The 56149-nt window shown below is 67.6% G+C and carries 56 protein-coding genes and 1 riboswitch (2 of these 57 running past the window's edge); of the genes, 41 read left to right on the top strand and 15 right to left on the bottom strand.

The window, feature by feature from the left end:
- On the top strand, positions 1-959 hold the 3' end of the coding sequence (locus CFB47_RS01005) for a tetratricopeptide repeat protein (protein WP_089460299.1). Its footprint begins 1528 nt before the window's first position; the window shows 959 of its 2487 coding nt (coding positions 1529-2487); its start codon lies beyond the left edge, outside the window; its stop codon occupies positions 957-959.
- A 220-nt stretch (positions 960-1179) separates the two neighbouring features.
- On the opposite strand, the gene CFB47_RS01010 is transcribed toward CFB47_RS01005, so the two are convergent.
- From CFB47_RS01010 to CFB47_RS01020, 3 genes are all read right to left on the bottom strand, one after another.
- Complete coding sequence (locus CFB47_RS01010) at positions 1180-1476, bottom strand: flagellar protein FliT (RefSeq protein ID WP_089460300.1); 297 nt, start codon at positions 1474-1476, stop codon at positions 1180-1182.
- A gap of 28 nt (positions 1477-1504) precedes the next feature.
- Entirely contained in the window at positions 1505-2923 is a 1419-nt protein-coding gene (gene fliD, locus CFB47_RS01015) for a flagellar filament capping protein FliD (protein WP_089455383.1), read from the bottom strand.
- A gap of 193 nt (positions 2924-3116) precedes the next feature.
- Entirely contained in the window at positions 3117-3935 is an 819-nt protein-coding gene (locus CFB47_RS01020) for a flagellin domain-containing protein (RefSeq protein WP_089438970.1), read from the bottom strand.
- A gap of 543 nt (positions 3936-4478) precedes the next feature.
- Between CFB47_RS01020 and rpsU the strand changes: the two genes are divergently transcribed.
- The gene (gene rpsU / locus CFB47_RS01025) at positions 4479-4691 is read left to right on the top strand and encodes a 30S ribosomal protein S21 (protein ID WP_006401410.1); all 213 of its coding nucleotides are present in this window, start codon (positions 4479-4481) and stop codon (positions 4689-4691) included.
- A 160-nt stretch (positions 4692-4851) separates the two neighbouring features.
- Here the strand turns inward: rpsU and CFB47_RS01030 are convergent, their stop codons facing one another.
- Positions 4852-6975 carry a TonB-dependent siderophore receptor gene (locus CFB47_RS01030; protein ID WP_089460301.1) on the bottom strand — a complete coding sequence of 708 codons (2124 nt, stop codon included), beginning with the start codon at positions 6973-6975 and terminating at the stop codon, positions 4852-4854.
- 226 nt (positions 6976-7201) lie between these two features.
- Between CFB47_RS01030 and CFB47_RS01040 the strand changes: the two genes are divergently transcribed.
- Positions 7202-8437 (top strand): PepSY domain-containing protein, encoded by a 1236-nt coding sequence (locus CFB47_RS01040; protein WP_089460302.1) that lies wholly within the window; start codon positions 7202-7204, stop codon positions 8435-8437.
- Positions 8438-8553: 116 nt separating this feature from the next.
- Here CFB47_RS01040 and CFB47_RS01045 read toward each other — a convergent pair whose 3' ends face one another.
- Positions 8554-9156, bottom strand: coding sequence for a DNA-3-methyladenine glycosylase I (locus CFB47_RS01045; protein WP_089460303.1), 603 nt, complete (start codon positions 9154-9156; stop codon positions 8554-8556).
- A 142-nt stretch (positions 9157-9298) separates the two neighbouring features.
- Between CFB47_RS01045 and CFB47_RS01050 the strand changes: the two genes are divergently transcribed.
- Both CFB47_RS01050 and CFB47_RS01055 read left to right on the top strand, forming a co-directional pair.
- Positions 9299-10180: a BadF/BadG/BcrA/BcrD ATPase family protein gene (locus tag CFB47_RS01050; protein WP_089460304.1), complete on the top strand. Its 882-nt coding sequence runs from the start codon at positions 9299-9301 to the stop codon at positions 10178-10180.
- Between the two features lie 135 nt (positions 10181-10315).
- Positions 10316-11140, top strand: a complete 825-nt coding sequence (locus tag CFB47_RS01055; RefSeq protein ID WP_089460305.1) for a Cof-type HAD-IIB family hydrolase — start codon at positions 10316-10318, stop codon at positions 11138-11140.
- A 118-nt stretch (positions 11141-11258) separates the two neighbouring features.
- On the opposite strand, the gene aqpZ is transcribed toward CFB47_RS01055, so the two are convergent.
- Positions 11259-12002 carry an aquaporin Z gene (gene aqpZ, locus CFB47_RS01060; RefSeq protein ID WP_089424232.1) on the bottom strand — a complete coding sequence of 248 codons (744 nt, stop codon included), beginning with the start codon at positions 12000-12002 and terminating at the stop codon, positions 11259-11261.
- A gap of 299 nt (positions 12003-12301) precedes the next feature.
- Here aqpZ and CFB47_RS01065 point away from each other — a divergent pair, with 299 nt between their 5' ends.
- On the top strand, positions 12302-12598 hold the full coding sequence (locus CFB47_RS01065) for an H-NS histone family protein (RefSeq protein WP_021162849.1): 297 nt from the start codon (positions 12302-12304) through the stop codon (positions 12596-12598).
- A 106-nt stretch (positions 12599-12704) separates the two neighbouring features.
- On the opposite strand, the gene CFB47_RS01070 is transcribed toward CFB47_RS01065, so the two are convergent.
- Positions 12705-13769 carry a glycosyltransferase family 4 protein gene (locus tag CFB47_RS01070; protein WP_046547453.1) on the bottom strand — a complete coding sequence of 355 codons (1065 nt, stop codon included), beginning with the start codon at positions 13767-13769 and terminating at the stop codon, positions 12705-12707.
- Positions 13770-13997: 228 nt separating this feature from the next.
- A complete protein-coding gene (locus CFB47_RS41610) occupies positions 13998-14435 on the bottom strand; it encodes a hypothetical protein (RefSeq protein ID WP_256946633.1) in 438 nt (145 codons plus the stop codon).
- Between CFB47_RS41610 and flhD the strand changes: the two genes are divergently transcribed.
- The 25 genes from flhD (at position 14434) to metF (ending at position 40444) form a co-directional block, all read left to right on the top strand.
- On the top strand, positions 14434-14754 hold the full coding sequence (flhD, locus tag CFB47_RS01080) for a flagellar transcriptional regulator FlhD (protein ID WP_011350590.1): 321 nt from the start codon (positions 14434-14436) through the stop codon (positions 14752-14754). The genes CFB47_RS41610 and flhD overlap by 2 nt on opposite strands.
- A 92-nt stretch (positions 14755-14846) precedes the next feature.
- Complete coding sequence (flhC, locus tag CFB47_RS01085; protein WP_034209584.1) at positions 14847-15401, top strand: flagellar transcriptional regulator FlhC; 555 nt, start codon at positions 14847-14849, stop codon at positions 15399-15401.
- Positions 15402-15569: 168 nt separating this feature from the next.
- The gene (motA, locus tag CFB47_RS01090; RefSeq protein WP_011350592.1) at positions 15570-16430 is read left to right on the top strand and encodes a flagellar motor stator protein MotA; all 861 of its coding nucleotides are present in this window, start codon (positions 15570-15572) and stop codon (positions 16428-16430) included.
- A 13-nt stretch (positions 16431-16443) separates the two neighbouring features.
- Complete coding sequence (gene motB / locus CFB47_RS01095; protein WP_089438975.1) at positions 16444-17466, top strand: flagellar motor protein MotB; 1023 nt, start codon at positions 16444-16446, stop codon at positions 17464-17466.
- Positions 17467-17490: 24 nt separating this feature from the next.
- A complete protein-coding gene (locus CFB47_RS01100) occupies positions 17491-17868 on the top strand; it encodes a response regulator (protein WP_011350594.1) in 378 nt (125 codons plus the stop codon).
- A gap of 33 nt (positions 17869-17901) precedes the next feature.
- Positions 17902-20178: a chemotaxis protein CheA gene (gene cheA / locus CFB47_RS01105; RefSeq protein WP_089460306.1), complete on the top strand. Its 2277-nt coding sequence runs from the start codon at positions 17902-17904 to the stop codon at positions 20176-20178.
- A 51-nt stretch (positions 20179-20229) separates the two neighbouring features.
- Entirely contained in the window at positions 20230-20745 is a 516-nt protein-coding gene (gene cheW, locus CFB47_RS01110) for a chemotaxis protein CheW (protein ID WP_043185043.1), read from the top strand.
- Positions 20746-20782: 37 nt separating this feature from the next.
- Positions 20783-22768, top strand: a complete 1986-nt coding sequence (locus tag CFB47_RS01115) for a methyl-accepting chemotaxis protein (protein WP_089460307.1) — start codon at positions 20783-20785, stop codon at positions 22766-22768.
- Between the two features lie 3 nt (positions 22769-22771).
- Positions 22772-23755 carry a CheR family methyltransferase gene (locus CFB47_RS01120; RefSeq protein ID WP_089460308.1) on the top strand — a complete coding sequence of 328 codons (984 nt, stop codon included), beginning with the start codon at positions 22772-22774 and terminating at the stop codon, positions 23753-23755.
- The gene (cheD, locus tag CFB47_RS01125; RefSeq protein WP_089460309.1) at positions 23752-24477 is read left to right on the top strand and encodes a chemoreceptor glutamine deamidase CheD; all 726 of its coding nucleotides are present in this window, start codon (positions 23752-23754) and stop codon (positions 24475-24477) included. Before CFB47_RS01120 ends, cheD begins: the two co-directional genes overlap by 4 nt.
- Positions 24474-25565: a chemotaxis response regulator protein-glutamate methylesterase gene (locus CFB47_RS01130; RefSeq protein WP_089424237.1), complete on the top strand. Its 1092-nt coding sequence runs from the start codon at positions 24474-24476 to the stop codon at positions 25563-25565. The genes cheD and CFB47_RS01130 overlap by 4 nt, the downstream gene beginning before the upstream one ends.
- 67 nt (positions 25566-25632) lie before the next feature.
- Positions 25633-26028, top strand: coding sequence for a chemotaxis response regulator CheY (cheY, locus tag CFB47_RS01135; protein WP_039346818.1), 396 nt, complete (start codon positions 25633-25635; stop codon positions 26026-26028).
- A gap of 1 nt (position 26029) precedes the next feature.
- A complete protein-coding gene (gene cheZ, locus CFB47_RS01140) occupies positions 26030-26761 on the top strand; it encodes a protein phosphatase CheZ (RefSeq protein WP_089424238.1) in 732 nt (243 codons plus the stop codon).
- A gap of 261 nt (positions 26762-27022) precedes the next feature.
- Positions 27023-27526 carry a DUF2844 domain-containing protein gene (locus CFB47_RS01145; protein WP_039346816.1) on the top strand — a complete coding sequence of 168 codons (504 nt, stop codon included), beginning with the start codon at positions 27023-27025 and terminating at the stop codon, positions 27524-27526.
- A 16-nt stretch (positions 27527-27542) separates the two neighbouring features.
- Entirely contained in the window at positions 27543-28787 is a 1245-nt protein-coding gene (locus tag CFB47_RS01150) for a DUF3443 family protein (RefSeq protein ID WP_089460310.1), read from the top strand.
- Positions 28788-28957: 170 nt separating this feature from the next.
- Positions 28958-29455 carry a VOC family protein gene (locus CFB47_RS01155; protein WP_089460311.1) on the top strand — a complete coding sequence of 166 codons (498 nt, stop codon included), beginning with the start codon at positions 28958-28960 and terminating at the stop codon, positions 29453-29455.
- A gap of 464 nt (positions 29456-29919) precedes the next feature.
- Positions 29920-30300, top strand: coding sequence for a DUF805 domain-containing protein (locus CFB47_RS01160; RefSeq protein ID WP_089438983.1), 381 nt, complete (start codon positions 29920-29922; stop codon positions 30298-30300).
- A 338-nt stretch (positions 30301-30638) separates the two neighbouring features.
- Entirely contained in the window at positions 30639-31835 is a 1197-nt protein-coding gene (flhB, locus tag CFB47_RS01165) for a flagellar biosynthesis protein FlhB (protein ID WP_089455398.1), read from the top strand.
- Positions 31836-31986: 151 nt separating this feature from the next.
- Positions 31987-34086, top strand: coding sequence for a flagellar biosynthesis protein FlhA (gene flhA, locus CFB47_RS01170; protein ID WP_089438985.1), 2100 nt, complete (start codon positions 31987-31989; stop codon positions 34084-34086).
- Positions 34083-35843 carry a flagellar biosynthesis protein FlhF gene (flhF, locus tag CFB47_RS01175; RefSeq protein WP_089460312.1) on the top strand — a complete coding sequence of 587 codons (1761 nt, stop codon included), beginning with the start codon at positions 34083-34085 and terminating at the stop codon, positions 35841-35843. Before flhA ends, flhF begins: the two co-directional genes overlap by 4 nt.
- Positions 35836-36654 (top strand): flagellar biosynthesis protein FlhG, encoded by an 819-nt coding sequence (locus CFB47_RS01180; protein WP_089438987.1) that lies wholly within the window; start codon positions 35836-35838, stop codon positions 36652-36654. The genes flhF and CFB47_RS01180 overlap by 8 nt, the downstream gene beginning before the upstream one ends.
- A 22-nt stretch (positions 36655-36676) precedes the next feature.
- The gene (locus tag CFB47_RS01185) at positions 36677-37411 is read left to right on the top strand and encodes an RNA polymerase sigma factor FliA (protein WP_006484033.1); all 735 of its coding nucleotides are present in this window, start codon (positions 36677-36679) and stop codon (positions 37409-37411) included.
- Positions 37412-37519: 108 nt separating this feature from the next.
- A riboswitch (S-adenosyl-L-homocysteine riboswitch) is annotated at positions 37520-37635 on the top strand.
- Between the two features lie 32 nt (positions 37636-37667).
- Positions 37668-39086: an adenosylhomocysteinase gene (gene ahcY / locus CFB47_RS01190; protein ID WP_089438988.1), complete on the top strand. Its 1419-nt coding sequence runs from the start codon at positions 37668-37670 to the stop codon at positions 39084-39086.
- Between the two features lie 161 nt (positions 39087-39247).
- The gene (locus CFB47_RS01195; RefSeq protein WP_006477367.1) at positions 39248-39601 is read left to right on the top strand and encodes a phage holin family protein; all 354 of its coding nucleotides are present in this window, start codon (positions 39248-39250) and stop codon (positions 39599-39601) included.
- Positions 39602-39613: 12 nt separating this feature from the next.
- A complete protein-coding gene (gene metF / locus CFB47_RS01200) occupies positions 39614-40444 on the top strand; it encodes a methylenetetrahydrofolate reductase [NAD(P)H] (RefSeq protein WP_089424248.1) in 831 nt (276 codons plus the stop codon).
- Positions 40445-40532: 88 nt separating this feature from the next.
- Here the strand turns inward: metF and CFB47_RS01205 are convergent, their stop codons facing one another.
- Positions 40533-42011: an amidase gene (locus CFB47_RS01205; protein WP_089455401.1), complete on the bottom strand. Its 1479-nt coding sequence runs from the start codon at positions 42009-42011 to the stop codon at positions 40533-40535.
- 81 nt (positions 42012-42092) lie between these two features.
- The gene (locus CFB47_RS01210; protein ID WP_089455402.1) at positions 42093-42785 is read right to left on the bottom strand and encodes a dienelactone hydrolase family protein; all 693 of its coding nucleotides are present in this window, start codon (positions 42783-42785) and stop codon (positions 42093-42095) included.
- A gap of 223 nt (positions 42786-43008) precedes the next feature.
- Here CFB47_RS01210 and CFB47_RS01215 point away from each other — a divergent pair, with 223 nt between their 5' ends.
- Entirely contained in the window at positions 43009-44088 is a 1080-nt protein-coding gene (locus CFB47_RS01215) for a nitronate monooxygenase family protein (RefSeq protein ID WP_089455403.1), read from the top strand.
- A gap of 416 nt (positions 44089-44504) precedes the next feature.
- Positions 44505-45647, top strand: coding sequence for a branched-chain amino acid ABC transporter substrate-binding protein (locus CFB47_RS01220; RefSeq protein WP_039346789.1), 1143 nt, complete (start codon positions 44505-44507; stop codon positions 45645-45647).
- 88 nt (positions 45648-45735) lie between these two features.
- Here CFB47_RS01220 and CFB47_RS01225 read toward each other — a convergent pair whose 3' ends face one another.
- On the bottom strand, positions 45736-46953 hold the full coding sequence (locus CFB47_RS01225; protein ID WP_179249939.1) for an MFS transporter: 1218 nt from the start codon (positions 46951-46953) through the stop codon (positions 45736-45738).
- A 249-nt stretch (positions 46954-47202) separates the two neighbouring features.
- On the opposite strand from CFB47_RS01225, the gene CFB47_RS01230 reads away from it, so the two are divergent.
- The 3 genes from CFB47_RS01230 to CFB47_RS01240 all read left to right on the top strand — a co-directional run bounded on the left by CFB47_RS01230 (position 47203) and on the right by CFB47_RS01240 (position 49921).
- Positions 47203-47862, top strand: coding sequence for a HugZ family protein (locus tag CFB47_RS01230; RefSeq protein ID WP_089460313.1), 660 nt, complete (start codon positions 47203-47205; stop codon positions 47860-47862).
- Positions 47863-48227: 365 nt separating this feature from the next.
- Positions 48228-48521 (top strand): H-NS family nucleoid-associated regulatory protein, encoded by a 294-nt coding sequence (locus tag CFB47_RS01235; RefSeq protein ID WP_006491875.1) that lies wholly within the window; start codon positions 48228-48230, stop codon positions 48519-48521.
- Between the two features lie 242 nt (positions 48522-48763).
- Positions 48764-49921 (top strand): cation diffusion facilitator family transporter, encoded by a 1158-nt coding sequence (locus tag CFB47_RS01240; protein WP_089455406.1) that lies wholly within the window; start codon positions 48764-48766, stop codon positions 49919-49921.
- Positions 49922-49969: 48 nt separating this feature from the next.
- On the opposite strand, the gene CFB47_RS01245 is transcribed toward CFB47_RS01240, so the two are convergent.
- From CFB47_RS01245 to CFB47_RS01255, 3 genes are all read right to left on the bottom strand, one after another.
- Positions 49970-50440, bottom strand: a complete 471-nt coding sequence (locus tag CFB47_RS01245; protein ID WP_011882933.1) for an Lrp/AsnC family transcriptional regulator — start codon at positions 50438-50440, stop codon at positions 49970-49972.
- 79 nt (positions 50441-50519) lie between these two features.
- The gene (locus tag CFB47_RS01250) at positions 50520-51179 is read right to left on the bottom strand and encodes an exonuclease (protein WP_039346779.1); all 660 of its coding nucleotides are present in this window, start codon (positions 51177-51179) and stop codon (positions 50520-50522) included.
- The gene (locus CFB47_RS01255) at positions 51176-51820 is read right to left on the bottom strand and encodes an MBL fold metallo-hydrolase (protein WP_089460314.1); all 645 of its coding nucleotides are present in this window, start codon (positions 51818-51820) and stop codon (positions 51176-51178) included. Before CFB47_RS01255 ends, CFB47_RS01250 begins: the two co-directional genes overlap by 4 nt.
- Positions 51821-52477: 657 nt before the next feature.
- On the opposite strand from CFB47_RS01255, the gene CFB47_RS01260 reads away from it, so the two are divergent.
- Positions 52478-53089, top strand: coding sequence for a septal ring lytic transglycosylase RlpA family protein (locus CFB47_RS01260; protein ID WP_089455443.1), 612 nt, complete (start codon positions 52478-52480; stop codon positions 53087-53089).
- Positions 53090-53201: 112 nt separating this feature from the next.
- On the opposite strand, the gene rsmI is transcribed toward CFB47_RS01260, so the two are convergent.
- Positions 53202-54083, bottom strand: coding sequence for a 16S rRNA (cytidine(1402)-2'-O)-methyltransferase (gene rsmI, locus CFB47_RS01265; protein ID WP_089455407.1), 882 nt, complete (start codon positions 54081-54083; stop codon positions 53202-53204).
- A gap of 46 nt (positions 54084-54129) precedes the next feature.
- Between rsmI and CFB47_RS01270 the strand changes: the two genes are divergently transcribed.
- The 4 genes from CFB47_RS01270 to CFB47_RS01285 all read left to right on the top strand — a co-directional run.
- On the top strand, positions 54130-54558 hold the full coding sequence (locus CFB47_RS01270; protein ID WP_179249941.1) for a YraN family protein: 429 nt from the start codon (positions 54130-54132) through the stop codon (positions 54556-54558).
- A 126-nt stretch (positions 54559-54684) separates the two neighbouring features.
- Positions 54685-55269 (top strand): SIS domain-containing protein, encoded by a 585-nt coding sequence (locus tag CFB47_RS01275; RefSeq protein WP_069246887.1) that lies wholly within the window; start codon positions 54685-54687, stop codon positions 55267-55269.
- Positions 55270-55286: 17 nt separating this feature from the next.
- Complete coding sequence (locus tag CFB47_RS01280; RefSeq protein ID WP_089438996.1) at positions 55287-56087, top strand: BON domain-containing protein; 801 nt, start codon at positions 55287-55289, stop codon at positions 56085-56087.
- 11 nt (positions 56088-56098) lie between these two features.
- Positions 56099-56149, top strand: partial view of a c-type cytochrome gene (locus tag CFB47_RS01285; RefSeq protein ID WP_373453128.1) — the 5' end (the start) only. The gene runs 297 nt beyond the window's last position; the window shows 51 of its 348 coding nt (coding positions 1-51); it begins with the start codon at positions 56099-56101; its stop codon lies off the right edge, out of view.

Genomic DNA, 56149 nt, shown 5'->3' on the forward strand with positions numbered 1-56149 from the left:
TCCGGCCGAACTTCGCGAGCTGGAAGAAGGTGGTCAGCCTGGGCCGCGAGGAGGCCGCGCAACTGATTCGCGACGACGGCATCGACATCCTGATCGATATGGCAGGCCATACCAACTGGAGCGGCCTGCCGATCTTCGGGCACAAGCCCGCGCCGGTGCAGGCGAGCTGGCTCGGTTTCTTCGCGACGACCGGTTGCCGCGCGATCGACTATTTCATCGGCGATGCGCATACGCTACCGGCCGACGAGGCGCATCACTTCACCGAACGGCCGTGGCGGCTGCCGGACAGCTACCTGTGCTTCACGCCGCCGCCGTACGATGTCGCGGTCGGCCCGCTGCCGATGGCGGCTCATGGCGGCATCACGTTCGGCTGTTTCGGCAAGCTGATCAAGATCAGCGACGAGGTCGTCGCGCTGTGGTCGCGCATCCTGCACGCGCTGCCGGACGCGCGCCTGCTGCTGAAGGCCCATGAGCTCGGCGCCGGCGATGTGAACCAGGCGACGCTCGACCGCTTCGCGCGGCACGGCATCGGCGCGGAGCGGCTGATTCTCGAAGGCGGTTCGCCGCGTGCGGAGTACTTCGCCGCGTATAACCGCATCGACATCGCGCTGAGCCCGTTCCCGTACCCGGGCGGCACGACCACGGCCGAAGCGCTGTGGATGGGCGTGCCGGTGCTCGGGATGAAGGGCGGCCGGTTCGTCACGCACATTTGCGAAAGTCTGCTGCACGCGGCGGGCATGGGCGAATGGATCGCGGAAGACGAGGCGGCGTACCTCGCGAAGGCCGTCGCGTTCGCGCGCGACCGCGACGGGCTGGCGACGCTGCGTGCAACGCTGCGCGAGCGCGCGCTCGCGTCGCCGCTGTGCGACGCGTCGCGCTTCGCGCGCAACCTGGAGGACGCGCTGCACGGCATGTGGGCCTGCTACGCGTCCGGCGAGACGGCGCCCGGGGGCGCGTGACGAGCAGGATCGCGCCACGGCTGGAAGCCGCGCTCGCGCATCATCGGGCCGGCCGCCCGAGATGATTGACGCGGCCGTAGCCGGCGCGATCCGGCTCGCGCTGCCGCCCGTCGGCGAAAAAAAGCCGCATTGAAGCGGCTCGACGGTACGGCGACAACGGTCCGCTCGACTGGCGGCGTCTTTTAATTCGACCTGCGCGGCGGGCGCGACGCCCGGCCGGTCACAGCAAGCCGGCCTTCTGGTACTGGCTCGCGGCCTTGATCCGCTCCTGGGACTGCGCAAATTCCGCAGCCAGGCGGTCGCGGTCCGTCTGCGCATGCTCGGTGATCGACGCGTCGATCGCCATGATCTGCCGCACCTGGTCCAGCGCGTCCGGGGTCTGCTCGCCGGTCAGGTTCATCAGCAGCGGCGAGCGTTCGTCGACGAGGGCCGCGACGCGCACCCAGTCGCGTGCGTCCGCCGCCGACTGCATGGCACGGGTCAGGTCGAAGGCGCGGGACAGGGTGTCGTTCGTCATGGTCAGTTCCGTTCGGTGCGGTTGCGACTTACTTGTTGGTGGCCATCGCGCCCGCGCTGTTCTGGCCGCCGAACAGCTGGGTCAGGTAGCGGGTGTTGTTCGCCATCTGCGCCATCAGCGTGTTCAGCGCGGTGAACTGCGCGGTGTATTGCGTGGTCAGCTGGTTCGAGTAGGTCTGCAGTTGCGTGGCCTGATTCTGCACGCTCGTCAGGTCGGCATTGATCGCGGTGGTGCGCTGGTCGATCAGGCCGGACGTCTGCGTGTACGTGTTGATGTTCGCATTGAGCGCCTGGGCGATGCCGTTCGTCTGGTTGAAGATCGCCGTCACCGCGGAACTGTTCGACTTGAGCGCGGTGGTCAGCGCGGCGGTGTCGACCGACATCGCGCCGGTCGAGTCCACGTTGATGCCGATGCTGCCGAGCGCATAGGTCGTGCCGCCCGTCGTGACGCCGCTGCTGAGCGTCGTCGCGAGCGTGTTCCTGATCGTGTTCATCATCGCGTCGCCGAGCAGCGGGCCGGCGGTCTTCGCCGTCGGGTCGTAGCTCGTCAGCGATTTCGCGGTAGTCACGAAGTTGGTATATGCGGTCGCGAAATTGGTGATCGCGGTCGTCGCCGCGGCCGTGTCCTGCGACAGCGTGACGGTTTGCGTCGTGCCGACAGCGGCCTGCGACAGCGCCAGCGTGACGCCCGTCAGCGCGCCCGTCACGTTGTTCGACGCGCTCGACACCGGCGTGCCGTCGATCGTCAGCTTCGCGTCGGCGGCCGGCGTGACCGTCGTGTACCCCGACGTCAGTTTCGAGTTGACGCCCGTGCCCGAGATCGAGATCGTGTTGGCCGCGCCGGTGGCGTTCGACTGCATCACGAGATGCTGGCCGTCCGAACCGGTGATGACCGACGCGGTGACGCCGGCATTGCCGGACGCGGAGTTGATCGACGACGCGATGTCGGACAGCGATGCGCCGGCCGCCACGTTGACGTTGAATGCGGGGTTGCTGCCGAACGTGATGCTCAGCGAGCCGGCCGAGATCGTGTCCGCCGACGTCACGCCGGCCGACGACAGCTTGTTGGCGGTCGCGAGCTGCGTGACATTGACCGAATACGAACCGGCCACCGCGCCGCTGCCGCTCGTGACCGTCGTCGCGACACCGCTGCCGCTCGCCGTCGCGGCCAGGCTGCCGAGCGTGGTGCCGTTCGAGAGGCCGGTGAGCGCGGTCTGCAGCGCGGACAGCGCACTCTTCAACTGGCCGATCGCGGACAGCTGCGTGTTGTCGTTCGTCTGGCGGGTCTGCAGGGTCTGCAATTGCCCGGCCGTCTTCGCGTTCACCAGCGTCGTGACGAGCGTGTTGACGTCGAGCGACGAATTGGTCGCGCCGCTGATGATCGACTGTCCGGCCTGCGACAGGAGGGTGGTGATGTCCGTGCTGCTGACGGGGGTCGTGGTGGCCATGCCGTTGCTCCGGTCGTCCGCGCAATCAACGTGCGCGATGCGGCGGGGCGCCGCGGTTCAATGCAAAGAGGGAGGCGTGCCTCCCTGGAAAATTCTGGTCTGGGCGGTTTCGGCGGCGTCGCGATGCGTTGCATGGCGACGCCGCCGGGCCCGGAGGCGGGCGGGCGCGTGGCCCGCCGCGGGTGCTGCTCGATTAGCCGAGGAGCTTCAGGACTTGCTGCGGCAGCGAGTTCGCTTGCGCCAGAACCGAGATACCGGCTTGTTGCAGCACTTGCGCCTTGCTCAGGTTCGCCGTTTCCGTCGCGAAGTCCGCGTCGGTGATCTGCGAGCGAGCGGCGGTCATGTTGGTTGCCTGGGTTTGCGTCGTCGAGATCGCAGCCTGGAACGTGTTCTGTGCTGCGCCGAGCGTTGCCTGGAACGTGTTGACTTGCTTCAGTGCCGCGTCGATTGCCGTGATCGCCGATTGCGCGCCCGACTGGGTGGCGACGCTCAGGGTGTTCACGCTCATGCCCGTGCTGTTCCAGTTCGCCGTGCCGAAGTCGACGGTAACGACCTGGTTCGCTGCTGCGCCGATCTGGAACGTGACGCTGCCTGCGCCGCCCAGGATGGTCTGGCTGTTGAACGTCGTTTGCGATGCGACACGGTCGATTTCGCCGAGACGCGTCGACACTTCAGCTTGCAGGTTCGCGCGAGCGCTCGAATCCAGCGAGCCGTCGCCGGCTTGTTGCGCCAGCGTACGGATACGCTGCAGGTTGTCGACCGTCGATTGCAGCGCGCCGTTGGCGGTCTGGATCATCGAGATGCCGTTGTTCGCGTTTGCAACACCTTGCGTCAGCGCATTGATTGCCGCCGTTTGCGACGTCGAGATCGCCAGGCCGGCTGCATCGTCAGCAGCGGTGTTGATGCGCTTGCCCGACGACAGGCGGTTGATTGCTTGCGACAGTGCGCTTTGCGAGCCCGACAGATTCGTCTGCGTCGTCAGCGAAAGGATGTTGGTGTTGATGTTCAGCATTTGCTTCCTCGTTTTGGAAAATGCCTGGGATACAGACAGGTTCTGATATCGGCGTTGCGCTTTATCGCGACTGGCGCTGCCCGCCTTTCCTGGTTGACGGCGGCACCCGGCGAAAACTTTAGAGGGATGTTTGGGTAAATTCGGGACGGAAGGATGGTTGTCGGCCGAAAGGCCCGCCCGGCTTGGCCGGCCGGGCCGCCGGCAGGCGCGGCGCCCGGCCCCGTTCGACGCGATGAGCGGCCGCGCCACGCGGAGCGACGAACCGGGGAATGCAAAAGGGTAGTTTTGTCTGTGATTCTCTGCTATGATGGCGGGCTGAATTGAGATTTCTGTCAAGCCTCTGCCGTTTTCGGCATGTCTGCTGGCAGTCAAACGCGGCGCTGCACGCGGTTGTGAAGCGTACTCGCGGTGCTTTCCGCCTCTCTTTTCCGGCCTCCGAGGCCGTATTTCCGCTCGTTTCGCCTGTTTGTGGGGACGCTCGGATGGCCGGTGCGTGGCGCTTGGCCGCTACGTTTTTGACCGTTTAAGCAATTTAGGAACGACATGACGACGATTCTTCTGAAAGAAAACGAGCCGTTCGAAGTGGCGATTCGCCGCTTTCGCCGTGCTATCGAAAAAAATGGCCTGATCGCTGAACTGCGCGAACGCCAGTCCTACGAAAAGCCGACCGCAGTCCGCAAGCGCAAGAAGGCAGCAGCCGTCAAGCGCCTGCACAAGCGCCTGCGCAGCCAGATGCTGCCGAAGAAGCTCCACTAAGAGCGTCTTACGGTTCGCCGCGAAACGGCGGAGCGTGCTTCGAAAGAAGCCGCTCCGCCGTTTTGCTTTTGGGGTCCGGGAAAATCCCGGGGGGCCGTGGCGGGGCGGCCATTCCGGCTAGTGGCTGATGGCCGGCGGTTTGCGACCGCCGGGCCGCCGTTCAGAAGTCGATCTTCGCGCTCAGGCTCACCGTGCGCGGGTCGCCCGGCTTCACGTAGTCCGCGTACTGGTATTCCCAGTAACGGCGGTTCAGCACGTTGTCGATCGACGCGCGCAGCGTCACATCGTGGCGGCCGACCCGGGTCAGGTAGCGTGCCCCCGCATTGACGACGAGAAAACCCGGCGCGTCGAGGCCGCCGGCCGCGCGCAGCGGCGTCGCGCCGGTGAATTTCGCGTCGACGCCGAGCGTCAGCCCCGGCACGCCCGGCACCGCGTAGCCGATGTCGCCGGCGAGCACGAAACGTGGCGCGCCCGCGACACGGTTGCCGTTGTTGCCGATCCCGTTCGCGTACCACGCGTCGAGCAGCATCGCGTCGACGCCTGCGTTCCAGCGCGCGCCGAATTTCGCACGGGCACCGAACTCGATCCCCTGGATGATCGATTCGCCGTCCTGCACGTAGACGTTCGCGGCGTTCGCGTATTCGGCGCTGCGCTCGATGCGGAACAGCGCGGCCGTCGCGCTCCAGCGCGCGTGCTCGCTCTTGATCCCCAGCTCGTATTGCTTGCTGCGCAGCGGCTTGAGCACCTGGCCGGCGTTCGCGTAGACGTCGTTCACGCGGCTGCCGGGCTCGAGCGATTCGGCGTAGCTCGCGTAAGCGGTGGTGGTCGGCGCGAGCTTGACCATCACCGCGAACGTCGGCGTGACCACGCCGTTCTGGCGGTAGCCGGGATCCTCGGCGCCGCTCGCCTGGAACGAGCGCTGCTCGTAGTTCATGTAGCGCACGCCGGCGAGCACCGACCACCGCTCGGTGAGCTGCACGGTGTCGCTCGCGAACAGCGACTTCTGCACGATCTCGCTCGTGCGGTACTGGATGAAGCCGTGCGGGCTGTCGTAGCGGTACGGGTTCGGCGCATACAGGTTGCCGGCGCCGAGCGGCACGAACACGCTGTTCGCCGAATAGTCGTTCGCCTGCTTCTGCCACGACGCGCCGAGCACGATCTGGTGGCTGAACGGGCCCGTGCGCACCTTGCCCTCGACCATCGCGCGCCACTGGCTGAAGCGGTGATCCTCCATCCCGACGTAGCGGCTGTCGGTGTAGTTGCCGGCCGCGTCCTGCAGGTACAGCGTGCTTTCGTTGCGGCGGCGCGTCGCCTTGCTGTAGCTGTACGCGACGTCGAGCTGCCAGTCGGGCGCGAACTGGTATTGCAGCCCGGCCGTGTAGAGCTGCAGGTTCGTGTTCAGGTACTGGTCCTTGCCGCCGAGGTTCGTCGTGCCGCCGCTGATCGTCGCGGGCAGTGCGCCGCCCGGGTAGCTGCCGGTGAAGATCGACGGCGTCTGGCCCGTCGTGCGGCGGTCCTGGTACAGCGCGCCGAACGTCACCGACAGGTCGCGCGTCAGGTTCGCCTGCAGCGCGAGCGAGACGCTGTCGCGGCGGATGTTGCCGTCGTTGTACGTCTTGCCTTCCTCGTGCGTCGCGTTCAGCCGTGCGCCGAACATGCCGTTCGGCCCGAAGCGCTGGCCGAGATCGACGTGCTCGGTCCACACGTTGGTGCTCCGGTAGCCGACGTCGACGCTGCGCACGGGTTCGACACCCGGCTGCTTCGTCACGTAGTTGACGACGCCGCCGGGCGTCACGAAGCCGTACAGGAACCCGCCGAGCCCTTTCAGCAGCTCGACGCGGTCGAGCTGTTCGTACGGCATCGTGATCCCGTACGTGACGAACGGCAGCCCGTCGATCTTGTAGCCGTTCTGCCAGTCGAGCTGCATGCCGCGCACGGTCATGTAGCTGGCCCATGCGCTGTACGCGCCGCTGTTGTCGGACACCGATGCGTCGTTCGCGAACACGTCGCCGAGCTTGTACGGCTGGCGTGCCTCGAGCTCCTCCGACGTGACGATCGTCGTCGAGAACGGCGTGTCGAGCTGGCGGCGCGTGCCGAGCGCACCGGTGGAGAGCGTGTCGGTCAGGTGCTGCGGCGAGTCATGCGCAGCGGTGACGTTGATGGCCGGCAACGCCGTGGCGCCGCCGGGCGTATCGTCCGCGTGCGCGAGCGACGCGGCAACGCAGGCAAGGGCGGCGGCCACGCGACGTGGGCGGACAGGAGGGCGGGCGAGGCTGGCGGTCATGGCGGGTAAGTAAAAATGCAAGTGAGAAGCATTCGCATTTAGATAAAATGTTGCGCATCGTATCAAAACCCGTCGAACGCGCAACAATTCCATGCCGCGTGCAAGGGCATCCGGCCTCGCCAGCGGCGGCCGGCCGGCTCGTGCGCGGCGCCTGACCGCAAATGACCTGCATCCCGTTGAACCGGGGCCGCGCATGCCGGCCCGTTTTCCCTTCCCAGGGCGCGCGATGAACGCGTTCCTGCGGCCGTTTCTCGTCCGCCTGCATCGCTGGTTCGGCCTCGCGATCGCGCTGTTTCTGTTCGTCGCGGGCCTTACCGGCGCGCTGATCGCGTGGGATCACGAACTCGACGCGGCACTGAACCCGGACTTCTACACCGCCCGTAGCGATGCGGCGCGGCTTGATCCGCTCGCGCTCGCGACGCGCATCGAGGCTGCCGATCCGCGCGTGCAGGTGACCTATCTGCCGCTCGCGATCGAGCCGGGCCACACGCTGCAGGCAGGCGTGATGCCGCGCACCGACCCGGCAACGGGCCAGCCGTACGTTCTCGGCTTCAGCCAGATCGCCGTCGATCCCGCGACCGGTGCGGTGCAAGGCCGCCGCGAATGGGGCGCGCTGTCGGTCGCGCGGCTCGACCTGATGCCGTTCATCTACCGGCTGCACTACTCGCTGTTCCTGCCCGTGTACGGCGGGATCAACTTCGGGTTCTGGGTAATGGGCGTCGTCGGCATCGCATGGGCGATCGACTGCCTGATCGCGCTCGTGCTGGCGTTTCCGAACCCGAAGAGCTGGCGCAAGTCGTTCGCGTTCCGCGTGCGCCGCGGCGGCTATCCGCTGGTGTTCGACCTGCACCGCTCGGGCGGCGTGTGGGTGTGGGGGCTGCTGCTGGTCGTCGCGGTCACGTCGATCTCGATGAATCTCGCCGTGCCCGTCGTGCGGCCGCTGGTATCGCTGGTGTCGCCGCTGGCCGAGACGCCGTACACGAATCCCGAACACTTCCCGCCCGCCGCGCCGGGCAGCACGATGCTGCCGCGCGAGCGGATCGTCGAGATCGCGCGCGCGGCCGGGCGCGACGCAGGTTTCGCCGCGCCGCCCGGCGCGCTGCTGTTCGCGCCGGCGATGAATGCCTATGCGGTCGGGTTCTTTACGCCCGGCAACGATCACGGCGACGTCGGGCTCGGCAATGCGTGGCTTTACTGGGACGCCGTGACCGGCAAGCCCGTCGCCGCCCAGGTGCCGGGCCGCGGTTCGGCCGGCGACCTGTTCATGCAGGCGCAGTTTCCGCTGCACTCGGGGCGGATCGCCGGCGTCGCGGGGCGTGCCGCGGTGAGCGCGCTCGGTATCGTGATCGCGATGCTGAGCGTGACGGGCGTCTGCATCTGGGTGAAGAAGCGCAGCGCCCGTGTGCGGGCCGCGCGCAGCACCCGGGCGGTTGGACCGGCGTCGTCGCGCGCCGCAAGGTGAGGGGGGCGCGCCGCGCAGCGCGTCGAGAGCGGTGAGCGGGCGGCGTAACCGGCGCTGGGCCGTGGTAACCGGCTGGCAGGCGGCAGCTGCCCGCGCCGACGGCCCGCCTCGCCCCGTCAGCCCGCCTTGCGCCGGCGTGCGGCCGGCTTGCCGCCGAGCGCCGCGCATTGCCCGTGGCACGGGCAACCGACCTCGTGATCGTTGACCATGCCGGTGGCCTGCATCAGCGCGTAGCAGATCGTCGACCCGACGAACTTGCAGCCATACGCCTTCAGCGCTTTGCTGAGCGCGTCGGACTGTTCGGTCGACGCGGGCGCGTCGCGGTACGACTGCCACGCGTTCTGGACCGGCGTATCGCCGACGAACGACCACAGGAACGCGGCGAGCGACCCGTGCTCTTCGCGGATGCGCTGCACGGCGCGCGCATTGGTGACCGCCGATTCGACCTTCGCGCGGTTGCGCACGATGCCGGGATTCTCCAGCAGCTTCTCGATACGTTTCGGCGTGAAGCGCGCGACGGCATCGACGTCGAAATCCGCAAAGGCTTCGCGATAGCCCGCGCGCTTGTTCAGGATCGTCGACCACGACAATCCGGCCTGCGCGCCTTCCAGGATCAGCATTTCGAACAGGTGGCGATCGTCGTGCGACGGCACGCCCCACTCGGTATCGTGATAGTGAGCATCCGCTTCCGTCTTCACCCAGTTGCACCGCTGCGACATCGTCTGCCTCGCTTTCCGTTTCGATTCGATCGCGTCAGCATAGCGGAAGCCCTTTTCATGGAACAGCCGGCCGAACGGCAGATGGGCGCACGGCGCCGATCCGGTTAAGCTTGGCGCCTGTTCGAATCAGCGGGATGAAGGCATGGCGGCATTACTTTTTGCGATCGGCATCGACGGCGGCGGCACGGGCACGCGCGCGGTGCTGGCCGACCGGCACGGGCGCGAGCTCGCGCAGGGGCGCGGCGGCCCGTCGGGGCTCGGGCTCGGCATCGAGCGCGCGTGGGCGTCGATCGGCGCAGCCTGCGCGGACGCATTCACCCAGGCCGGTTATGCATTCGACTGGTCGCAGTGCGCGCTCGGCTGCGGGCTCGCGGGCGTCAACAATGCGGCGTGGCTGGCCGCGTTCCGCACGCAGGCGCCGCTCGGCGCGCTCGCGGTCGAAAGCGACGCCTATACGACCGTCGTCGGCGCCCACGGCGGCGCGCCGGGGCTGATCGTCGCGCTCGGCACCGGCAGCATCGCCGCCGCGCTCGATGCGGCCGGCGCGTGCCGGATCGCCGGCGGCTTCGGCTTCCCGTCCGGCGACGAGGCGAGCGGCGCATGGCTCGGCATGCGCGCGCTCGCGTATGCGCAGCAGGCGCTCGACGGCCGCGTGCCGCGCGATGCGTTCGCCAGCGCGCTGCTCGCAGAAACAGGCGCGCAGGATCGCGACGCGCTCGTCCAGTGGTCGTGCGATGCGAACCAGACGATCTACGCGCGGCTTGCGCCGATCGTGTTCGCGCATCGTGCGCATCCGGTCGCGAGCGCGCTGATCGCGCAGGCGGGCGACGAGATCGGCAAGATGATCGACGCGCTCGATCCGCAGCAGGCGCTGCCGGTCGCGCTGTGCGGCGGATTAGCGGAAGCCCTCGCACCGGCCGTGCCGGCGCGCCACGCCGGGCGGCTGCGCGCGCCGCTCGACGATTCCGCGCACGGCGCGCTGCGGCTCGCGCTGCAGGCGCTGCGGGCAGCGGAAGGGCGCTGACGGCGTGTCGAGGCGGGAGGGCAGCACACCGCAACCGCGCCGCAGGCGGCAATCGGCCGGAACCATCCGGCGGGCAACCGGGCCCGACGTTAAAATGGCCGTTCCGCAGAGCCCTGAGCGCCTTTCTCCCGTCCCATGTACAAAGTCATCGCCACCGATCTCGACGGTACCCTGCTGAACAGCGATCACCAGCTCGATCCGTACACGATCGACACCGTCCGCCGGCTCGACCGCGACGGCCTGCAGTTCGTGATCGCCACCGGGCGCCATTACGCGGACGTCGCCGGCATTCGCGACGTGCTCGGCATCCGGCCGTACCTGATCACGTCGAACGGCGCGCGCGTGCATGCGCCGGACGACACGACGATCCACGCGCAGGACATCGATCCGGCGATCGTCCGCGGCCTGGTGCAGCCCGATGTCGTCGGCGCGCATGGCCGCGTGATCGTCAACCTGTTCACCGACCAGGGCTGGCTGATCGACCGCGACGCGCCGCACCTGCTCGAATTCCACCAGGATTCGGGCTTCCGCTACGACGTGATCGACATGCCCGCGCATGACGGCGCGGATATCGCGAAGGTGCTGTACATCGGCGATCCGGCCGATCTGGCGGTCGTCGCCGAGCAGATGCGCGTGCGCTTCGGCGATGCGCTGTACGTCACGTACTCGCTGCCCGACTGCCTCGAGGTAATGACCGCGAACGTGTCGAAGGGCCGCGCGTTGCGCTCGGTGCTCGCACGGCTCGGCGTCGACACCGGCCACTGCATCGCGTTCGGCGACAACATGAACGATATCGACCTGCTCGAAACCGCCGGCCACGCGTTCATGATGAACAACGCGAATCCCGACCTGGTCGCGCGGCTTCCGCACATCCCGCGGATCGGCAACAACTTCGACGCGGGCGTCGCCCGCCACCTGCGCACGCTGTTCTCGCTCGAAGACAACGTCGCCGCCTCCTGAGCGCCCTGCGGGGGCGGAAATGAAAAACGGGCGCCTGTGGCGCCCGTCGAAATAACCTGCCTCGATCTTCTTCGACAGCGTGAGGCTCGCTGCTCTGCTCGCTTGACCCCGTAGTGTTTTATTCGCTTGTGCGAGCCGATGCCGGCAGCAGGTCGACGGCGTCGTCACGCCCCGCGACCAGCGGATAGATGATCCCGGCGAGTACCGCGCCGATGATCGGTGCCACCCAGAACAGCCAGAGTTGGCCGATCGCATCGCCGCCCACGAACAGCGCGGGGCCGGTCGAGCGGGCCGGGTTCACCGACGTGTTGGTGACCGGAATCGAGATCAGGTGGATCAGCGTCAGGCACAGGCCGATCGCGATCGGCGCAAAGCCGGCCGGCACGCCGCGCTTGTCGGTGGCGCCCAGGATCACGAACAGGAAGAAGCCCGTCATCACGACTTCGCAAATGAACGCCGAACTGAGTGCGTAGTGGCCGGGCGAGCGCTCGCCGAAGCCGTTCGTCGCAAAGCCGCTGCCGACGACGTCGAAGCCCGGCTTGCCGGTCGCGATCAGGTACAGCACGAACGCGCCGAGCGTCGCGCCGACCACCTGCGCGACGATGTACGGCACGAGATCGCGGGCGGGGAAGCGGCCGGCGACCGTCAGGCCGACGCTCACTGCCGGGTTCAGGTGGCAGCCCGAAATGTGGCCAATTGCGAATGCCATCGTCAGCACAGTCAGGCCGAAGGCAAGTGCGACGCCGGCAAAGCCGATGCCGAGGCCCGGAAAGGCGGCGGCCAGCACGGCGCTTCCGCACCCGCCGAGCACCAGCCAGAACGTGCCGAATACCTCTGCAGCGAGACGCTGAGAAAGATTCATGTAAGGACCTCGTTCAAGTGGATTGAAGACAACCGGACGACGCGACGGATTTAAACCGTCACCCGGAATTGGTCTGGATTATAGGAAATGAATCGGGTGGGGGAGGGTCAACGATTGTTAAATTTGAATAGCTGACGAATGCCTTTTATTAGAATAAGTCCGCATTCTCGATATAGCCGATTCGGTTAAAGATGACAGCATTAATTTCGAAGGGCAGGGCGGCAGTGCGGATGGCGTAACGGATGTTGGTGTCCCGGCCGGATTCGCCGGGGCCGCATCATCAAAAGGGGAGTCAAAAAATGTCTCAATACGCGAAACTCAAGGCGCAGATCGCCGATCTGCAAGCCCAGGCGGACGATGTACGCCGCCAGGAAGTGGCGGCGGTGATTGCGGAAGTCCAGCAAAAGATTGCCGAATATGGGCTGACCGCCCAGGATCTGGGCTTCGCGGAGCGAGCGAAGCGCGGGCGTCCGCCGAAGAAGGCGCCGCTGCCCCCGAAATACCGCGATCCGAAGTCGGGCGCGACCTGGAGCGGGCGAGGCAAGCCGCCGAATTGGATCGTCGGTAAAAACCGCGATCGTTTCCTCATCGAATGACCGAAAACCCGAACAAAAGAGCCGCATCGAGATGCGGCTCTTTTGTTATCCGCGCCAATTTCGGCGCGGGAATGGATTACGGCATATTTCCTTGCGGCATTCCGTGTCAGGCGCCGGCGACCCGGCGCAATGCCGGTTGACGGGCTCCCGTGCAAAGCGATTCGTAAGTTTCGACATATCGCTGCGCCATGGCTTTCGAGCTGAAGCGCGTATCGAAACGTTCGCGGATGGCGGTGCGCGACAGGCTGTCGATCCGGTGCAGCGCGCCGACCGCGCCCTGCACGTCCTCGACGATGAAGCCGGTCACGCCGTCCTCGATCACCTCGGGCACCGAGCCGCGATTGAACGCGACGACCGGCGTGCCGCAGGCCATCGCCTCGATCATCACCAGGCCGAACGGCTCCGGCCAGTCGATCGGGAACAGCAACGCCTTCGCGCCGGACAGGAACGCGGGCTTCTGCGCCTCGTTGATCTCGCCGATGAATTCGACGTGCGCCTGGTCGAGCAGCGGCTCGATCACTTCCTTGAAGTAGTCGGCGTCGGCCTTGTCGACCTTCGCGGCGATCTTCAGCGGCAGCCCGCTTTGCGCGGCGATCCGGATCGCGGTGTCGACGCGCTTTTCCGGGCAGATCCGGCCGAGGAACGCGAGGTATTCGGGCTTCACGCCCGGTTGCGGCGTGAGCAGCGTGTCGGGCAGCCCGTGATACACGGTGCCGGCCCACGCGGCCTGCGGCAGCGGCTTGCGCTGGTTGTTCGAGATCGACACGACCGGCGCGTCCGGGAACGCGTCGAACACCGGCTGCAGCTCCGGCAGGTCGAGGCGGCCGTGCAGCGTCGTCACGTACGGCGTGTCGAGGCGCGACATCAGCGGGAACGGCAGGTAGTCGAGGTGGAAGTGCAGCACGTCGAATTCGTGCGCGACCCGGGCCACCTTTTCGAGGAGCCGCATATGGGGCGCCATCGAATCGCGGATCGACGGGTCGAGCCGCAGTGCGCGCGGCCAGGCCGCCTCGAGACGGGCCGACGTGACGGAGTCGCCGCTGGCGAACAGGGTCACGTCGTGGCCGAGATCGACGAGCGCTTCGGTGAGGTAGGACACGACACGCTCGGTGCCGCCGTAGAGTTTCGGCGGAACGGCTTCGTAAAGCGGCGCGATCTGGGCAATTCGCATGGATGTTCTCCTGTTTCGATCCGGGGGCGCGGGGGCGCCGGTGCGGATCGCGTGCAACGTTGCGGAACTCGCCGGCGTACGCGGTTGGCGGTACGTGGCCGTGCCCTGGGCGGGGTGCGCGGGGCGCCGGACGGCAAGCTGCGGGGCGGGCCGGCACGGCTCGCGCCGCCGCCCATTGGAGTCCATTATCGATATCGCCCTGAGGGGTTCGAGTGTTTTTTCAAACACTTAAGGCTTGTTACACGATGAAATACGCGAAAACCCCGATAAAAAGGGCGCGGAAACAGGAATGGAGATAGACGCAACTATTGTTGCGTCTTCGTGAAAAAGCACTATAATTTTTACCGATCCGATTGCCGGCAGCCTTGCTGGCAAGCCTTCCGCTACCGAGCGGAGGCCATCGGACACATCACAGCCGAATTCGCGCTGCCAGCCGTTTCCCCAATTGAGCCTTCCAATTCGCCTTGTCGGAAAAATTCCTACACGGTTTACAGACAAATCCTGCATGGCATACGCCACTTCGCTGATACCGGCATAAATGCCGTTTGGCCAAAATTCGCCCTGTAAGACTATAAACGAGCCGACTGAGCGCCAAGAGCGCCCTGATCGAGCAAACGTTTTCATAACACGAATGGCCAAAGCAAAGCTCTTTAACGGGGGAATCATGAGCGCTACCAGCGAAATGCTCAGTGAGATCAAAGAGGTCAACCTGTCGTACCTCCTCCTCGCGCAACGCCTGCTGCGGGAAGACAAAGCGATGGGCATGTTCCGCATGGGCATTTCCCAGGAACTCGCCGACGTGCTCGCCAACCTCACGCTCGCGCAGACCGTGAAGCTGGCCGCGTCGAACCAGATGCTGTGCCGCTTCCGCTTCGATGATCATGCGCTGCTCTCGTCGCTCGCCGACAAGGGCCGCAGCGATGTCGTCGCGCACGCCCACTCGGCCATCCTGATGGCCGGGCAGCAGGTCGAAGGCGTCCGCTGATCCATCCCGCCTTGCGTGTGTCCCGGCGTGCCGCGCCGGTGGGCAGCGTATTGGCCATCCATCCGAATAACGTCAAGCGGACGGTTATCACCATGGCAAGCAAAAGCGTCGTGATCGAGGTGAAGGAAATCACCCTCGCCATCGAACTGATCGAACTGGGCGCCCGGCTGCAACTGCTGGAAGCGGAGACGAGCCTGTCGCGGGACCGTCTGATCAAGCTGTACAAGGAACTGAAGGGCGTGTCGCCGCCGAAGGGGATGCTGCCGTTCTCGACCGACTGGTTCATGACGTGGCAGCCGAACATCCACTCGTCGCTGTTCTACAACATCTACCGGTTCATGCAGGACCACGGCCGCTGCGAGCCGATCCAGTCGATCGTGAAGGCGTACCGGCTCTATCTGGAGCACGTGAACCTGTCCGGCGACGAGGCCGCGCTGAGCCTCACGCGCGCGTGGACGCTCGTGCGCTTCTTCGATTCGGGGATGCTGCAGATGACCCCGTGCACGCGCTGCGGCGGTCACTTCGTCGCGCATGCGCATGATCCACATCAAGGTTTCGTCTGCGGCCTCTGCCAGCCGCCGTCGCGCGCGGGCAAGACCCGCAAGGCCGCCGCCGCGCGCGCCGAACTGGCCGCTGCCGCGGCCTGAGCAGCGCCGGGCGGGGCGTTCAGGCCGTGCCGGATGGCGCGAATCGTCTGCGAATTGCTGGTAAACACCGTCGGGCCGCCGCCTGGCCGCCCGCGAAAGTTTTCCTGCCGACTGCCGTAAACCTGTTTAACGGCGGTCTCCCCGCCGGTCATTCGTGAGGGACAGGCAGTGCTGATTATCGTGGGAACACTCGTGACGCTGTTGTCCGTCTTCGGCGGTTATGCGCTGGCAGGCGGGCATCTGGGCGCCTTGATCCAGCCCGTCGAGATCCTGATGATCGTGGGCGCGGGTGTCGGCGCGTTCATCCTCGGCAACGGCGGCAAGACCATCAAGGCCACGCTGCGCGTGCTGCCGACGCTCTTCAAGGGCTCGAAATACACGAAGGATGTCTACATGGAGCTGATGGCGCTTCTTTACGTGCTGCTCGCGAAGGCACGCAAGGAAGGCACGCTCACGCTCGAGGCCGACATCGACGACCCGGAAAAGAGCCCGATCTTCACGCAATACCCGAAGATCCTCGCCGATCACCACATCGTCGAATTCCTGACCGACTACCTGCGCCTGATGGTGGGCGGCAACATGAACGCGTTCGAGATCGAGAGCCTGATGGACGAGGAGATCGAGACGCACCACGCGGAAGGCGAAGGCCCCGCGCATGCGCTGATGCGCGTCGGCGACGCGATGCCGGCGTTCGGCATCGTCGCGGCCGTGATGGGCGTCGTGCACACGATGGCGTCGGCCGACAAGCCGCCCGCAGTGCTCGGCGCGATGATCGCGCAGGCGCTGGTCGGCACGTTCCTCGGGATCCTGCTGTCGTACGGGCTGATCGGGCCGCTCGCGAGCCTCGCGGAGCAGCGCGTCGCCGAGTCGACCAAGATGTTCCAGTGCATCAAGGTGACGATCCTCGCGACGCTGAACGGCTATGCGCCGGCGATCGCGGTCGAATTCGGCCGCAAGGTGCTGTTCTCGACCGAGCGCCCGTCGTTCTCCGAGCTCGAAGAACATGTGCGCCGCGTGAAGGCGAAGTGACGCGGAGCGCCCAATGAGCAAGAGCAAGGATCGCGCAATCGTCGTCAAGCGGGTGGCCCCGGCGAAGAAGGGCCACCATGGCGGCGCCTGGAAGCTCGCGTACGCGGACTTCATGACCGCGATGATGGCGTTCTTCCTGCTGATGTGGCTGCTGAGCTCGGTCACGCCGGTGCAGCTGAAGGGGATCGCCGAATACTTCAACACGCCGCTGAAGGCCGCGCTGTTCGGCAGCGGCGACCGCAGCTCGCAGGATTCCAGCATCATCAACGGCGGCGGCCGCGACCTGTCGAGCGTCGACGCCGGCACGCTGCGCCGCACCGACGGCACCACGCAGCTCGCCGAACGCCTCGCGAAGATGGGCGACGAGCATTCCCGCTCGCAGCAGAACGCGCAGGCCGCGCAGGACCGGCTCGAGCAGGCGCGCCTGCACGACCTGCAGATCAAGCTGATGGCCGCGATCGAGGCCAACCCGACGCTGCGCCAGTTCAAGCAGCAGATCCGCATCGATTCCACGCTGATGGGGCTGCGCATCGAGATCGTCGATTCGCAGAAGCGGCCGATGTTCGCGATGTCGAGCGACCACGTCGAGCCGTACATGCGCGACATCCTGCGCGAGATCGGCAAGACGCTGAACGACGTGCCGAACCGGATCATCGTCCAGGGCCACACCGACGCCGTGCCGTACGCGGGCGGCGAGGGCGGCTACAGCAACTGGGAGCTGTCGGCCGACCGCGCGAACGCGTCGCGCCGCGAGCTGATCGCCGGCGGCATGGGCGAGGCGAAAGTGCTGCGCGTGCTCGGCCTCGCGTCGACCCAGAACCTGAACAAGGCCGACCCGCTCGATCCGGAAAACCGCCGGATCAGCGTGATCGTGCTGAACCGCAAATCCGAAGAGGCGCTGATGCGCGACGATGCGACGACCACGACGCTGTCGGCCGATGCGGCCGGCTCGCAGCAGCTCGCGCAGCAGCTGGCCCCGGCGCCGGCCGTGCGCCCGGCGCTCGCGGCGTCCGCCGTCGCCGTGCCGAAACCCTGATATCGACAAGATTCCGAGACAGACATGATCCGAACCATTCTCGCCATCGACGACTCCGCGACCATGCGTGCGCTGCTGCAGGCAACGCTGATGCAGGCCGGCTACGACGTGACGGTGGCGCCGGACGGCGAGGCCGGCTTCGACCTGGCGGCCACCGTGCCGTACGACCTGGTGCTGACCGACCAGAACATGCCGCGCAAGAGCGGGCTGGAAGTGATCGCCGCGCTGCGCAAGCTCACTGCCTATACGGAAACGCCGATCCTCGTGCTGACGACCGAAGGCAGCGACGCGTTCAAGGACGCCGCACGCGACGCGGGCGCGACCGGCTGGATCGAAAAGCCGATCGACCCTGCCGTGCTGGTCGACCTGGTCGCGACGCTGTCCGAGCCGGCCGCCTCCTGACATTCACGCGACGCATTCAACCCGGGACCGGGCATGACTCTCGACATCACTCAGTTCTACCAGACATTTTTCGACGAAGCGGACGAGCTGCTCGCACAGATGGAGCAGCTGCTGCTGAACCTCGACGTCGGTTCGCCCGACCCCGAGGATCTGGCCGCGATCTTCCGCGCCGCGCATTCGATCAAGGGCGGCGCGGCGACGTTCGGCTTTTCCGCGCTGACCGATACGACGCACATCCTCGAATCGCTGCTCGACCGCGCACGCAACCATGAACTGACGCTGACCAAGGAAATGGTCGACGCGTTCCTGGAGACCAAGGACGTGCTGTCCGACCAGCTCGTCGACTACCGCGCGAGCGCCGAACCGGATGCGGCCGCCGCCGCGACGATCTGCGCGAAGCTCGAACGGCTGAAGGCCGAGAGCGGCGCAGGTGCGCCGGCAGCCGCTGCTGCTGCGCCCGCTGCGCCGGTCGCGGCCGTCGCGGCACCGGCTGCGCCGGCCGTGGAACCGGCCGCCGGCGACGATCGCGTGCCCGACCACGTGATCGAGCAGGCCGTCGCGGCCGCGCATCCGGCGGGCGACGCAGGCGAAGGCGGCCCGCACCTGAAGATCACGCTCGTGGGCGTCGACGCGAAGGATCGCGAACTGCTCACCGAAGAACTCGGCAACCTCGGCCGGATCGTCGGCCGCGAGGAAGTGGGCGCCGACCTGACGCTGTGGGTCGAATCGGACGTGCCGTCGGACGACATCGTCGCCGTGTGCTGCTTCGTGATCGACGAAAGCCAGATCCGCGTCGGGCACGGCACGGCGCCGGCCGCACCGGCTGCCGCGCAGGACGCCGCGGCGCCGGCCGCGGAACCGGTCGTCGCCGCGCAACCGGCGCGCGCCGAGGTATTCGCGCCGCAGGCCGCGGCACCGCAACCGGCGGCACTGGCACCGGCCGCACCCGCGCCCGTCGAGCCGGCCGCCGCCGCCGAGCCGGCCGCCGCCGCCGCGCCCCAAGCGCCGCAGCCGGCCCAGCCGGCGCCCGCCGACCACGCGCCGCAGGCCGCCGCGCATCACGACGACAAGCGCGCGCGCCCGGCCGCCGCCGCGGCATCGGGCGCCGAAGGCAGCTCGATTCGCGTCGGTGTCGAGAAGGTCGACCAGCTGATCAACCTGGTCGGCGAGCTCGTGATCACGCAGGCGATGCTCGCGGAAACCGCGAGCGCGTTCGATCCGGCGCTGCACGACCGCCTGTTCAACGGGATGGCGCAGCTCGAGCGCAACGCGCGCGACCTGCAGGAAGCGGTGATGTCGATCCGCATGATGCCGATGGACTACGTGTTCAGCCGCTTCCCGCGTCTCGTGCGCGACCTCGCCGGCAAGCTCGGCAAGCAGGTCGAGCTCGTCACGTTCGGCCAGGCGACCGAACTGGACAAGAGCCTGATCGAACGGATCATCGATCCGCTGACCCACCTCGTGCGCAACAGCCTCGACCACGGGATCGAGACGGTCGACAAGCGCGTGGCCGCCGGCAAGGACGCCGTGGGCCAGCTGGTGCTGTCGGCCGCGCATCACGGCGGCAACATCGTGATCGAGGTGAGCGACGACGGCGCGGGCCTGAACCGCGAGCGGATCCTCGCGAAGGCCGCGAAACAGGGCATGCAGGTGTCCGACAACATCAGCGACGACGAAGTCTGGCAGCTGATCTTCGCACCGGGCTTCTCGACCGCCGAGACGGTGACCGACGTGTCGGGCCGCGGCGTCGGGATGGACGTCGTGAAGCGCAACATCCAGTCGATGGGCGGCCACGTGGAAATCACGTCGGTGGCCGGCCGCGGCACGACCACGCGGATCGTGCTGCCGCTGACGCTCGCGATCCTCGACGGGATGTCGGTGAAGGTCGGCAACGAGATCTTCATCCTGCCGCTGAACTTCGTGATGGAGTCGCTGCAGCCGTCGAACGACGACATCTACACGGTCGGCAACGGCGAGCGCGTGGTGCGCGTGCGCGGCGAATACCTGCCGCTGGTCGCGCTGCACGAAGTGTTCTCGGTCGACGACGCGCGCACCGACCCGACGCAGGGGATCGTCACGATCATGGAAACCGAGGGGCGCCGCTTCGCGATGCTGATCGACGAGCTGGTCGGCCAGCAGCAGGTGGTCGTGAAGAACCTCGAAACCAATTACCGCAAGGTGCACGGCATCTCGGCAGCGACCATCCTCGGCGACGGCAGCGTCGCGCTGATCGTCGACGTCGCGGCGCTGAACCGCGAAACCCGTGCGACGCACGGCGCCCGAGCCGGCGCCGAGCTCGCGATGTTCTGATGTCACTCGCCATTCAACCGATTGGGGGCAAACGTGTCTGCTGAAGTCCAAATGATCAATCCGGCCGCGGCGAACGCGGCAACGAGCCGCCGCGACGCGGAACAAGGCGACGCGACGGGCCAGGAGTTCCTCGTCTTCACGCTCGGCGACGAGGAATACGGGATCGACATCCTGAAGGTGCAGGAAATCCGCGGCTACGACAGCGTCACGCGCATCGCGAACGCGCCCGAGTTCATCAAGGGCGTGATCAACCTGCGCGGGATCATCGTGCCGATCGTCGACATGCGGATCAAGTTCCATCTCGGCCGCGTCGAGTACGACCACCAGACCGTCGTGATCATCCTGAACGTCGCGCATCGCGTGGTCGGGATGGTGGTCGACGGCGTGTCGGACGTGCTGACGCTGCAGACCGACCAGATCATGCCGGCGCCGGAATTCGGCGCGACGCTGACGACCGAGTACCTGACGGGCCTCGGCACGGTCGACGGCCGCATGCTGATCCTGATGGATATCGAGAAGCTGATGTCGAGCCGTGAAATGGCGCTGATCGAGACGCTCGGCGGGTAAGCGCGCGGCGCGCGCAGGAATTTCGGGAGAATCTGCAATGTTGCATAACTGGTCGATCCGCACGACGCTCACGGCGATCGGACTCATCCTCGTGGCGCTGGCCGCAGCCGTCGGCGGGCTCGGCCTCTACGCGCTCAATCACGCGAGCCGCTCGCTCGACGAGATCGCGCACGTCGACCTGCCGGCGATCCATGCGCTCGACGACACGGCCGCGCAGTTGCTGCGCTCGCGCGTGGCGCTCGATCGCTTCCGTACGCTGACCGAATCCGGTAACGGGGCCGACGCCACGAAGGTGCTCGATCGCGCGCAGGAGCTGTTCGCGAAGTCGAACCAGAACTGGCAGGCGTTCCAGTCGTTGCCGAAGCTCGGCGTCGAGCAGGCGCTCCTCGACGAGCTTTCCACGCGCTACACGACGATCGTGAAGGAAGGCGTCGAGCCCGAATTCACGGCGGCGCGCGCGGGCGACATGGCGGCGTACCACGCGGTGGCCGACACGAAGATCAGCCCGATGTTCATCGCGTTCGACCAGACGGCGGCGGCCGTGATCGCCGCGCTGCAGAAGCGCGCGGAAGATCGCCAGGCCGCGACGCAGTCGCAGATCTCGCTGATGATCGGCCTGATCGCGGCCGGCATCGCGATCGCGTTCGTCGTCGTGATCGCGATCCGCTTTGCGTTGCGCGGGCTGATCGTGCAGCCGCTGGAAGACGCGATCGCGCACTTCGAGCGCATCGCCGGCGGCGACCTCACGCAGCCGGTGAACGTGTTCAGCACCAACGAGATCGGCCGCCTGTTCGGCGGCATCAAGCGGATGCAGGACGCCGTCACGACGATGGTGCAGGCCGTGCATCGCGGCACCGAGTCGATCGACGTCGGTGCGCGTGAGATCTCGACCGGCAACACCGACCTGTCGCAGCGCACCGAGGAGCAGGCCGCGTCGCTGCAGGAAACCGCGTCGAGCATGGAGCAGCTGACGGGCACCGTGCGGCAGAACGCGGAGAACGCACGGCAGGCCAGCCAGCTCGCGGTGAATGCCTCGGACATCGCGACGCAGGGCGGCGAAGTGGTCGGCCAGGTCGTGTCGACGATGCAGGACATCGCGGCGAGCTCGGGCAAGGTCGTCGACATCATCGGCACGATCGAAGGCATCGCATTCCAGACCAACATCCTCGCGCTGAACGCTGCGGTCGAAGCCGCGCGTGCGGGCGAGCAGGGCCGTGGCTTCGCGGTGGTCGCGGGCGAGGTGCGCTCGCTCGCGCAGCGCAGCGCGAGCGCCGCGAAGGAAATCAAGCAGCTGATCGGCGATTCGGCGGAGAAGGTCGAAAGCGGGTCGGCGCTCGTGTCGCGCGCCGGCACGACGATGGACGAGATCGTACAGGCCGTGCGCCGCGTGACCGACATCATGGGCGAGATCAGCGCCGCGTCGGACGAGCAGTCGACCGGCATCGAGCAGGTCAACCGCGCGGTCGGCCAGATGGATTCGGTCACGCAGCAGAACGCGGCGCTCGTCGAGCAGGCGGCCGCCGCGGCGGCGTCGCTCGAGGAGCAGACGCGCCAGATGAAGGCGATCGTGTCGGGCTGGCGCGTGGCGGGCGGCATCGTGCTCGCGCCGTCGCGCGGGGTCGCGCGGCCGCTCGCGCATGAGCCCGCGCCGGCGCTGACGTCGGAGCCGCGTTTCGATGCGGCGCCGGTCGCCGCGCTGCCGGCGCCGCAGGCTGCCGCCCAACCGGCACGGCGCGCCGCGCCGGCACCGCGTGCCGCCGCCGCGGCTGCATCGGGTGCATCGGGTGCCGCGGGTGCGGGCCATGAAACGAAGCGTGCGGCCGATACCGGCGCGCACGCGCACAAGGAGGCACCGGCTTCCCGCGGCACGGCTGCGGGCGGCTACGGGCCGCGTCTCGCGAAAACCGCCGCACCGGCCGACAAGCCGGCCGCGAAGCCAGCGCTCGTGCGCCCGGCGCTGAACGGCGAGAAGCCGGCGGCGGCCACGGCCGGCACGTCCGACGACGATTGGGAGACCTTCTAAACCATGCCGCACGCGCGCGCGCCGTTTCGACCCGATGAACCGGATGCCTCGCCTCGCGCGAGCGAGCCGGGGCGCGACTTCGCGTTCACCAGCGCGGATTTCGCACGCATTCGCGCGCTGATTCATCAACGCGCGGGGATCTCGCTGTCCGAGCACAAGCGCGACATGGCGTACAGCCGTCTCGCGCGCCGCTTGCGGGCACGCGGCCTCGACACGTTCCGCGACTACCTCGACCTGCTCGAGCAGGAAGACGATCCGCTCGAGTGGGAAGCGTTCACCAATGCGCTGACGACGAACCTGACCGCGTTCTTCCGCGAGTCGCACCATTTCCCGATCCTGTCGGATTTCGTGAAAGGGCGGCCGGCGCCGGTCTCGGTCTGGTGCTCGGCGGCGTCGACCGGCGAGGAGCCTTACTCGATCGCGATCACGCTGATCGAGGCGCTTGGCGAATCGGCCGCGCGCGGCGCGTCGATCCTCGCGACCGACCTCGACACGCAGGTGCTCGCGAAGGCGGAGGCCGGCATCTACACGTACGACCAGGTCAAGCACCTGTCGCCGGAGCGGCTGAAGCGCTTCTTCCTGAAGGGCACGGGCGCGCAGGCCGGGCGCGTGAAGGTGCGTCCCGAGCTGCGCGCGATGATCCGCTTCGAGCAGCTGAACCTGACCGATGCGGATTACGGGATCGCGAAGCCGTTCGACGCGATCTTCTGCCGCAACGTGATGATCTATTTCGACAAGCCGACCCAGGGGCAGGTGCTGTCGCGCTTCGAGCCGCTCGTGAAGCCGGGCGGGCTGCTGTTCGCCGGCCATTCGGAAAACTTCACGTATGTCACGCAGGCATTCCGGCTGCGCGGGCAGACGGTGTACGAGCTGACCCGCGACGCCGCCCAGGGCGCGCGGCCGCGGGGCGCGCAGCCGAGCGCGATGCCGTCTGCCACGCGCAGGCATGCCGCGGGCGCCGCATCCGCTCTTGGAGAGCGCGGATGAGCGCCCTGCCGATCGCCACCAATCGCTACTTCGACAACCACTTCGGCCGTCCCGGCGTGAAGCTGCTGCCGAACGAGTTCTACACGACGTCCGAGGACATGGTGCTGATGACCGTGCTCGGCTCGTGCGTCGCCGCGTGCCTGCACGACCCGTACGCGGGCATCGGCGGGATGAACCACTTCATGCTGCCCGACGACGGCGCCGATCCGGGCGCGGCCGCGTCGGAATCGATGCGCTACGGCGCGTATGCGATGGAAGTGCTGATCAACGAGATGATCAAGGCCGGCGGGCGCCGCGAACGCTTCGAGGCGAAGGTGTTCGGGGGCGCCGCCGTGCTGGCCGGGATGACGACGATCAACATCGGCGATCGCAACGCGGATTTCGTGCGCCGCTACCTCGCGCTCGAGCGCATCCGCATCACGGCGGAAGACCTGCAGGGCGTGCACCCGCGCAAGGTCGCGTTCATGGCGGCCACGGGGCGCGCGGCGGTGAAGAAGCTGCGGCTGCAGGTGCCGGGCGTCACCGAGCGCGAAGCCGCGCTCGCCCGCGAGGCCGATCGCGCCCGCGCCGCACGGCCGCGTCCGCAGGTCGAGCTGTTCGCGGCGAAGCGTCCGGCGCCGCCGCAGCCGGCGCGCCCGCGCATCGAGCTGTTCGGCGCGCGCAGCGCGGCGCCGGCCGCCGGCGTGCGGCCGGCGAACCTATCAAGAAAGCAGGAGGCATGACCGCAGTGCAGAAGATCAAAGTGTTGTGCGTCGACGATTCGGCGCTGATCCGCAGCCTGATGACCGAGATCATCAACAGCCAGCCCGACATGACGGTGTGCGCGACCGCGCCCGATCCGCTCGTCGCGCGCGAGCTCATCAAGCAGCACAACCCCGACGTGCTTACGCTCGACGTCGAAATGCCGCGCATGGACGGGCTCGACTTCCTCGAGAAGCTGATGCGGCTGCGGCCGATGCCGGTCGTGATGGTGTCGTCGCTGACCGAGCGCGGCTCGGAAATCACGCTGCGCGCGCTCGAGCTCGGCGCGGTCGATTTCGTCACGAAGCCGCGCGTCGGGATTCGCGACGGGATGCTCGACTACGCGGAAAAGCTCGCCGACAAGATCCGCGCGGCGTCGCGGGCGCGCGTGCGCCAGGCGCCGCAGCCGCAGGCCGCCGCGCGCGCGACGGACAGCCACCCGGCCGCGCCGATGATCAACAACCCGCTCGTCAGTACCGAGAAGCTGATCATCATCGGCGCGTCGACGGGCGGCACCGAGGCGATCCGCGAAGTGCTGACGCCGCTGCCGCCGGATGCGCCGGCCGTGCTGATCGCGCAGCACATGCCGCCGGGCTTCACGAAGTCGTTCGCGCAGCGGCTGAACGGCCTGTGCCGGATCGCGGTGAAGGAAGCCGAGCACGGCGAGCGCGTGCTGCCGGGTCACGCGTATATTGCGCCGGGCCACGCGCACCTGTTGCTTGCGCGAAGCGGGGCGAACTATATTGCGCAACTGTCGGACGAGCCGCCGGTGAACCGGCACCGCCCGTCGGTCGACGTGCTGTTCCGCTCGGCGGCGACGCACGCGGGCAAGAACGCGCTCGGGGTGATCCTGACCGGGATGGGCCGCGACGGCGCGGCCGGCCTGCTGGAGATGAAACGCGCGGGCGCTCACACGTTCGCGCAGGATGAAGCAAGCTGCATCGTGTTCGGGATGCCGCGCGAGGCGATCGCGCTCGGCGGCGCGGACGAGATCGTGCCGCTCGCCGAGATGAGCCGTCGCGTGATGGCGCGCCTGGCGACGATGGGCGACCGCGTGCAGCGCGTTTGAATGGAATGTCACGGGGCGCGTGCCACGATACGCGTCCCGACGGAAACGAATCTGGAAAGGAACGACGATGGACAAGAGCATGAAAATCCTGGTGGTGGACGATTTCCCGACGATGCGCCGGATCGTCCGCAACCTGCTCAAGGAACTGGGCTATTCGAACGTCGACGAGGCCGAGGACGGCGCGGCCGGCCTCGCGCGGCTGCGCGGCGGCGGTTTCGACTTCGTGATCTCCGACTGGAACATGCCGAACCTCGACGGCCTCGCGATGCTCAAGGAAATCCGCGCGGACGCGACGCTCACGCACCTGCCGGTGCTGATGGTCACGGCCGAGTCGAAGAAGGAGAACATCATCGCGGCGGCGCAGGCCGGCGCGAGCGGCTACGTCGTGAAACCGTTCACGGCCGCGACGCTCGACGAGAAGCTGAACAAGATCATCGACAAGATGGCGAAGACCGGGAGCTGACGTGAACGAGCCGATCCATGCCGCGCTGACCGGCGCCGGGTTCAGCGCCGACGGCCAGGCCGAAGGCGCCGATTTCGCGAGCGACCGCATCCTCGCGCGCATCGGCCATGTCACGCGCACGCTGCGCGATTCGATGCGCGAGCTCGGGCTCGACAAGCATGTCGAGCGGGCGGCGGAAGCCGTGCCCGATGCGCGCGACCGGTTGCGCTACGTCGCGACGATGACCGAGCAGGCCGCCGTGCGCGTGCTGAACGCGATCGAGGTCGCGAAGCCGATGCAGGAGCGCATCCAGAACGAGGCCGAGGCGCTCGACGCGCGCTGGGCGCAGTGGTACGCGGCACCGATCGAGCACGCGGAAGTGCGCGAGCTGATGGACGATACGCGCACGTTCCTGCGCACGCTGCCCGAATCGGCTTCGGCCACCCGCGCGCAACTGCTCGAGATCATGCTCGCGCAGGATTTCCAGGATCTGACCGGGCAGGTGATCAAGAAGATCATGGACATGGTCTACCTGATCGAGCAGCAGCTCCTCACGGTGCTCGTCGAGAACATCGCGCCCGAGCGGCGCGAGCAGTTCGCGGCCACCGCGGCTTTGCTCGCGGCCGAGCAGATCAGCCCGACCGGCAGCCCCGAGTCGCTGCTGAACGGCCCGCAGATCGCGCCGGAAGGCAAGACCGACGTGGTCCAGGACCAGGGGCAGGTGGACGACCTGCTCGCCAGCCTGGGCTTCTGACCCTGCCGCAGGCATCGGTGCGCCGCATCTCGCAGCGGCGCCCGATGCCCGCTTCACCCCCTCCCCCGCACTGCTTCACCGCGCACGCTGCCCCGCGTGGCGCAGCGCGATCCTGCGTCAAATTGACACTTCGATACACTCAGCAGGCATACTACGCGTCAGCAGCAACGTAGCGACATTCGTACGATTTCATCTGTTGGCAGGTGGCGCGGGCGCGATGGCCGCACCGCCGGCAACAAAGCCAGTCCCTTGGGGGGGAACGTGAAGCTGAAACGCTTGGGCTGGGCCGTCGCGCACGCGACGGCTGCAATGGGTGTGCTGTGGAGCGTCCACGCATACGCTGAACTGGGCGGCGCGCCGATGTCGCCGCCGGCGGACGATCAGGCCGCAACCGTGCGCGCGTTGCAGCGTGCGATGCGTTCGGCAGACGGCATGCAGACGAGCACGGCTGCCTATACCGTCCGCGAGATCACGCTCGGATCGGGCACCGTCATCCACGAATACACGTCGGCCGCCGGCAGCGTGTTCGGCCTCGCATGGCAAGGGCCGACGATGCCGGATCTCGCGTCGCTGCTCGGCAGCTATTTCCCGCAGTACACCGCAGGCGTCCAGGCGGCGCACAAGGCGCGCGGCTGGCGCGCGCCCGTGTCCGTCGACACCAGCGGCCTCGTGATCCGGACAGGCGGCCACATGGGCGCCTTCTCGGGCCAGGCGTGGCTGCCGGCGGCGCTGCCTGCCGGCCTGACCGGCACCGACATCCAGTGACAGCGGGAGAGCGATCTTGAGAATTCCTCGTACATTCAAGCGCTGGCTCGGCGTGCTGGGCCTCGCGGCGGCGACGGCGGTCCTCGTGACGGCTTGCGGCGGCGGAGACGGCGGCGGCAGCAGCTCGGGCAGCAACGGCAACGGCGGCAACAACGGTAACGGCGGCTCGGACGGCAATTCCGGGAACACGGCCGTCATCACCGTCAACGCCGGCGTCGCGAACGTGATCAACATCCCGACCGTCAGCCTGAAGGTCTGCGCGCCGGGTACGTCGAACTGCCAGGTGGTCAACAACGTGCTCGTCGACACCGCGTCCTACGGGCTGCGGCTCGTCGGCAGCGCCGTGTCGGGCGTGCTCGGCAGCCTCCCGCAGGTGACGAGCGGCGGCGCGCCGGTCGCCGAGTGCGGCAAGTTCGTGTCGAGCTACACGTGGGGCTCGGTGCGCACGGTCGACCTGTCGATCGGCTCCGAGCAGGCGAGTTCGCTGCCCGTGCAGATCATCGGCGACCTCGGCACGACCAACGTGCCGAGCTCGTGCACGAACGGCGGCGCGTCGGCCAACTCGGCGAGCGCGCTCGGCGCGAACGGGATCCTCGGCATCGGGCCGGCGCCGGTCGACTGCGGCACGACCTGCGCGACGTCGACGTCGACGAACAACAACTATTACGCGTGCCCGAACGGCAACAACGCGAACTGCACGGTCGCGCTCGTGCCGGTGGCGCAACAGGTCGCCAACCCGGTGCATCGCTTCGCCGACAGCAGCGGGGTGAGCGTGAGCATGTCGAAGATTTCGGACAGTGGGCAAGCCAGTGCAACCGGGACGCTGACGTTCGGCCTGCCCGACCTGACCGGGAAGACGGTGATGACGTCGACCACGACGGGCGACGTCAGCGCGACGTTCCAGGGGCGCAACGTGACCGCGTTCTTCGATACGGGTTCGAATGCGTACTTCTTCAACGATACGTCGGGCACGTTGCCGGCCTGCCCGAAGAACACGCAGTTCTACTGCCCGTCGACGACGACCAGCAATTCGGCGACGCTGACCGGCCAGAACGGCGTGAGCGGCACGGTGACGATGCCCGTCGCGAACGCGGATTCGCTGTTCTCGAACCCGTCGACGTTCGCGTTCGACGACATCGCGGGCCCGTTCGGCTCGTCCGGCTGGCTCGACATCGGCATGCCGCACTTCTACAACCGGACGATCTACTTCGGGATGGACAAGACCGCGAGCGGCGGCGCGGCGCCCTTCGTCGCGTTCTGACGCGGCACGGCGACACGCGGGACCAGGGGGGGGGCGAGCGATCGCCCCCTTTTTTATTCGGCGGCCGTACGCGGCACGACGAGTCCGGCCGGCGCGCCGCCGCGCGCGGGCACAGCGCCTACGATGTAATACCGGCACCCGTGCCGACACGACATCGAGGAGGCAGCGCCATGAACCCGCGCATACAACGCATCACGCCGTTCCTGTGGTTCGACCGCGACGCCGAGGCGGCCGCCGGTTTCTACGTATCGGTGTTCGACAACGCGCGCATCGTGCACGTCGCACGCTACGGCAAGGCCGGCGCGCACGCGTCCGGCAGCGCGGAGGGCGCGGTGATGACCGTCGCGTTCGAACTCGACGGGCAGGCCTTCGTCGCGCTGAACGGCGGGCCCGCGTTCCAGATCACGCCGGCCGTGTCGTTCGTCGTCAACTGCCGGGACCAGGACGAAATCGACCGCTACTGGGCGCGCCTGTCGGAAGGCGGCGACGAGCGTGCGCAGCAGTGCGGCTGGCTGCGCGACCGCTTCGGCGTGTCGTGGCAGGTCGTGCCGGCGCAGATGAGCGAGCTGATGACGGGCGATCCGGCGCGCGCGGAGCGCGTGATGGCGCAGGTGATGACGATGAAGAAGCTCGATCTCGACGCGCTGCAGCGGGCGGCGGCGGGCTAGGCGGACTAGGCGGCGGGAACCCGTTGCAGGCGGCCAGCGCGCCAGGCAAGCGACAGCAACGTAACGAGCGGATGACGGAGCATGGGTGCGGTTCGACCGGAATCGGCGAGTCATGGCGAAGCGTAGCGCGCTTTGCACGCCCGCGTAATGCCGGCCGGTTAATCGAATGCGGCACACTCGCCGTCGATTATCGATTGCACTCGATTTCATTCGGACGTAATCAAATGCTGGATTATCCGGGGCTGTCGTTTCTGTCAGGTATTCAAGATTATTAAAATGACGCGGCATGCAAGTCGATAGCGCCGGATTCCGCTGTTGCAGCCATTCCCGCACCGCGCGGGCCGGCGAGACGGCCGGTGCGCGGACTACCCGGCATGTGAAAAGAGATGGAGTCCGCCGACATTCAAACATATAATGCCGGCGTTGTTTCCGGGGTCGTCTATATAAAACATGAGGGTAATAAAATGAATTTTTCCGAAGCCGTTCGTGCCGTACTCAATAAATACGCAACCTTCGAAGGCCGTGCGCGTCGTGCCGAATACTGGTATTTCGTGCTGTTGACCACGGTGCTGTCGATCGCCGCGCAGATCATCGGCGTGGCCGGCCGCGACGGCGGCCTGATCACGCTGCTGCTGCTCGGCGTGCTCGCCCTGATTTCGCTGGCGCTGATCATTCCGGGCATCGCGGTCAGCGTTCGCCGCCTGCACGATACGGGCCGCTCGGGCTGGTTTCTGCTGCTCGGGCTGATTCCGGTCGTCGGCGGCATCCTGCTGCTGGTATGGACGTGCTCGCGCGGCACCGAAGGTCCGAACCGCTTCGGCGCGGACCCGATCGTGGCGGCCTGACCGACGCCTGCCCCGACGCGCGACGCCGCCGCGTCGGGGCCCGATTTCGCGTCGCCTCCGCTGCACCGCTTTACTGCCTCACCGTTTCCGCGTTTTTCCCCGCTTCACGCCGTCGCCGCTCCGCCCGGAGCCGACACCCGTCATCGCCCCCGCCGGCACGTTTTTCCGCCGCGCCGCACCCCGTTCCGTCCCCCGTCCGGCCCGCGTTCGCACCGGCTCGCCGATTCTCCGAAATACCCCCCTTTCCCGGCTTTGCTCGACCGATCGGCGTTTGACGCCTCCATGAATAATCGGTGTCACTGGAAAGCGGCATTCCGCCGTACCCGACTGGAGGCCCCGTGGCAGACGAGAGCGATCTCGACAAGACCGAAGCCGCCACTCCCAGGCGCCGCGAGAAGGCGCGCGAGGAGGGGCAGGTCGCGCGTTCGCGCGAGCTGGCTTCGTTCGCGCTGCTCGCGGCCGGGTTCTACGGCGCGTGGCTGCTCGCGGGCCCGTCGGGCGGGCATCTGCAGGCGATGCTGCGCGGCGCGTTCACGTTCGATCGCGCGACCGCGTTCGACACGAGCCGGATGCTGTCGGCGGCCGGCAGCGCGAGCCTCGAAGGCTTCGCCGCGCTGCTGCCGATCCTCGCGCTCACCGGCGTCGCCGCGCTGCTCGCGCCGATGGCGCTTGGCGGCTGGCTGATCTCGTCGAAGACGTTCGAGCTCAAGTTCGACCGCCTGAACCCGATCTCGGGCCTCGGCCGGATCTTCTCGATCCAGGGGCCGATCCAGCTCGGGATGTCGTTCGCGAAGACGCTGGTCGTCGGCGGCATCGGCAGCATCGCGATCTGGCGCAGCAAGGACGAGCTGCTCGCCCTCGCGACGCAGCCGCTGCGCGTGGCGCTCCCCGATGCACTGCACCTGATCGCCGTGTGCTGCGGCACGACGGTCGCCGGGATGCTGGTGGTCGCCGCACTCGATGTGCCTTACCAAATCTGGCAGTACAACAAGAAGTTGCGCATGACGAAGGAAGAAGTGAAGCGCGAGCATCGCGAGAACGAAGGCGATCCGCACGTGAAGGGGCGGATTCGCCAGCAGCAGCGCGCGATCGCGCGCCGCCGGATGATGGCGGCCGTGCCGAAGGCCGACGTGGTCGTGACGAACCCGACGCACTTCGCCGTCGCGCTGCAATACACGGACGGCGAGATGCGCGCGCCGAAGGTCGTCGCGAAGGGCGTGAACCTCGTCGCCGCGCGCATCCGCGAACTCGCGGCCGAACACAACGTGCCGCTGCTCGAAGCGCCGCCGCTCGCGCGTGCGCTGTATCACAACGTCGAACTCGAACGCGAGATTCCCGGCTCGCTGTACTCGGCCGTCGCCGAAGTGCTCGCGTGGGTCTACCAGCTCAAGCGCTTCCGTTCGGAAGGCGGTGCGTTCCCGGCGATGCCGGTCGATCTGGAGGTGCCGGCCGACCTCGACAAGGGCGCGTCGGTGTCCGCCGAAGACGAGCGCGAAGAACAGGAAGACACGCTCGGTAACGGAGGCACGGCATGATTAGCCCCCACGCTCACTTTCGTTCGCTGCCCCCCGAGGGGGCGGCTGCCGTCCACGGTCGGCTTTGCAAAGCCGACCGGCTGCGCGGGCGCGGAGCAATGCTCCGCGAATTCCCCGCTACGCCCCTTGGGGCGGCCCGGCAGGAGGCAGCATGAGCACCCCGACCGGCCTGTTCGCGAAGCGCCCGAACATGCTCGCGGGTACCAACCTGCGCGCGCTCGCGGGCCCGATCCTCATCTGCATGATTTTGGGGATGATGATCCTGCCGCTGCCGCCGATGCTGCTGGATCTGCTGTTCACGTTCAACATCGCGCTGTCCGTGATGGTGCTGCTCGTCAGCATGTACACGATGAAGCCGCTCGACTTCGCGGCGTTCCCGAGCGTGCTGCTGTTCTCCACGCTCCTGCGCCTGTCGCTGAACGTCGCGTCGACGCGCGTCGTGCTGCTCGAAGGCCACACGGGCCCGGACGCGGCCGGCCAGGTGATCGAGGCGTTCGGCCATTTCCTGGTCGGCGGCAACTTTGCGGTCGGCATCGTCGTGTTCGTGATCCTGATGATCATCAACTTCATGGTGATCACGAAGGGCGCGGGGCGGATCGCCGAAGTGTCCGCGCGCTTCACGCTCGACGCGATGCCCGGCAAGCAGATGGCGATCGATGCCGACCTGAACGCGGGCCTCATCAACGAAGAGCAGGCGCGCAAGCGCCGCCTGGCCGTGTCGCAGGAAGCCGAGTTCTACGGGTCGATGGACGGCGCGTCGAAGTTCGTGCGCGGCGACGCGATCGCCGGCCTGATCATCATGGCGATCAACGTGATCGGCGGGCTGATCGTCGGGATGGTCCAGCACGACATGAGTTTCGCCGCGGCCGGCACGAACTACACGCTGCTGACGATCGGCGACGGCCTCGTCGCGCAGATCCCGTCGCTGGTGATCTCGACCGCGGCCGGCGTGATCGTGTCGCGCGTCGCGACCGACGAGGACATCGGCACGCAGATCACCGGCCAGCTGTTCACGAACCCGCGCGTGCTGAACATCACCGGCGCGATCATCGTGCTGATGGGGCTGATCCCGGGCATGCCGCACTTCGCGTTCCTCGCACTCGGCGGCGGCGCGATCTGGCTGGCCCGCACGCAGACCAAGCGCGCGGCGGCCCGCAAGGCGGCCGGCGACCTGACCGACATCGCGCCGCCCGCGGTGCTGCCGGCGGACAGCCACGAGGCGACCTGGGACGACGTGCAGCTGATCGACCCGCTCGGGCTGGAAGTCGGTTACCGCCTGATCCCGCTCGTCGACAAGAACAGCGACGGCGAACTGCTCAAGCGCATCAAGAGCATCCGCAAGAAATTCGCACAGGAAATCGGCTTCCTGCCGCCGGTGATCCATATCCGCGACAACCTCGAGCTGCGGCCGAACGCGTACCGGATCGCGCTGAAGGGCGTCGAGATCGGCGTGGGCGAAGTGTTCCCGGGCCAGTGGCTCGCGATCAACCCCGGCCAGGTGACGGCCGCGCTGCCGGGCGCCGTCACGCAGGATCCCGCGTTCGGGCTGCCGGCGGTGTGGATCGACGTCGCGATGCGCGAGCAGGCGCAGGTGTACGGCTACACGGTGGTCGACGCGAGCACGGTCGTCGCGACGCACCTGAACCATCTGGTCGTCCAGCACGCGGCCGAGCTGCTCGGCCGCCAGGAAGTGCAGTCGCTCATCGAGCGCACCGGCAAGGATGCGCCGTCGCTCGTCGAGGACCTCGTGCCGAAGACGATCTCGCTGACGACGCTGCAGAAGGTGCTGCAGAACCTGCTCGAGGAAGGCGTACCGATCCGCGACATGCGCACGATTCTCGAAGCCGTGTCCGAACACGCGGGCCGCGGCGACGCGTTCGAGATCACGGCCGCGGTGCGGCTGTCGCTCGGCCGCGCGATCACGCAGCAGTGGTATCCGGGCACCGGCGAAATGCAGGTGATGGGCCTCGACTCGAATCTCGAGCGCGTGCTGTCGCAGGCGCTCGCCACCGGCGCGAACCCGGGCCTCGAACCCGGCCTCGCGCACAACCTTCTGACCGGCACGCAACAGGCGATGCTGCGTCAACAGAATCTCGGGCTGCCGCCCGTGCTGCTGGTGCAGCACGCGCTGCGCGCGATGCTCGCGCGTTTCCTGCGCCGCAGCCTGCCGCAATTGAAAGTGCTGTCGTATGCCGAAGTGCCGGACACACGCACGATCAAAGTCGTTAACGTCATCGGGGGTTCCGCTTGAACATTCGCAAATTCACCGGCGCAACGAGCCGCGACGCACTTCGTCTGGTGCGCGAGGCGCTCGGCGCCGACGCGGTCGTGCTGTCGAACCGTACGCTCGATGACGGCAGCGTGGAAATCGTCGCCCTGGCAGATTCGGACCTGGCCGCCGTGGCCCCGCCGGCCGCGGCACGCCCGCGCATCGCCGCGTCGCGCACGCCGGAATCGGTGCCGGCTGCCGCCGTGCCGGGCATCGTGTCGCGCCCGGGCGCGCCGCTGGGCCGCCCGACGGTCAATCCGTATGCGGCAGGCGAAGGCGGGCTGCCGGACGTGTTCTCGTCGGTGTTCGGTGCAAGCGCCGACGCGGACGAGGCGACGGCGCAACCTTCGGCGCTCGATGACGAAGCGCCGGCAGCGGCAGCGCCGTCTTCCGCGGCCGCCGCTCCAGCCGCCGCCGCGCCGGCCGCCGCCTCCGAACCCGCGCCGTGGCTCGTCGAGCACGCGAAGCGTCTGACGCAGCAGCGCGACGCGCTGATGGCGCGTGCGCAGGCGACGCCCGCCGCGCCGCCTGCGAGCGCGCCTGCCCCGCAGACCGCCGCGAGCGCGACGCCGCCCAACTGGGCGCGCGACATCGTGCGCGACGCCGAACGCCGGATGCCGGCCGCCGCCACCCGCGCGCCCGATACGAACACCAGCGCCGCGTACGCCGCGAAGGCGGCCGAGCGCACGCGCCTGTCCGCCGACGCGGCCGCCGCGGTGGCCGACGCCGTGAAGTCGCGCATCGAGCGGATCGTCAACGATACGGTGATGCAGGAGCTCGGCGAACTGCGCGGGATGATGGCCGAGCAGTTCGACAGCCTGATGTGGCACGACCGCCAGCGTCGCAGCGCCGTGCATGGCGCGCTGACGAAGCACCTGTTCGCGGCCGGTTTCTCCGCGCAGCTCGTGCGGATGCTGGTCGACAACATGCCGGCCGGCGACGGCGCGCAGACCTTCGAACAGGCCGCCGAATGGGCGCAGTCGGTGCTCGCGTCGAACCTGCCGGTGCTCGACAGCGAAGATGCGCTGATGGAGCGCGGCGGCGTGTTCGCGCTGATGGGGCCGACGGGCGTCGGCAAGACGACCACCACCGCGAAGCTGGCCGCACGCTGCGTGATGCGCTTCGGCGCGAGCAAGGTCGCGCTGCTGACCACCGACAGCTACCGGATCGGCGGCCACGAGCAGCTGCGCATCTTCGGCAAGATCCTCGGCGTGCCGGTGCACGCGGTGAAGGATGCGGGCGACCTCGCGCTCGCGCTGTCCGAGCTGCGCAACAAGCACATCGTGCTGATCGACACGATCGGCATGAGCCAGCGCGATCGCGCGGTGTCCGACCAGATCGCGATGCTGCACGGCGCGAACGCGCCGGTGCAGCGCCTGCTGCTGCTCAACGCGACCAGCCACGGCGACACGCTCAACGAAGTCGTGCAGGCATACCGCAGCGCGGGCGAGCATCCGGACCTGGCCGGCTGCATCCTCACGAAGCTCGACGAGGCGACCCACCTCGGCGGCGTGCTCGACACGGTGATCCGCTACAAGCTGCCGATCCATTACGTGTCGACCGGCCAGAAGGTGCCGGAGAACCTGTACGTCGCGTCGACCAAATTCCTGCTGAAGAGCGCGTTCTGTGTACCGCGTGACGGCTCCCCCTTCGTGCCGCAAGACGAGGACATGCCGACGCTGCTTTCCGCACTGACCGCACGTTCCACCGCCGAGCTTCACGAGGTGCGATTTGGATAAACGAATCATCGACCAGGCCGAAGGGCTGCGGCGCCTGCTGGCCGGGCGCGCGTCACGCATCGTCGCGGTGGCGGGCGGGCCGGCGGGGGTCGGCTGCACGTCCACCGTCGTGAACCTGGCGGCGGCGCTCGCGTCGCTCGGCAAGGATGTGCTCGTCGTCGACGAGCGTACCGACGTGCATTCGGCCAGCGCGACGCTGGCGGGCGCGTGGCTGCGCGACGGCGAGCGCACGCGGGTCGCGGCCGGCTTCGGCCTGTGCGCCGCGGCGCGGCTCGCGCGCACCGGCTACACCGACGCGCAGCTGAGCGATTTCATCGACGGCCCGGCCGACATCGTCCTCGTCGACGCGCAACTCGGCGCCGACGGCTCGTTCTCGGCGCTCGCCCGCGAAGCGCACGACGTGCTGGTCGTCACGCGGGTCGCCGCGCAGGCGATCACCGAGGCGTATGCATACATGAAGCGGCTGCATTTCGCGCACGCGTTCGCGCAGTTCCGCGTGCTGACCAATCACGTCGGCAGCCACGCGGACGCGAAGGTCGCGTTCGACAACCTCGCGGGCGTCGCGAGCCGCTACCTGACGGTGTCGATCGCCGACGCGGGCTGCGTGAGCGCCGATCCGCTCGTCGAGCATGCGCGCGAGCTGACGCGTGCCGCGGTCGACGCGTTCCCGTCGTCGGCCGCCGCGCGTGACTACCGGCAGATTGCCGCCGACCTGCTGTACTGGCCGATGCGCCCGCACTCGGGTGCCGGCCGCGCCGTGCACGCGGGCGGCAAGCCGTCGTATGAGGCGGGCGCGGCACACGCCGCGTGAGCGCCACCGCAAGGAGAGAGCCATGATGTACAACGCTCAAGGAAAGATGTCCCAGGCCGACGTGCTCGCGCAATATGCGCCGCTCGTGCGACGCCTCGGGCTGCAGCTCGTCGCGAAGATGCCGGCGAGCGTCGACCTCGACGACCTGATCCAGGCCGGCATGATCGGCCTGATGGACGCGGCCGGCCGCTACAAGGAAGACCAGGGCGCGCAGTTCGAGACCTACGCGACCCAGCGTATCCGCGGCGCGATGCTCGACGAGCTGCGCAGCAACGACTGGCTGCCGCGCAGCCTGCGCAAGACGTCGCGCGAGGTCGAGCACGCGGTGCACCAGGTCGAGCAGCATCTCGGCCGCTCGGCGAGCGAGACCGAGATCGCGCAGCACCTGAACATGCCGCTCGACGAATACCAGGGGATGCTGCAGGACCTGCACGGCAGCCAGCTGATCTACTACGAGGATTTCGACCGCGCGGCCGACGACGAGCCGTTCCTCGACCGCTACCGCGTCGATCACGCCGATCCGCTGTCGGCGCTGCTCGACGAGCACCTGCGCGAAGCGCTCGTCGAGGCGATCGAGCGGCTGCCGGAGCGCGAGAAGCTGCTGATGTCGCTGTACTACGAACGGGGTCTGAATCTGCGCGAGATCGGCGCGGTGCTCGAAGTGAGCGAATCGCGCGTGTGCCAGCTGCACAGCCAGGCCGTCGCGCGCCTGCGCGCACGGCTGCGCGAACAGGCGTGGGTCGGCGCGGAGTCCTGACCCTTTACTGACGGCCGCGCGCGCCGACGCCGCGCGCGTGTGCCGGGTGCACGCCACGTGTGTGCGTGCTTGCGCATTCTGCGCGCCGATTTGCTACAATCCTCTCCGCTTTCCGAGGAGCGTTGCGACGGACCACCCTGCGTCCGCCAGGCTCGGAAGGCTTCACCAAGCAGTCGTGCGGCACAACCGCGTCGGCCCCGCTTCCTGAACGGCGCTCACGTCACCAATCTAGAAACTTTTTAGAAAGGAGGGCGTGATGAACGCCATTATCGATTCCAAAGCTTCCAACGATTACGTCGTCGCCGACATGGCGCTGGCCGGCTGGGGCCGCAAGGAACTGAACATCGCCGAGACCGAAATGCCGGGCCTCGTGCAGATCCGTGACGAATACAAGGCGCAGCAGCCGCTGAAGGGCGCGCGCATTGCCGGTTCGCTGCACATGACGATCCAGACGGGCGTGCTGATCGAGACGCTGAAGGCGCTCGGCGCGGACGTCCGCTGGGCCTCGTGCAACATCTTCTCGACGCAGGATCACGCCGCTGCCGCGATCGTCGAAGCCGGCACGCCGGTGTTCGCGTTCAAGGGCGAATCGCTCGACGAATACTGGGAGTTCTCGCACCGTATCTTCGAATGGCCGAACGGCGAATTCGCGAACATGATCCTGGACGACGGCGGCGACGCAACGCTGCTGCTGATCCTCGGCGCGAAGGCCGAGAAGGACCGTTCGGTGATCGCGAAGCCGACCAACGAGGAAGAAGTCGCGCTGTACAAGTCGATCGCGAAGCACCTCGACGCGGACCCGACCTGGTACTCGACGCGCCTCGCGCACATCAAGGGCGTGACCGAAGAAACCACGACCGGCGTGCACCGCCTGTACCAGATGGAAAAGGACGGCCGCCTGCCGTTCCCGGCGTTCAACGTGAACGATTCGGTCACGAAGTCGAAGTTCGACAACCTGTACGGCTGCCGTGAATCGCTGGTCGACGGCATCAAGCGCGCGACCGACGTGATGATCGCGGGCAAGGTCGCGGTCGTCGCGGGCTACGGCGACGTGGGCAAGGGCTGCGCGCAATCGCTGCGTGGCCTGGGCGCGACCGTGTGGGTCACCGAAATCGACCCGATCTGCGCACTGCAGGCGGCGATGGAAGGCTACCGCGTCGTGACGATGGAATACGCGGCCGACAAGGCCGACATCTTCGTGACGGCCACCGGCAACTACCACGTGATCAACCACGATCACATGAAGGCGATGCGCCACAACGCGATCGTCTGCAACATCGGCCACTTCGACTCGGAAATCGACGTCGCGTCGACCCGCCAGTACCAGTGGGAAAACATCAAGCCGCAGGTCGACCACATCATCTTCCCGGACGGCAAGCGCGTGATCCTGCTGGCGGAAGGCCGCCTCGTGAACCTCGGCTGCGCGACCGGCCACCCGTCGTTCGTGATGTCGAACTCGTTCGCGAACCAGACGCTCGCGCAGATCGAGCTGTTCGTGCGCGGCAACGAGTACGAGAACAAGGTGTACGTGCTGCCGAAGCACCTCGATGAAAAGGTTGCGCGCCTGCACCTGGCGCGCATCGGCGCGAACCTGTCCGTGCTGTCGGACGAGCAGGCTTCGTACATCGGCGTGCAGAAGGACGGCCCGTTCAAGCCGAACCACTACCGCTACTGATCCGATGCGCCGTGCCGCCGTGCCGGGCGCGCGTCACCCGCGCGCACCGGGCACGGCGGCACGGCGCGGGATCGCCGGCTGCGGCGGCGCGCCTTCGGGCACCCGCGGCGGCCGGCGGCGGCCACTGATCGTACCGATCGACAACCGAACCGGAGCACTCCATGAGCGTCATCCTCACCTGGGTCATCAACGCGCTTGCGCTGCTGATCATCACCTACCTCGTGCCGTCGATTCACATCAAGAGCTTCGGCACGGCGCTGATCATCGCGGTCGTGCTCGGCCTGATCAACACGGTGATCCGTCCGGTGCTGATCCTGCTGACGCTGCCCGTCACGATCGTCACGCTCGGGGTGTTCATCCTCGTCGTGAACGCGTTGTGCTTCTGGTTCGCGTCGTCGCTGCTGAAGGGCTTCGAGGTGTCGGGCTTCTGGTCCGCGTTCTTCGGTTCGATCCTGTACAGCATCGTGTCGTGGCTGCTGTCCGCGCTGATCTTCGGGCAGCGCGACATCGGCTGACCTTTTCGAATCATGAAACCGATCGAACTCTCGTTTGAATTCTTCCCGCCGAAGACGGCGGAAGGCGTCGAGAAGCTGCGCGCCACGCGTGCGCAGCTGCTGCCGCTGAAGCCGAAATTCGTGTCCTGCACGTTCGGCGCCGGCGGTTCGACGCAGCAGGGCACGCTCGATACGGTGCTCGACATGCAGAAGGACGGCCTCGAGGCCGCGCCGCACCTGTCGTGCATCGGCTCGTCGCGCGACAGCCTGCGCGCGATCCTCGACCAGTACCGCTCGTACGGCATCCGCCACATCGTTGCGCTGCGTGGCGACCTGCCGTCGGGGATGGGCGAAGTCGGCGAACTGCGCTATGCGTCGGAGCTCGTCAGCTTCATCCGTGCCGAGCACGGCGACTGGTTCCACATCGAGGTGGCCGGCTATCCGGAGTACCACCCGCAGGCGCGCTCGCCGAAGGCCGATCTCGAGAATTTCGCGCGCAAGGTGAAAGCCGGCGCGAATTCCGCGATCACGCAGTACTTCTTCAACGCCGACGCGTATTTCCGCTTCGTCGACGATGCGCGCAAGCTGGGCGTGGAGGTGCCGATCGTGCCGGGCATCATGCCGATCACGAACTTCTCGCAGCTGATGCGCTTCTCCGAGATGTGCGGCGCGGAAGTGCCGCGCTGGGTCGCGCGCCGGCTCGAGAGCTTCGGCGACGATCGCGAGTCGATCCGCGCGTTCGGCGCGGACGTCGTCACGAGCCTGTGCCAGCGTCTGGTCGACGCGGGCGTGCCCGGGCTGCATTTCTATACGCTGAACACTGCGGCCGCCACGCGGACGATCTGTGAACGGCTCGTCATGTAAGCGCGCTCACGCGAAGGCATGCGTCAAAGCCCCGCCGGTTGTGCCGGCGGGGCTTTTTTTCGTGGCTTGCGGTGCGCGGCCGCGTGCGTCAGCGCTGCGCCTGCATCAGCGGCGGGCGCCGCTCGAACCACGGCCGCGCCTGTTCGAGCTGCCGGGCGAGCCGGAGCAGCAGCCCGTCGTCGGCGTGACGCGCGGCGAACTGCACGCCGATCGGCAGCCCGCGCGCGTTCCAGTAGAGCGGCACCGACATCGCCGGCTGGCCGGTCAGGTTGAACAGTTCGGTGCAGCCGGCCCACGTGAACGCCTTTTCCGACGATTTCGCGAGCATCTCCTTCAGCAGCGGCTTCACCGGCAGCGCGGCGAGCACCTTCATCTGCGCCGCTTCGAACGGCGTCGGCTGCAATTCGCCGATCTTCACCGGCGGGCCCGCGAGCGATGCGCACAGGATCGCGTCGTAGCGCGACACGAGGCCGGCCACCTGCACGGTGAGCTGGCGCTGCCATTCGAGCACGTCCGGCAGGCGCGTGCGCGCGAGGCGCCGGCCGACCACGGCCATCGCCCACGTCGCGGCCTCGAATTCGCCGCGCTTCGGCGTGCGGCCGGTCAGTGCACGCGCGCCGAGCACCATCTCCTCGGCGATCGTCGCCCATAGCGTGAGGAAGGTTTCGGCCGCGCGCGCGTAGTTGACCTGCAGCGTCGCCGGCTCGACATGGTGGCCGAGCGATTCGAGCAGCGCGGCCGCGTCGTCGAGCGCCGCGCGCGTGTCGTCGGCCAGTGCCGGCGCCAGCATCGGGTCGAGCACGAGGCCGATCCGCAGCGGGCCGGGCGGCGTGTCGAGTTCGCCGAGGAACGTGCCGGGCGCGCCCGCCGGCAAGGTCTGGCCGGTCGTCACGTCGAGCAGCAGCGCGCTGTCGCGCACGCTGCGCGTGACCGCATGCTGGACGACCAGCTCGCCGTTCGACGGCAGGTCGACGAGTACCGGGTTGCGGCTCGGCTTCAGGCCGAACAGCCCGCAGCACGACGCCGGAATGCGGATCGAGCCGCCGCCGTCGGACGCATGCGCGAGCGGCACGATGCCGGCCGCGACGGCCGCCGCCGCACCGCCGCTCGAGCCGCCGGGCGTGTGATCGAGATTCCACGGGTTGCGGCACGCGCCGAACAGTTCGGGTTCCGTGTACGGCATCTGGCCGATCTCCGACGTGTTGGTCTTGCCGAACACGTTGAGACCGGCCGCGCGGCTGCGCGCGATCACCGGCGAATCGTCGGCGGGCACGAAATACCGGTAGTGCCGGCTGCCCATCGACAGCGGCAGCCCGGCGACCGCCGCGCCGAGATCCTTCACGAGATAGGGAACGCCGGCGAACGGCGCGTCGGCGCCGCCGTCGGGTGGGGCGGCCGCGCGCTGGCGTGCGGCTTCGTAGTCCTGCAGCACGATCGCGTTGATCGCGCCGTTGACCGCTTCGGCCTGGCCGATCGCGGCGTCGAGCAGTTCGCGCGGGCTCGCCTTGCGTTCGCGTACCAGTGTGGCGAGGCCGATCGCGTCATGCGCGAGATAGTCCGAGTGCATCGCTGTCATCCCCGTGGTGGCTCGTGGCGATGACAGCAGCATAACGCGGGCCCGGTGCGCGGGGCCCGCGGCCGGCCGTTTTTAGAGGTGCTCGGCGAGGAAAGTCAGCGTGCGGCCGTGCGCGAGCGCCGACGCGCGCTGGTTGTACGACGCGCGATCCGTGCAGTTGAAGCCGTGCTCGGCGCCCGGATAGTCGTGGAACGACGCGTGGCCGTGGCCGGCGAAGGCGGCCTTCACCTGGTCGACGGCCTCGGGCGGGATCGCGTGGTCGTGTCCCGCGTAGTGGAACAGGATCGGCTGCTTGATCTGGCCGGCCAGATCGAGCGCGTTCTGGATGCCGCCGCCGTAGTAGGCCACGGCCGCGTCGATCTTGCCGGTCGCGGCCGCGCGGTACGCGAGCTGGCCGCCGAAGCAGTAGCCGATCGCGGCAACCTTGCCGGCCACTTCGGGGCGCGCGCGCAACGCGTCGGCTGCCGCGCCGATGTCCGCGACCGCGAGACCCACGTCGGTCTTTTTCATCAGCTCGATACCCTTGTCGCGATCCGCGCCTTCGTAGGTCAGCTCGACGCGCGGCTGCGTGCGCCAGAACACGTCCGGCGCGAGCGCGACGAAGCCGTCGGACGCGTACTGGTCGGCGACCGCACGGATGTGCGCGTTCACGCCGAAGATCTCCTGGATGATGATGACGGCAGGGCCCGTGCCGCGCTTGGGCAGCGCGAGATAGCCGCCGAAAGTGTCGTTACCGGCGGGAATGTCGATCCATTGGGCAGTCACGTTCTGAACTCCTGGCGAACGGGGTGCGCGATGCGCGCCCCGGGGTGGAAGAGGGCGGCTTAGTGTGCCACCGATCGTGTGACGGTGCAGCGCACGCGCCCGCTTCTCGCGCAGCGATCGTTTCGATCTCGATTATTCATTTTTCGGCGCTGCGCCGCTTCGATAGAGTCGATGTACCGGCCTTTACAAAGCGCTTTCGCGCATCGTCATCGAAGGATTCGCCATGTCCGCCCGTCTGTTTGCCACGCCCTTTTCCGAACGCTTCGGCCTGCGCCTGCCGCTCGTGCAGGCGCCGATGGTCGGCGCGACCACGACCGCGATGGTCGCCGCCGCGTCGAATGCCGGCGCGCTCGGCAGTCTCGGCGCCGCCGCGTTCGCGCCCGAGCGCCTCGCGACCGAAGTCGACGCCATCCGCGCGGCGACCGATCGCCCGTTCGCGGTCAACCTGTTCGTGCTGCCCGATGCCGCGCCCGACGCGGCGACCGTCGCCCGCGCGCTGGCCGCGATCGACCCGCTGCATGCAGCGCTCGGGTTGCCGCCGGGCACCGCGCCCGCGCGCTACGCGCCCGACTTCCGCGCGCAGCTCGACGCACTCGTGGCGTTGCGCGTGCCCGTTGCGAGCTTCACGTTCGGCGTGCTCGATGCAGCCGACGTCGCGCGCCTGAAGGCCGCCGGCACCTACGTGATCGGTACGGCGACGCACGTGGCCGAAGGGCTCGCGTGGCAGGCGGCCGGTGCCGACGCGCTGTCCGCGCAGGGCGCCGAGGCGGGCGGCCATCGCGGCACGTTCATCGGTGCCGCCGACGATGCGCTGATCGGCACGCTCGCGCTCGTGCCGCAACTGGTCGACGCGACCGGCCTGCCGGTGCTCGCCGCGGGCGGCATCATGGACGGTCGCGGGATCGCGGCCGCGCTTGCGCTCGGCGCGCAGGGCGCACAACTCGGCACCGCGTTCCTCACCTGCACGGAAAGCGCGATCGCGGCGGACTGGAAGGCGCGCCTGCTCGCGAGCGCCGACACGTCGACGCAGGTCACGCGCGCCATCACCGGCCGCCACGCGCGCGGGCTGCGCAACACGCTGATGGCCCGGCTCGGCGAACGCGTGGCCGACGCCGCGCCGTACCCGGTGCAGAACGCGCTGACCCAGCCGCTGCGCCAGGCCGCCGCGCGCGCGAACGACGGCGACTACCTGTCGCTGTGGGCCGGGCAGGGCGCGCCGCTCGCACGGCGGCGCGGCGATGCGCTGACGACGTCGCAGCTCGTCGCCGCGCTCGAGGCCGAATGGCGCGCGGCGGCTGCCTGAATCGTTCATATCGGACGACGAAACGCGCGTTGTCACGCGCGTTTCATTCAATGATCGCGGGCACAAAATACCGAATCGAAATGCCCCCGGAATGTTTTAAAACGACCTTTCAGTGAGTCGCCTGGAATTAGCGGAAACCCTTATCCGGCGGGGCTCGCGGCGATATTCGAGTAGTCGTTCCAATGGACGCATATCGGTAGTGTTACCACTACCCCAAAAAAGTCCCACAAATTAATTTGATCACCTACACTTGCGCGCAAGTACGGATGGGCGGCTGCTAAAAGCGGCGGTTTTCACGTGCTTGAGGCCAAGTGCATGAACGATGCAACCGGCGAATCGTCCAGTGATTGCAAACACAGGGATGGCAGCGGGGCACCGGGCGATGGCGTTTATTGGGACCGAAACTGGAGACTTACATGAATATCAAGATGCAAAAGCTGTTGCCGATCACCGCGGCCGCGATGCTGTGCGCTGCAGCTGCGGGCAACGCAGCGGCCGATCAAGTCGTCAAGATCGGCCACGTCGCGCCCTTGACGGGCGGCATTGCACACCTGGGCAAGGACAACGAAAACGGCGCACGTCTCGCTGTCGAAGAGATCAACGCCAAGGGTCTCACGGTCGGCGGCCAGAAAATCACGCTGCAACTCGACCCGCAGGATGACGCGGCCGACCCGCGGCAGGCCACGCAGGTTGCGCAGAAGCTCGTCGACGACAAGGTCGTCGCGGTGGTCGGCCACCTGAACTCGGGCACGTCGATCCCGGCCTCGAAGATCTACAGCGATGCGGGCATCGTGCAGATCTCGCCGTCGGCGACCAACCCGGCCTACACGCAGCAGGGCTTCAAGACCACGTACCGCGTGGTGGCCACCGATGCGCAGCAGGGCCCGGCACTCGCGAACTACGCGCACTCGAAGGGCATCAAGAGCGTGGCCGTGGTCGACGATTCGACCGCATACGGCCAGGGTCTCGCGAACGAGTTCGAGAAGAAGGCCAAGGCGCTCGGCCTGAAGGTGGTGTCGCATGACGCGACGAACGACAAGGCGGTCGACTTCCGCGCGATTCTGACCAAGATCAAGGGCGAGAATCCGGACGCGATCATGTACGGCGGCATGGACGCCACCGGCGGCCCGTTCGCGAAGCAGGCGAAGCAGCTCGGCCTGCGCGCGAAGATCTTCGCGGGCGACGGCGTGTGCACGGAAAAGCTGGCCGACCTGGCCGGCGACGCGACCGACAACGTGGTGTGTTCGGAAGCCGGTGCTTCGCTCGAGAAGATGTCGGGCGGCGCGGCGTTCAAGGCGAAGTACGAGAAGCGCTTCGGCCAGCCGATCCAGATCTACGCACCGTTCACGTATGACGCCGTGTACATCATCGTCGATGCGATGAAGCGCGCGAACTCGGCGGATCCGGCGAAGATCCTCGCCGCGATGCCGGCGACGAACTACTCGGGCGTGATCGGCACGACGACCTTCGACTCGAAGGGCGACCTGCAGCACGGCGTGATCTCGCTGTACAACTACAAGGGCGGCAAGAAGTCGCTGCTCGACGAAGTGAAGATGTAACGATACAAGCGGTCAACAGAAGGGGTGAAAGCGCGCATGCGGCAACGCATGCGCGCTTTCTTTTGGGGCCGGCGCGTGCCGCGCCCCGTCAGATCTTCAGCCGCGCGAGCACCTTCGGCGCGACGGCCGCGACGAGCGCCGCGCACAGCGCGACGACGGACAGGCCGATCGTCAGGTTCGAGGCTTGCGCGACGGCGCCGATCACGACCGGACCGAACAGCATGCCGAAATACGCGAGCCCGGCCACGTGCGCGAGCCCTTCGGCCGCATGGATGCCTTTCACGCGCGCGGCGGCCGCGAACAGCACCGGCATCATGTTCGCGAGGCCGAGGCCCATCAGCGTGAAGCCGGTCAGCACCGTGGCCGAATACGGCAGCAGCAGCGCGCCGATCATCCCCGCGCAGGCGAGCGACGCGCTCGCGAACACGAGCTGCGGCGCGCCGAAGCGGGCGCGCACGGCGTCGCCCGCGAAGCGCGCGATGGCCATCCCGCCCGAGAACGCGGCATAGGCGGCGCTGGCGAGCGCGGGGCTCGCCACGACGACGTCGCGCATGTAGACCGTCGCCCAGTCGTACATCGCGCCTTCGGCGATCAGCGCGACGAGCGCGATGCCGCCGAGCATCCACAACGCCGGCGAGCGCCAGCGGTTGCCGCCGCCGTGCGCGTGCTCGTGATGCGGCACATGCGGGAGCACGGCCGGGCTGGCGACCACCAGCACCGTCGCGCTGGTCGCCGCCGCGAGCGCGAGATGCACGGCCGGCGCCATGCCGGCCGACAGCAGCGCGCCGCCGGCGGCCGCGCCGGCCATCCCGCCGATGCTGAACATGCCGTGCAGCGACGACATGATCGGCCTGCCGATCGCAATTTCGACCGCGCTAGCCTCGGCGTTCATCGCCACGTCGAGCGTCGCCATCGAGAAGCCGAACAGCGCGAGCACGGCCAGCAGCAACGGGTAGTCGGGCACCACGAGGATCAGCGCCGCGCAGGTCGACATCACGAGCCCGCCCGCGAGGCACGCGGTGCGCGAGCCGACGCGCGCGATCCAGCGTGCGATGGTCAACATCGCGGCGATCGAGCCGACGGCGACCGCGAACAGCGCGATCGACAGCAGCCCGGGGCTCAGCGCGAACTTGTCGCGCACGGTCGGCACGTGCACGCCCCACGACGCGAACATCATGCCGGCGACGAAGAACAGCGCCATCGACGCCGCGCGTGCGCGCTGGCGGGCCGGTAGCGACAGCACGCGATGCGCGTCGGGCGGCGCGGCGAACGGGGACGACGATTCGGGGGAGGAGGATTCGGACACGGTGACGCTCATCAAAAGAAGTGCACGGACGCGCGCGGCGCCCGTCGGATCCGTCCGATTCTATCGAACCGCTTACGATCCTGCCGGGCGTTGGCCGTTCGGCCGATGATCCGGCGATGTCCCGGTGACCCGCGTTCGGTTGCATCGACTGCTTTGGCCGTTCGACCGATGCCCGGCGCGCCGCGCCCGCGGGTAACATCGGAGCGCGTGGCGTGCCCGATGCGCCACCCTTCGACCGCAGGAGTCCTCTTGAACATCGATCCCGCTCTCGCCGTGCATCTGCTGCACCGCTGCGCGCTCGGCACGCTCGCCACCCATTCGCGCGATCCGCAGGGTTTCCCGTATCCGACGGTCGTCCCGTTTGCGCCCGATGCCAGCCATCGTCCCGTGATCCTCGTGAGCGGCCTCGCGGAGCACACGCGCAATCTGGCCGCCGATCCGCGCGCGGGCTTCCTCGTCGTCGACGCGCCCGACGGCGACGTGCTGAACGCCGAGCGCGCGACGCTGCTCGGCCGGTTCGTGCCGCTCGGCGACGATCCGTACGTCACTGCGCGCTACTGTCGTTACGAGCCGGATGCCGCGCGCTATCTCGCGCTCGGCGATTTTACGTTCTGGGCACTCGACGTCGAGCGGCTGCGCTATATCGGCGGGTTCGGGCGCATGGGCTGGGTCGACGGCACGCATCTCGATACGCTGCCGCCGCTCACGTTCGACGAGGAGCAGGCGTTATGGGACGCATACGATGCCGGCGCGGCACGCCGCGACGGGCTCGAATTGCTCGGCGTCGATCGCCACGGCGCCGACTGGCGACATGACGGCCGCCGCGTGCGTACGCCGTTTGATACGCCATTGGCCGATGCGGGCGAATGGCGCGACCGGCTGATTGCGTGCGCGCGGGATGTGACGTGACGTCGCGGATAGCGGCGGGTGCGCGCCGAACCCGTTTAGCGAGGCGCGCCATGCGATTTTCGTAAAGCTGTCGTCCGATGAAAGCTTCTATTTTTCAAATGCAGGGTAATTGCGTATGTTGATAGGCCTAATAGCCAATCGCTAATGTCCTAATCTCTGTGTAGGAACGTAAAAATTTGAGAAAAGGCCGCGGCCGGTCAAAATGACACGTGTGAATTCCAATTGATCTCGGGATTTTCATGAATCCCGCTTCTATCAAATCTTTTTTGTGCTAATCTCTGCCTTCGAAAATCCGAGGCACATATATTTCATGAATGGTGAGCTGGCTGCAGACCGGCGCCATTGGTCAGATAGAAAGGGAAACTATGTCTTCTTACAAGGACCTGCTGGCCCAGCGGGAAAAGCTGGAGAAGCAAATCGAAGAAGCAAAGTCGCGTGAATACGCTGAAGTGCTGAATGACGTGAAGCAGAAAATTGCCGACTACGGCTTTTCGCTCGCCGAACTCGGTCTCAGCCGCGCGAAGGCAGGTAAGGTTGGGCGTCCGCGCGCAGGCGTTGCCGCGAAATACCGCGATCCGGAAACGGGCGCGACGTGGTCGGGCCGCGGCAAGCCGCCGCGCTGGATCGCAGGCAAGAACCGCGAACAGTTTGCGATTTAAACGTCTGTTTAAATAGCCTGCTCTTCAAAAGAGCCGCGTGTCCGTTAAGGAGCGCGGCTTTTTTGTTTTCAGCGGCCGCCTCGCACATGGCGGTGTCATGGAACTGTAATAATGGGGCGTGAATGAAAATACGACCCGTTCGCATAAGCGATTGATTTAAATAAGAAATTTGTGGGTATTGGCCGGGTTCGCGGGGCGCCCTTGATAGAATCGGGTTTCCGTACACCCATATCCCATATTTCATGTCCACGTTTTCCGGCGACGCGCAGAGCGCAGATAAGCACGCGGTTGCACGCAAGAGCACGTTCGTCAGTATTGTGCTGAATGTCGTGCTTGCGACATTTCAGATCGTCGTCGGCGTGATTGCCCATTCGCAGGCATTGATTGCTGACGGGGTGCATTCGATTTCCGATTTGATCTCGGATTTTGTCGTGCTGGTTGCGAATCGGCATAGCGGCGCATCGCCGGATGCCGACCACAATTACGGCCACAGCCGCTACGAGACCGTCGCGTCGCTGTTTCTCGGCGCTATCCTGATTGCGGTTGGCGTCGGCATGCTCTGGCGGGCCGGCGACCGCCTCGTTAATCTCGAAAACATTCCGGCGGTACATTTTTCCGCGCTGCTCGTCGCGCTGACGGTGCTCGTGTCGAAAGAGGCGCTGTTTCGCTACATGCTGCGCGAAGCGCGGCGCGTCCGTTCGGCGCTGCTCGTCGCGAACGCATGGCATGCGCGTTCGGATGCCGCATCGTCGCTCGTCGTCGCGATCGGCATCGTCGGCAGCCTGGCCGGCGTGCGGCTGCTCGACCCGATCGCGGCGGCGATCGTCGGCTTCATGGTGGCGCGTATGGGCTGGACGTTCGGCTATGACGCGTTGCAGGACCTCTCCGACCGCGCGCTCGACACGACCGATACGGACGAGATCCGCGCGCTGCTCGCGGCGACGCCGGGCGTGCGCGACGTGCACGACCTGCGCACGCGCAAGATGGGCGATGCCGCGCTCGTCGACGCGCACATCCTCGTCGATCCGAAAATCTCCGTCTCCGAAGGGCACTACATCGCCGAGACCGCGCGTGCGCGCGTGCTGCACGATCCGCGCGTGCTCGATGCGCTGATCCACGTCGACCCGGAGAACGACGCGGCGCGCCGTCCGGCGCTCGCGCTGCCGCCGCGCGGCGAGATCGTGGCACGGCTCGAGGCCGCGCTCGCGCAGCGCGGGCTGCATGCGGCGGCCATCAACCTGCATTACCTGAGTACGGGGCTCGAGATCGACGTGACGCTTGCCTGCGATCCGCACGAGACCGACGCGGCGCTGGCCGGCCGGCTCGGCGCCGACGCGCTGGAGCGCGAGTTCGGCGCGCGCCGGATCGGCTTCACGCGCACGATGCCCGCGCAGGCGTGACCCGCCGCGGGCACACGGGATGGAAGGCCGCCCGCGCGTGCCGGCGCGTTACAGCGGCAGTTGCGTGTCGAACTTGATCTCGCGCAGCACGACGCTCGTGCGCACCTGCGACACGGCGGGGATCTTGAAGATGCGTTCGTGCAGGAACACGTCGTAGGCCTTGATGTCCGGCGCGACGATCTTGAGGATGTAATCGGCTTCGCCGGTCGTGCTGTAGCACTCGGTGACTTCCGGGCAGGTCGAGATCTCGCGCTCGAACTGCTCGACGCCGCCTTCGTTGTGGCGGGTCAGGTGCACGTGGGCGAGCGCGCAGACGTGCAGGCCGAGCTTCTCGCGATCGAGCAGCGCCGTGTAGCGCTGGATCACGCCCGACTGTTCCATGTCCTTGATGCGGCGCCAGCACGGCGTGCTCGACAGGCCGACCTGGTCCGAGATTTCCTGGACCGAACGGCGCGCGTCGAGCTGCAACAGGCGAAGGATTTTTTGCGAAAAGGAATCGAGCGTCACCTGCGCCTCCATGCGGCAGCTACAACACGCTGAATGTTAGAGGGCCGGGAAAGGAAAGGCAATCTGGCGTCGCGTTGTTGAGCGAGATTCGCTAATTTGCTCGCGGATCCGTAGGATTTTGTCCCGCCCCCGCGTTTTCCGACCGATCGGTGTCCGACACCGCGAGGCCCGCGAGCGCGGCCTGCTGGCGGCGCAGGTCGGCCAGCATGTTGCAGAACAGCGCGCCTTGCTCGATCGCGTCGTCGAGCGCGACGTGCGTGTGCGGATGGTCGTCGAACCAGTGCTTCGGAAAGCGCGGCTTGATCGCCTTGCGGTACGGCAGGCCCGTCATCGCGAACGCGAGCGTCTTGATGTCGAGCGCCGACCACGAGAACGGGCAGCGGCCCGCGAAGCGCATCATGTACCAGAACATGAACGTGAAATCGAAGCCCGCCGGCATCGCGACGAACACCGGCTTGCCGGGTAGCGCCTCGACCCAGTCGACGTACGCGAGCAGCGCCGCTTCGGGCGCCTGCAGATCCTTCCGGCACGCGGCCCATGCTTCGGGCTCGGTCTTCCACCACGCTTCCTGCACCGGGTGCGCCTGCGCGCCCGGCAGCGTTTCGAGATTGGCCGAGAACGTCGCGATCAGCTGCTTGTCCTCGGTATAGGCGGCCGACGCGAAGCTCAGCATCGAGTGCGGGCCGGGAATCGGGCCGTCGGCCTCGACGTCGGTGCTGACGTAGATTTCCGGGATGGCGGTCTGGTTCATCCGAATACCTTGTCGGACACGAACGGGTTGGTGCGGCGCTCGTCGCCGAACGTCGACACCGGGCCGTGGCCCGGCACGAACGTCACGTCGTCGCCGAGCGGCCACAGCTTCTCCTTGATCGACCGGACGAGATCCTCGTGGTTGCCGCGCGGGAAATCGGTACGGCCGATCGAGCCCGCGAACAGCACGTCGCCGACGATCGCGACGCGATGCGCGCGGCTGAAGAACACCACGTGGCCGGGCGTGTGGCCCGGGCAGTGATAGACCTCGAGCGTCTCGTCGCCGAACTGCACGGTGTCGCCGTCGTTCAGCCAGTGATCCGGCTCGAAGGTTTCGGCGGCCGGAAAGCCGAAGCGCTCGCTCTGCATCGGCAGCTTCTCGATCCAGAAGCGCTCTTCTTCCTGCGGCCCCTCGATCGGCACGCCGTAATGCGTCGCGAGTGTCTTCGCGCCCGCGCAGTGATCGATGTGCCCATGCGTGAGCAGCACCTTCTCGACCTGCGCGTTCTGCCGCGCGACTTCCTGTTCGATCCGGTCGAGATCGCCGCCCGGATCGACGACGGCGGCGCGGCCCGTTTTTTCGCAGACGAGCAGCGAGCAGTTCTGCTGGAACGGCGTGACCGGAATGAGCGTGACTTTCATGGAGGCACCGGCGGCTAAAAGGAGCGATTGTACCGGTCGCGCGTGCTGCCTGCCGGTCGTGCGACGCGCGTCTCGGTGCGCGCCTCCGGGCATTCCCGGAGCATGTCGATTGTTACCGCCATAGCGAGAATCAATGGTCCCCGACGGGCGCTTTCCGAGACAACCTTTTGGTTTATGTATAATGCGCCCCATTGCACGTGAATTTCACGCAATTCGCTGGTGTTTCGGCCCCGTTAAAAAAGGGGCGTCGGAGGCACCGTCAAGCATCAGCCGCCGGGGAGTCCGGCGGTGTATCCAGCACCGAATATTCGGTGCTCACGTCTTGTCCGGCCGGGTGCTGCGCGCCCGCCTGCGGCCCTGCTGCCGCGCCGCCGGATGGGGCCTGTGCCGCCGTTCCTGTGAGTCGGTCGTTTCGACGCGCGCGAACGTGAAGCCATGTTCGATGGCGGCATGTGGGGTCTGGTCAGGCTGTTGGGGACAGGTTGTGCCAGACGTGAAAGCTAATCAGGACGGTTGCGGCCTAGACGAAAGCCGCGCCCATGCTAGCCGCCTGCTCGCATCCGAGCGGGGCGTGCACGCATTTGCCGTCCGGGCCGCATATCTGCGCTGTGAATCGGCGTGATGAAGCAGCGGCCCGAACCAGAAGGCGACACGTCGATGAATTTACGTTTTCCGAGTCGATTCGGGACCATTGCATTGTTTTTCGCGCTGACGGGCTGCGCGGTGCCACCCAGCCAGACCACCAGCAGCGCGAACCAGAAGAAAGCGGTCGACAAGACGGCCGCTGCCGCTAAGGCGGACGACGACAAGCAGCAACTCAGTTTTGATTCCGCACTGGCATCGATGCCCGCTGCCGACAGCAAGGACGCGAAGAAGTCGTCGCTGGCGGACGCCGAGCCGATCGACGGCAAGGATGTGTCCGAGTTCCGCCAGACGGGCCGCGCATCGTGGTACGGGCGGGATTTCCACGGCCGCCGCACCGCGAACGGCGAGCGCTTCAACATGAACGCACTCACCGCCGCACACCGCACGCTGCCGCTGTCGTCGTACATCAGGGTGACGAACGCGTCGACCGGCAAGTGGGTCGTCGTGAAGGTCAACGACCGCGGGCCGTTCAAGCGCGGCCGCGTGCTCGACCTGTCGTATGCGGCTGCCAAGATGATCGGCCTCGTGCATGCGGGCACGGGCCGCGTGAAGATCGAAGGGCTGTCGCCGCAGGAAGCGCGCGAGGCTCGCGACGAAATGTTCGCGTCGGTCTCGGCGAAGTAACGCAGCGGCTCGACCGCTCATGCAAAAGGGCTGCCCGCGAGCAGCCCTTTGTCTTTCCTGCGCGGCGCGATGCCGGCGCCGGCTTCCCGCTGCCGGCCGGCCGTCTCGCGCGTCAGCTTTCGTCCTTCAGCACCAGCGCACGCGCATACAGCGTGCTGCGCGACGCGCCCGTCAGCGCGGCCGCGAGCTTGGCCGCGCTCTTCACCGGCACCTCTTCCAGCAGCAGCTTGAGCAGCGCGTCGTGCGCGGTGTCGTCGGCTTCGCCGCTCGTCGCCGGTGCGCCTTCGACCACCAGCACGAACTCACCGCGCTGCCGGTTCGCATCGCCGGCGAGCCAGGTCTGTCCTTCGGCCAGGGTGCCCTGGAACAACTGCTCGTGTAGCTTGGTGAGCTCGCGCGCGATCAGCAGCCTGCGCGCGGGGCCGAATGCGTCGGCGAGTGCGGCGACGGTTTCGGCGATCCGGTGCGGGGCTTCGTAGAACACCAGTGCATACGGGTGCGATACCAGCGCCTGCAGCGCGGTCGCGCGCTGCTTCGTCTTCGGCGGCAGGAAGCCCGCGAACGTGAACGCGCCGGCCCAGTCGCCGGCCACGCTCAGCGCGGTCACGGCCGCGCTCGCGCCCGGCAGCGGGATCACCGCGAAGCCGGCGGCGCGCACCGCGTCGACGAGCCGCGCGCCGGGGTCCGAGATGCCGGGCGTGCCGGCGTCCGATACGTAGGCCACGCGTTCGCCGCCGCGCAGCAGTTCGATCACGCGTTGCGCGGCTTCGCGTTCGTTGTGCTCGTGCACGGCGACGAGCGGTTTCGAGATCCCGTAGCGGGCGAGCAGCTGGCCCGTGTTGCGGGTGTCTTCGGCCGCGATGCGGTCGGCGAGGCCGAGTACGTGCAGCGCGCGCAGCGTGATGTCGGCGGTGTTGCCGATCGGCGTGGCGACCACGTAGAGCGCGGCGTCCGGGTAGTGCTGCGTGTGCGCGAGTTCGAGGAGGGCAGTCATGGCAGGCAATGCGCGCAATCGCGGCGCAAGCGGAACAAGGACGGCATTGTGCCACGCGGCGCCGGCCCGGCCGGGCGACGGGCGCGGTTTGGCACGCGCCGGCGACAACTTTTCGGATGCGGCACGATCCAAACCGGTCGGCGCGGCGTTCGAGCTGCGTGCGCGGCAGTTTCTCGAACGCCGCGGCCTCGGGTTCGTCGCGGCGAACGTGACGATGCGCGGTGGCGAGCTCGATCTCGTGATGCGCGAGCCCGACGGCATGCTCGTGTTCGTCGAGGTGCGCGCGCGGCGCAGCGTCCGGCATGGCGGCGCGGCCGCGAGCGTCGGCTGGCGCAAGCGGCGTCGCCTGGTGGCGGCCGCGCTCCAGTTCTGGGCGCGGCACGGCGCCGGCGCCGCGTGCCGCTTCGACGTCGTCGCATTCGAGGCCGGCCGGCTCGCGTGGCTGCGCGACGCATTTCGTGCCGACGATGCGTAGCGGCGAGCTGTGACGAGATGTAAAGAGTTCTTGCCGGACCCCCGGAGAGGGTGCCGGAGTACGGTAAACTCGCCGCACCCACGATGTCGCGCGATGCGTGCCACGCGCCCAGTTCACCAGGAATCGATGTCAGTCGAACGTATTCAGCAACATTTCCGCGACAGCGCCGCGCTTCACGCCGAAGCGGCCGACGCGCTGTCGCTGCCGATCGCAGCCGCGGTCGATGCGATGTTCGCCGCGCTGGCGAACGGCAACAAGATCGTCGCGTGCGGTGACGGCCCGTCGGCCGCCGCCGCGCACTACCTCGCCGTGTCCCTCGTCGGCGGCTTCGAGCGCGAGCGCCCGGGCCTGCCCGCGATCGCGCTGGCCACCGACGCGTCGCAGGGCGGCCTCGCGGGCGCGGTGTCCGCCGATCAGCTGTTCGCGCAGCAGGTGCGCGTGCTCGGCCAGACCGGCGACATCCTGCTGGTGCTCGATCCGGCCGGCGCGTCGCCGCGCGTGCTGGCGGCGATCGACGAAGCGCACGAGCGCGAGATGACCGTCGTCGCGCTGACGGGCGGCGACGGCCATGCGGTCGCCGCCGCGTTGTCCGATACCGATATTCCGATCAGCGTGCCCGCCGTTCGCGCGGCGCGCATCCACGAAGTCCATCTGCTGACCATCCACTGCCTGTGCGACGGCATCGACGCGATGCTGCTGGGTGAGGATTGAACGAAGGAGAGCCGTCGATGAATCAAAGCCGCGTCAAACAGACGCTCGTCAGAACCACGCTGCTCGCTGCGCTGACGGCGGGCCTCGCCGTGTCGCTGCAAGGTTGTGTGCTCGGGGTCGTGGGCGCAGCGGCCGGCGGCGGCGCGCTGATCGCGACCGATCGCCGTACGCTCGGCGCGCAGACGGAAGATCGCGAGATCCAGGTCAAGTCGCTCACGCAGATCAACAACGGGCTGCCCGACCAGTCGCACGTGAACGTGACGGTGTTCAACCGCCGCGTGCTGCTGACGGGCGAAGTGCCGAACGATGCATCGAAGCAGCGCGCCGAGGAAATCGTGCGCGGCATCAACAACGTGAACGGCATCGTCAACGAGCTGTCGGTCGAGCCGGCGTCGTCGCTGTCGTCGCGCGCGAACGACTCGTACCTCGAAGGGCGCGTGAAGTCCGAGCTGATCGCGACGAAGGGCATCTCGTCGAACTACTACAAGGTCGTCAGCGAACGCGGCAACCTTTACCTGATGGGGCTCGTGACGGTCGACGAGGGCAATCGCGGCGCGGAAGCCGCCAGCCAGGTGCCGGGCGTCGAGAAGGTCGTGAAGGTGTTCCAGTACGTGAAGCCGCAGGACGCGCAGGCGCTGCAGAACGCAGCGCCCGCGAGCGGCGCATCCGGCGCGCAGGCTGCCGCCGCGCCGGCGGATACCGCGACGGTGGGCGCCGTGCCCGACGCGTCGGTGCAGTCCACGCCGCTGCAGCCGCCCGCACCGATCTCGAATTCGTCGAACGTGCATCCGGGCAACCCGAAGGCCCCGTCGCAATGAAGAACAGGCAGATGAAGCAGATGAAACAGTGGATGGTGCAGGGCGCCGCGGCCGCGGCGCTC

Origin of the sequence: Burkholderia sp. AU27893 (assembly GCF_002223205.1) — a bacterium.
Classification (GTDB): domain Bacteria; phylum Pseudomonadota; class Gammaproteobacteria; order Burkholderiales; family Burkholderiaceae; genus Burkholderia.

Bases quoted from the DNA above. Each gene is read 5' to 3' on its own strand.
- CFB47_RS01010 (WP_089460300.1), bottom strand. From the start codon at position 1,476: ATGACGAACGACACCCTGTCCCGCGCCTTCGACCTGACCCGTGCCATG.
- fliD (WP_089455383.1), bottom strand. From the start codon at position 2,923: ATGGCCACCACGACCCCCGTCAGCAGCACGGACATCACCACCCTCCTG.
- CFB47_RS01020 (WP_089438970.1), bottom strand. From the start codon at position 3,935: ATGCTGAACATCAACACCAACATCCTTTCGCTGACGACGCAGACGAAT.
- rpsU (WP_006401410.1), top strand. From the start codon at position 4,479: ATGACGACGATTCTTCTGAAAGAAAACGAGCCGTTCGAAGTGGCGATT.
- CFB47_RS01030 (WP_089460301.1), bottom strand. From the start codon at position 6,975: ATGACCGCCAGCCTCGCCCGCCCTCCTGTCCGCCCACGTCGCGTGGCC.
- CFB47_RS01040 (WP_089460302.1), top strand. From the start codon at position 7,202: ATGAACGCGTTCCTGCGGCCGTTTCTCGTCCGCCTGCATCGCTGGTTC.
- CFB47_RS01045 (WP_089460303.1), bottom strand. From the start codon at position 9,156: ATGTCGCAGCGGTGCAACTGGGTGAAGACGGAAGCGGATGCTCACTAT.
- CFB47_RS01050 (WP_089460304.1), top strand. From the start codon at position 9,299: ATGGCGGCATTACTTTTTGCGATCGGCATCGACGGCGGCGGCACGGGC.
- CFB47_RS01055 (WP_089460305.1), top strand. From the start codon at position 10,316: ATGTACAAAGTCATCGCCACCGATCTCGACGGTACCCTGCTGAACAGC.
- aqpZ (WP_089424232.1), bottom strand. From the start codon at position 12,002: ATGAATCTTTCTCAGCGTCTCGCTGCAGAGGTATTCGGCACGTTCTGG.
- CFB47_RS01065 (WP_021162849.1), top strand. From the start codon at position 12,302: ATGTCTCAATACGCGAAACTCAAGGCGCAGATCGCCGATCTGCAAGCC.
- CFB47_RS01070 (WP_046547453.1), bottom strand. From the start codon at position 13,769: ATGCGAATTGCCCAGATCGCGCCGCTTTACGAAGCCGTTCCGCCGAAA.
- flhD (WP_011350590.1), top strand. From the start codon at position 14,434: ATGAGCGCTACCAGCGAAATGCTCAGTGAGATCAAAGAGGTCAACCTG.
- CFB47_RS41610 (WP_256946633.1), bottom strand. From the start codon at position 14,435: ATGATTCCCCCGTTAAAGAGCTTTGCTTTGGCCATTCGTGTTATGAAA.
- flhC (WP_034209584.1), top strand. From the start codon at position 14,847: ATGGCAAGCAAAAGCGTCGTGATCGAGGTGAAGGAAATCACCCTCGCC.
- motB (WP_089438975.1), top strand. From the start codon at position 16,444: ATGAGCAAGAGCAAGGATCGCGCAATCGTCGTCAAGCGGGTGGCCCCG.
- CFB47_RS01100 (WP_011350594.1), top strand. From the start codon at position 17,491: ATGATCCGAACCATTCTCGCCATCGACGACTCCGCGACCATGCGTGCG.
- cheA (WP_089460306.1), top strand. From the start codon at position 17,902: ATGACTCTCGACATCACTCAGTTCTACCAGACATTTTTCGACGAAGCG.
- cheW (WP_043185043.1), top strand. From the start codon at position 20,230: ATGATCAATCCGGCCGCGGCGAACGCGGCAACGAGCCGCCGCGACGCG.
- CFB47_RS01115 (WP_089460307.1), top strand. From the start codon at position 20,783: ATGTTGCATAACTGGTCGATCCGCACGACGCTCACGGCGATCGGACTC.
- CFB47_RS01120 (WP_089460308.1), top strand. From the start codon at position 22,772: ATGCCGCACGCGCGCGCGCCGTTTCGACCCGATGAACCGGATGCCTCG.
- cheD (WP_089460309.1), top strand. From the start codon at position 23,752: ATGAGCGCCCTGCCGATCGCCACCAATCGCTACTTCGACAACCACTTC.
- CFB47_RS01130 (WP_089424237.1), top strand. From the start codon at position 24,474: ATGACCGCAGTGCAGAAGATCAAAGTGTTGTGCGTCGACGATTCGGCG.
- cheY (WP_039346818.1), top strand. From the start codon at position 25,633: ATGGACAAGAGCATGAAAATCCTGGTGGTGGACGATTTCCCGACGATG.
- CFB47_RS01155 (WP_089460311.1), top strand. From the start codon at position 28,958: ATGAACCCGCGCATACAACGCATCACGCCGTTCCTGTGGTTCGACCGC.
- CFB47_RS01160 (WP_089438983.1), top strand. From the start codon at position 29,920: ATGAATTTTTCCGAAGCCGTTCGTGCCGTACTCAATAAATACGCAACC.
- flhA (WP_089438985.1), top strand. From the start codon at position 31,987: ATGAGCACCCCGACCGGCCTGTTCGCGAAGCGCCCGAACATGCTCGCG.
- CFB47_RS01185 (WP_006484033.1), top strand. From the start codon at position 36,677: ATGATGTACAACGCTCAAGGAAAGATGTCCCAGGCCGACGTGCTCGCG.
- ahcY (WP_089438988.1), top strand. From the start codon at position 37,668: ATGAACGCCATTATCGATTCCAAAGCTTCCAACGATTACGTCGTCGCC.
- CFB47_RS01195 (WP_006477367.1), top strand. From the start codon at position 39,248: ATGAGCGTCATCCTCACCTGGGTCATCAACGCGCTTGCGCTGCTGATC.
- metF (WP_089424248.1), top strand. From the start codon at position 39,614: ATGAAACCGATCGAACTCTCGTTTGAATTCTTCCCGCCGAAGACGGCG.
- CFB47_RS01205 (WP_089455401.1), bottom strand. From the start codon at position 42,011: ATGCACTCGGACTATCTCGCGCATGACGCGATCGGCCTCGCCACACTG.
- CFB47_RS01215 (WP_089455403.1), top strand. From the start codon at position 43,009: ATGTCCGCCCGTCTGTTTGCCACGCCCTTTTCCGAACGCTTCGGCCTG.
- CFB47_RS01220 (WP_039346789.1), top strand. From the start codon at position 44,505: ATGAATATCAAGATGCAAAAGCTGTTGCCGATCACCGCGGCCGCGATG.
- CFB47_RS01235 (WP_006491875.1), top strand. From the start codon at position 48,228: ATGTCTTCTTACAAGGACCTGCTGGCCCAGCGGGAAAAGCTGGAGAAG.
- CFB47_RS01240 (WP_089455406.1), top strand. From the start codon at position 48,764: ATGTCCACGTTTTCCGGCGACGCGCAGAGCGCAGATAAGCACGCGGTT.
- CFB47_RS01245 (WP_011882933.1), bottom strand. From the start codon at position 50,440: ATGGAGGCGCAGGTGACGCTCGATTCCTTTTCGCAAAAAATCCTTCGC.
- CFB47_RS01250 (WP_039346779.1), bottom strand. From the start codon at position 51,179: ATGAACCAGACCGCCATCCCGGAAATCTACGTCAGCACCGACGTCGAG.
- CFB47_RS01255 (WP_089460314.1), bottom strand. From the start codon at position 51,820: ATGAAAGTCACGCTCATTCCGGTCACGCCGTTCCAGCAGAACTGCTCG.
- CFB47_RS01260 (WP_089455443.1), top strand. From the start codon at position 52,478: ATGAATTTACGTTTTCCGAGTCGATTCGGGACCATTGCATTGTTTTTC.
- rsmI (WP_089455407.1), bottom strand. From the start codon at position 54,083: ATGACTGCCCTCCTCGAACTCGCGCACACGCAGCACTACCCGGACGCC.
- CFB47_RS01275 (WP_069246887.1), top strand. From the start codon at position 54,685: ATGTCAGTCGAACGTATTCAGCAACATTTCCGCGACAGCGCCGCGCTT.
- CFB47_RS01280 (WP_089438996.1), top strand. From the start codon at position 55,287: ATGAATCAAAGCCGCGTCAAACAGACGCTCGTCAGAACCACGCTGCTC.